The organism is Ligilactobacillus cholophilus, from assembly GCF_030389495.1.
In the GTDB taxonomy this organism is placed as follows: domain Bacteria; phylum Bacillota; class Bacilli; order Lactobacillales; family Lactobacillaceae; genus Ligilactobacillus; species Ligilactobacillus cholophilus.
This window is the reverse complement of record NZ_CP127832.1, coordinates 980,414-1,038,084: the sequence shown is the minus strand read 5'-3', so window position 1 is coordinate 1,038,084 and position 57,671 is coordinate 980,414. Positions and strand designations below refer to the sequence as shown.

50 protein-coding genes and 1 tRNA gene (2 of these 51 running past the window's edge) are annotated in these 57,671 nt (G+C 31.2%); 38 read left to right on the top strand and 13 right to left on the bottom strand.

Features of this window, described 5'->3' with window-relative positions:
* From QPK35_RS05435 to QPK35_RS05375, 13 genes are all read left to right on the top strand, one after another.
* On the top strand, positions 1-696 hold the 3' portion of the coding sequence (locus QPK35_RS05435; protein WP_290032963.1) for a flavocytochrome c. The gene continues 648 nt to the left of window position 1, outside the view; only the last 696 of its 1,344 coding nucleotides appear in the window; its start codon lies beyond the left edge, outside the window; it ends in the stop codon at positions 694-696.
* A gap of 147 nt (positions 697-843) precedes the next feature.
* Complete coding sequence (locus QPK35_RS05430; protein ID WP_290034247.1) at positions 844-1,404, top strand: ECF transporter S component; 561 nt, start codon at positions 844-846, stop codon at positions 1,402-1,404.
* Between the two features lie 21 nt (positions 1,405-1,425).
* Complete coding sequence (locus QPK35_RS05425; RefSeq protein ID WP_290032962.1) at positions 1,426-2,073, top strand: glycoside hydrolase family 73 protein; 648 nt, start codon at positions 1,426-1,428, stop codon at positions 2,071-2,073.
* Between the two features lie 98 nt (positions 2,074-2,171).
* Positions 2,172-3,311 (top strand): ATP-grasp domain-containing protein, encoded by a 1,140-nt coding sequence (locus QPK35_RS05420; RefSeq protein WP_290032961.1) that lies wholly within the window; start codon positions 2,172-2,174, stop codon positions 3,309-3,311.
* A gap of 185 nt (positions 3,312-3,496) precedes the next feature.
* Entirely contained in the window at positions 3,497-5,689 is a 2,193-nt protein-coding gene (gene pcrA / locus QPK35_RS05415; RefSeq protein ID WP_290034246.1) for a DNA helicase PcrA, read from the top strand.
* A gap of 19 nt (positions 5,690-5,708) precedes the next feature.
* Positions 5,709-7,727: an NAD-dependent DNA ligase LigA gene (gene ligA / locus QPK35_RS05410; protein ID WP_290032959.1), complete on the top strand. Its 2,019-nt coding sequence runs from the start codon at positions 5,709-5,711 to the stop codon at positions 7,725-7,727.
* On the top strand, positions 7,724-8,875 hold the full coding sequence (locus QPK35_RS05405; protein ID WP_290032958.1) for a CamS family sex pheromone protein: 1,152 nt from the start codon (positions 7,724-7,726) through the stop codon (positions 8,873-8,875). Before ligA ends, QPK35_RS05405 begins: the two co-directional genes overlap by 4 nt.
* An 83-nt stretch (positions 8,876-8,958) precedes the next feature.
* Positions 8,959-9,264: an Asp-tRNA(Asn)/Glu-tRNA(Gln) amidotransferase subunit GatC gene (gene gatC, locus QPK35_RS05400; protein WP_290032957.1), complete on the top strand. Its 306-nt coding sequence runs from the start codon at positions 8,959-8,961 to the stop codon at positions 9,262-9,264.
* Positions 9,264-10,730 carry an Asp-tRNA(Asn)/Glu-tRNA(Gln) amidotransferase subunit GatA gene (gatA, locus tag QPK35_RS05395; RefSeq protein ID WP_290032956.1) on the top strand — a complete coding sequence of 489 codons (1,467 nt, stop codon included), beginning with the start codon at positions 9,264-9,266 and terminating at the stop codon, positions 10,728-10,730. The genes gatC and gatA overlap by 1 nt, the downstream gene beginning before the upstream one ends.
* Entirely contained in the window at positions 10,730-12,163 is a 1,434-nt protein-coding gene (gene gatB / locus QPK35_RS05390; protein WP_290032955.1) for an Asp-tRNA(Asn)/Glu-tRNA(Gln) amidotransferase subunit GatB, read from the top strand. Before gatA ends, gatB begins: the two co-directional genes overlap by 1 nt.
* Positions 12,164-12,181: 18 nt before the next feature.
* Positions 12,182-13,210: a diacylglycerol kinase gene (locus QPK35_RS05385; protein ID WP_290032954.1), complete on the top strand. Its 1,029-nt coding sequence runs from the start codon at positions 12,182-12,184 to the stop codon at positions 13,208-13,210.
* Between the two features lie 79 nt (positions 13,211-13,289).
* Complete coding sequence (gene rlmD, locus QPK35_RS05380; RefSeq protein ID WP_435302706.1) at positions 13,290-14,651, top strand: 23S rRNA (uracil(1939)-C(5))-methyltransferase RlmD; 1,362 nt, start codon at positions 13,290-13,292, stop codon at positions 14,649-14,651.
* A 230-nt stretch (positions 14,652-14,881) separates the two neighbouring features.
* Positions 14,882-16,654 (top strand): GmrSD restriction endonuclease domain-containing protein, encoded by a 1,773-nt coding sequence (locus QPK35_RS05375; protein WP_290032953.1) that lies wholly within the window; start codon positions 14,882-14,884, stop codon positions 16,652-16,654.
* A gap of 155 nt (positions 16,655-16,809) precedes the next feature.
* Here QPK35_RS05375 and QPK35_RS05370 read toward each other — a convergent pair whose 3' ends face one another.
* From QPK35_RS05370 to QPK35_RS05355, 4 genes are all read right to left on the bottom strand, one after another.
* Positions 16,810-17,958 carry an HNH endonuclease family protein gene (locus QPK35_RS05370; RefSeq protein WP_290032952.1) on the bottom strand — a complete coding sequence of 383 codons (1,149 nt, stop codon included), beginning with the start codon at positions 17,956-17,958 and terminating at the stop codon, positions 16,810-16,812.
* Between the two features lie 20 nt (positions 17,959-17,978).
* Positions 17,979-19,217: an adenine-specific methyltransferase EcoRI family protein gene (locus QPK35_RS05365; RefSeq protein ID WP_290032951.1), complete on the bottom strand. Its 1,239-nt coding sequence runs from the start codon at positions 19,215-19,217 to the stop codon at positions 17,979-17,981.
* A gap of 202 nt (positions 19,218-19,419) precedes the next feature.
* Positions 19,420-19,851 (bottom strand): hypothetical protein, encoded by a 432-nt coding sequence (locus QPK35_RS05360; protein ID WP_290032950.1) that lies wholly within the window; start codon positions 19,849-19,851, stop codon positions 19,420-19,422.
* Positions 19,852-19,854: 3 nt separating this feature from the next.
* Positions 19,855-20,757: an IS1595 family transposase gene (locus QPK35_RS05355; RefSeq protein WP_290032949.1), complete on the bottom strand. Its 903-nt coding sequence runs from the start codon at positions 20,755-20,757 to the stop codon at positions 19,855-19,857.
* A 243-nt stretch (positions 20,758-21,000) separates the two neighbouring features.
* Here QPK35_RS05355 and QPK35_RS05350 point away from each other — a divergent pair, with 243 nt between their 5' ends.
* The 5 genes from QPK35_RS05350 to QPK35_RS05330 all read left to right on the top strand — a co-directional run bounded on the left by QPK35_RS05350 (position 21,001) and on the right by QPK35_RS05330 (position 25,445).
* Entirely contained in the window at positions 21,001-21,417 is a 417-nt protein-coding gene (locus QPK35_RS05350) for an NfeD family protein (protein ID WP_290032948.1), read from the top strand.
* Positions 21,418-22,311 (top strand): SPFH domain-containing protein, encoded by an 894-nt coding sequence (locus tag QPK35_RS05345; protein ID WP_290032947.1) that lies wholly within the window; start codon positions 21,418-21,420, stop codon positions 22,309-22,311. It abuts the gene before it with no gap.
* Positions 22,312-22,443: 132 nt separating this feature from the next.
* Positions 22,444-22,578 (top strand): hypothetical protein, encoded by a 135-nt coding sequence (locus tag QPK35_RS05340; protein ID WP_290032946.1) that lies wholly within the window; start codon positions 22,444-22,446, stop codon positions 22,576-22,578.
* A 58-nt stretch (positions 22,579-22,636) separates the two neighbouring features.
* Positions 22,637-24,106: an amidase gene (locus tag QPK35_RS05335; RefSeq protein WP_290032945.1), complete on the top strand. Its 1,470-nt coding sequence runs from the start codon at positions 22,637-22,639 to the stop codon at positions 24,104-24,106.
* 67 nt (positions 24,107-24,173) lie between these two features.
* On the top strand, positions 24,174-25,445 hold the full coding sequence (locus QPK35_RS05330) for a DEAD/DEAH box helicase (protein WP_290032944.1): 1,272 nt from the start codon (positions 24,174-24,176) through the stop codon (positions 25,443-25,445).
* Positions 25,446-25,496: 51 nt separating this feature from the next.
* On the opposite strand, the gene yjeM is transcribed toward QPK35_RS05330, so the two are convergent.
* Positions 25,497-27,011 (bottom strand): glutamate/gamma-aminobutyrate family transporter YjeM, encoded by a 1,515-nt coding sequence (yjeM, locus tag QPK35_RS05325; protein WP_290032943.1) that lies wholly within the window; start codon positions 27,009-27,011, stop codon positions 25,497-25,499.
* Between the two features lie 201 nt (positions 27,012-27,212).
* Between yjeM and QPK35_RS05320 the strand changes: the two genes are divergently transcribed.
* The 6 genes from QPK35_RS05320 to QPK35_RS05295 all read left to right on the top strand — a co-directional run bounded on the left by QPK35_RS05320 (position 27,213) and on the right by QPK35_RS05295 (position 32,924).
* Positions 27,213-27,286: transfer RNA gene (locus QPK35_RS05320), tRNA-Arg, on the top strand.
* Positions 27,287-27,384: 98 nt separating this feature from the next.
* Positions 27,385-28,005: a TetR/AcrR family transcriptional regulator gene (locus QPK35_RS05315; protein ID WP_290032942.1), complete on the top strand. Its 621-nt coding sequence runs from the start codon at positions 27,385-27,387 to the stop codon at positions 28,003-28,005.
* Between the two features lie 27 nt (positions 28,006-28,032).
* Complete coding sequence (locus QPK35_RS05310; RefSeq protein WP_290032941.1) at positions 28,033-29,775, top strand: ABC transporter ATP-binding protein; 1,743 nt, start codon at positions 28,033-28,035, stop codon at positions 29,773-29,775.
* Entirely contained in the window at positions 29,768-31,606 is a 1,839-nt protein-coding gene (locus QPK35_RS05305; protein WP_353851760.1) for an ABC transporter ATP-binding protein, read from the top strand. The genes QPK35_RS05310 and QPK35_RS05305 overlap by 8 nt, the downstream gene beginning before the upstream one ends.
* A gap of 11 nt (positions 31,607-31,617) precedes the next feature.
* The gene (locus tag QPK35_RS05300; protein ID WP_290032940.1) at positions 31,618-32,478 is read left to right on the top strand and encodes a hypothetical protein; all 861 of its coding nucleotides are present in this window, start codon (positions 31,618-31,620) and stop codon (positions 32,476-32,478) included.
* Between the two features lie 146 nt (positions 32,479-32,624).
* Entirely contained in the window at positions 32,625-32,924 is a 300-nt protein-coding gene (locus tag QPK35_RS05295) for a hypothetical protein (protein ID WP_290032939.1), read from the top strand.
* Between the two features lie 44 nt (positions 32,925-32,968).
* Here the strand turns inward: QPK35_RS05295 and QPK35_RS05290 are convergent, their stop codons facing one another.
* A complete protein-coding gene (locus QPK35_RS05290; protein ID WP_290034244.1) occupies positions 32,969-34,204 on the bottom strand; it encodes an aminopeptidase in 1,236 nt (411 codons plus the stop codon).
* Between the two features lie 83 nt (positions 34,205-34,287).
* Here QPK35_RS05290 and wecB point away from each other — a divergent pair, with 83 nt between their 5' ends.
* Entirely contained in the window at positions 34,288-35,427 is a 1,140-nt protein-coding gene (gene wecB, locus QPK35_RS05285) for a non-hydrolyzing UDP-N-acetylglucosamine 2-epimerase (protein ID WP_290032938.1), read from the top strand.
* A 39-nt stretch (positions 35,428-35,466) separates the two neighbouring features.
* Here the strand turns inward: wecB and QPK35_RS05280 are convergent, their stop codons facing one another.
* From QPK35_RS05280 to QPK35_RS05270, 3 genes are all read right to left on the bottom strand, one after another.
* The gene (locus QPK35_RS05280) at positions 35,467-38,295 is read right to left on the bottom strand and encodes a YfhO family protein (protein ID WP_290032937.1); all 2,829 of its coding nucleotides are present in this window, start codon (positions 38,293-38,295) and stop codon (positions 35,467-35,469) included.
* Positions 38,296-38,371: 76 nt separating this feature from the next.
* Complete coding sequence (locus QPK35_RS05275; RefSeq protein WP_290032936.1) at positions 38,372-39,304, bottom strand: glycosyltransferase family 2 protein; 933 nt, start codon at positions 39,302-39,304, stop codon at positions 38,372-38,374.
* Between the two features lie 6 nt (positions 39,305-39,310).
* On the bottom strand, positions 39,311-39,763 hold the full coding sequence (locus tag QPK35_RS05270; protein ID WP_290032935.1) for a flavodoxin: 453 nt from the start codon (positions 39,761-39,763) through the stop codon (positions 39,311-39,313).
* 144 nt (positions 39,764-39,907) lie between these two features.
* Between QPK35_RS05270 and map the strand changes: the two genes are divergently transcribed.
* The 3 genes from map (at position 39,908) to QPK35_RS05255 (ending at position 42,852) form a co-directional block, all read left to right on the top strand.
* Entirely contained in the window at positions 39,908-40,702 is a 795-nt protein-coding gene (gene map, locus QPK35_RS05265; protein WP_290032934.1) for a type I methionyl aminopeptidase, read from the top strand.
* A 227-nt stretch (positions 40,703-40,929) separates the two neighbouring features.
* Positions 40,930-41,802: a UTP--glucose-1-phosphate uridylyltransferase GalU gene (gene galU / locus QPK35_RS05260; protein ID WP_290032933.1), complete on the top strand. Its 873-nt coding sequence runs from the start codon at positions 40,930-40,932 to the stop codon at positions 41,800-41,802.
* 141 nt (positions 41,803-41,943) lie between these two features.
* Complete coding sequence (locus QPK35_RS05255; RefSeq protein WP_290032932.1) at positions 41,944-42,852, top strand: YihY/virulence factor BrkB family protein; 909 nt, start codon at positions 41,944-41,946, stop codon at positions 42,850-42,852.
* A gap of 25 nt (positions 42,853-42,877) precedes the next feature.
* Here QPK35_RS05255 and recX read toward each other — a convergent pair whose 3' ends face one another.
* Complete coding sequence (gene recX, locus QPK35_RS05250; protein ID WP_290032931.1) at positions 42,878-43,675, bottom strand: recombination regulator RecX; 798 nt, start codon at positions 43,673-43,675, stop codon at positions 42,878-42,880.
* A gap of 91 nt (positions 43,676-43,766) precedes the next feature.
* Between recX and rlmD (QPK35_RS05245) the strand changes: the two genes are divergently transcribed.
* The 7 genes from rlmD (QPK35_RS05245) to QPK35_RS05215 all read left to right on the top strand — a co-directional run bounded on the left by rlmD (QPK35_RS05245) (position 43,767) and on the right by QPK35_RS05215 (position 52,349).
* Positions 43,767-45,146 (top strand): 23S rRNA (uracil(1939)-C(5))-methyltransferase RlmD, encoded by a 1,380-nt coding sequence (gene rlmD / locus QPK35_RS05245; protein WP_290032930.1) that lies wholly within the window; start codon positions 43,767-43,769, stop codon positions 45,144-45,146.
* Positions 45,124-46,290 (top strand): serine hydrolase domain-containing protein, encoded by a 1,167-nt coding sequence (locus tag QPK35_RS05240; RefSeq protein ID WP_290032929.1) that lies wholly within the window; start codon positions 45,124-45,126, stop codon positions 46,288-46,290. The genes rlmD (QPK35_RS05245) and QPK35_RS05240 overlap by 23 nt, the downstream gene beginning before the upstream one ends.
* Positions 46,291-46,370: 80 nt before the next feature.
* Complete coding sequence (gene ntdP, locus QPK35_RS05235; protein WP_290032928.1) at positions 46,371-46,916, top strand: nucleoside tri-diphosphate phosphatase; 546 nt, start codon at positions 46,371-46,373, stop codon at positions 46,914-46,916.
* 99 nt (positions 46,917-47,015) lie between these two features.
* The gene (locus QPK35_RS05230; RefSeq protein WP_290032927.1) at positions 47,016-48,155 is read left to right on the top strand and encodes an AI-2E family transporter; all 1,140 of its coding nucleotides are present in this window, start codon (positions 47,016-47,018) and stop codon (positions 48,153-48,155) included.
* Positions 48,156-48,233: 78 nt separating this feature from the next.
* A complete protein-coding gene (locus tag QPK35_RS05225; protein WP_290032925.1) occupies positions 48,234-49,268 on the top strand; it encodes an NAD(P)H-dependent glycerol-3-phosphate dehydrogenase in 1,035 nt (344 codons plus the stop codon).
* A gap of 160 nt (positions 49,269-49,428) precedes the next feature.
* Entirely contained in the window at positions 49,429-50,748 is a 1,320-nt protein-coding gene (locus tag QPK35_RS05220) for an ATP-binding cassette domain-containing protein (protein WP_290032924.1), read from the top strand.
* A 23-nt stretch (positions 50,749-50,771) separates the two neighbouring features.
* Positions 50,772-52,349 (top strand): peptide chain release factor 3, encoded by a 1,578-nt coding sequence (locus QPK35_RS05215; RefSeq protein WP_290034243.1) that lies wholly within the window; start codon positions 50,772-50,774, stop codon positions 52,347-52,349.
* Positions 52,350-52,394: 45 nt separating this feature from the next.
* On the opposite strand, the gene QPK35_RS05210 is transcribed toward QPK35_RS05215, so the two are convergent.
* From QPK35_RS05210 to QPK35_RS05200, 3 genes are all read right to left on the bottom strand, one after another.
* Positions 52,395-53,666: a MucBP domain-containing protein gene (locus QPK35_RS05210; RefSeq protein WP_290032923.1), complete on the bottom strand. Its 1,272-nt coding sequence runs from the start codon at positions 53,664-53,666 to the stop codon at positions 52,395-52,397.
* Positions 53,667-53,826: 160 nt separating this feature from the next.
* Positions 53,827-54,102 carry a DUF1827 family protein gene (locus QPK35_RS05205; protein ID WP_290032922.1) on the bottom strand — a complete coding sequence of 92 codons (276 nt, stop codon included), beginning with the start codon at positions 54,100-54,102 and terminating at the stop codon, positions 53,827-53,829.
* A gap of 128 nt (positions 54,103-54,230) precedes the next feature.
* The gene (locus QPK35_RS05200; protein WP_290032921.1) at positions 54,231-56,387 is read right to left on the bottom strand and encodes an ATP-dependent Clp protease ATP-binding subunit; all 2,157 of its coding nucleotides are present in this window, start codon (positions 56,385-56,387) and stop codon (positions 54,231-54,233) included.
* 160 nt (positions 56,388-56,547) lie between these two features.
* Here QPK35_RS05200 and ykzS point away from each other — a divergent pair, with 160 nt between their 5' ends.
* The 3 genes from ykzS to ptsP all read left to right on the top strand — a co-directional run.
* On the top strand, positions 56,548-56,745 hold the full coding sequence (gene ykzS, locus QPK35_RS05195; protein ID WP_290032920.1) for a protein YkzS: 198 nt from the start codon (positions 56,548-56,550) through the stop codon (positions 56,743-56,745).
* Positions 56,746-56,894: 149 nt separating this feature from the next.
* Positions 56,895-57,161 carry a phosphocarrier protein HPr gene (locus QPK35_RS05190; RefSeq protein WP_290032919.1) on the top strand — a complete coding sequence of 89 codons (267 nt, stop codon included), beginning with the start codon at positions 56,895-56,897 and terminating at the stop codon, positions 57,159-57,161.
* A protein-coding gene (ptsP, locus tag QPK35_RS05185; protein ID WP_290032918.1) for a phosphoenolpyruvate--protein phosphotransferase crosses the window boundary here: on the top strand, positions 57,161-57,671 show its start. 1,208 nt of this gene lie beyond the right edge of the window; 511 of the gene's 1,719 nt are visible here — the first part of the coding sequence; its start codon is at positions 57,161-57,163; the stop codon falls past the right edge of the window. Before QPK35_RS05190 ends, ptsP begins: the two co-directional genes overlap by 1 nt.

Sequence of the window (57,671 nt, the reverse complement as noted above, 5' to 3'; positions counted from 1 at the left end):
TCTACAGGAGATGGTTTAAAATTATCACAACAGCTAGATGCGCAGTTGATTCAATTAGATCAAGTTCAAATTCATCCAACTGTACAACAAGATAATCCACATGTTTATTTAATTGGAGAAACGGTTCGTGGTGAAGGTGCAATTTTAGTTAATACATCTGGAAGAAGATTTGTAAATGAATTAGATACACGTAAAAATGTTTCAAATGCAATTATTGCGCAAGATACCAAGCATGCGTTTTTGATTTTAGATCAAAAGGTATATCAACGTGTTAAAGCATTAGCATTTTATGAAAGTATTGGCCTTGTAGAAAAGGCAGAGACATTGGATGAATTAGCAACAAAAATTGGAATAGATTCTGACAATTTACAAAGTACAATTACTAATTACAATAGACAAATCGAAAATGATTCTGAAGATGAATTTAAACGTCATACGGAATTGAAAGAAATTAATCAAGGCCCATTTTATGGAATTCATATTGCTCCTGCAATTCATTACACAATGGGAGGCATCCATATTGATGACCAATGTCATGTATTAGATGAAAATGGTGATATTGTTCCTGGATTATTAGCTGCCGGTGAAGTTACTGGAGGATTACATGGAAATAATCGTGTAGGTGGAAATTCAATTGCTGAAACAATTGTGTTTGGTCGTCAAGCTGGTATTTATGCATGTGAACATATTAAATAATTAAATTTAAGATAAAGAAGAGATATTGATGTTTCAAATTTCATCACAATCTCTTCTTTTTTTATTAATGTTTAAATGCTATAATCACTGGTAATAAAAAGATTGAAGGGTAGCATTGTGAATAATTCAAGATTTAAAATTAAAAAAATGGCAATTTTGGCAATTTTTATTTCAATAATAATATTACAAAATTTAGTTCCATTTTTAGGAAACATTCCAATTGGACCATTGAGTATTACTTTAATACATATTACTGTGATTACAGCCGCAATTGTGCTAGGACCTAAAGATGGCATGTTAATTGGAGCTATTTGGGGATTGATTACTTGGATACGAGCATTTGTGTGGCCTACAAGTCCAATTGCCGTAATTTGTTTTACTAATCCATTGATCTCTGTTTTGCCAAGAATTTTAGTTGGAGCAACTAGTGGATACAGTTATTTAAAATTAAAAAATAAAATAAATAATAAGTTATCAATGGTAATTGCTGCAGCAATTGGAAGTATGACTAATACATTATTAGTATTAGGACAAATTTACATATTTTATCACAACCAGGCACCAAAACTATATTCAGTTAATGTTAAAGAATTATTGCCTTATTTATTAGGAGTAGTTGGAACAAATGGTATTCCAGAAATGTTAGCAGCAATGTTTTTAGTACCAATAATTTCAACAATTTTGATAAAAATTGTATGGAAAAAATGAAAGGGAGAATGGAGAGATTGAATGAAATGCAAAGAGAGCTACGAAAGGATTAAAAAAAAGATTAAACGTAAGCTATCACGCAAGCATTTAAAAGTGATCGATGTAATTTTGATAGCTATTGTTTTGTTAATTGGGTCAATCCAGATAATTCGTTGGACTAGCAAGAATGTCCAAGAAGAACAGACATCATCTATCTCTCAGGCTGAGCAGGTAAAATTAAATTTCATCAAAAAAGTAGCACCAATTGCACAGACAGAACAAAATAAATATCATGTGTTAGCAAGTGTAACGATAGCTCAGGCAGCTTTAGAATCTGATTGGGGACAAAGTGAATTATCGCAAAAATATAATAATTTGTTTGGAATAAAAGGCACAGGAACTAATAGTGCGGTAATGACTACTAAAGAATATGTAAATGGGGAATGGATTACAACTAAAGCAAGTTTTGTAGTGTATTCTAGTTGGAATCAATCAATTGAAAATCATACAAAGTTATTTGTAAATGGAATTGATGGGGATGAAAATCATTATGCTCAAGTTCTTAATGCAACAGATTATCGAAGTGCAGCACAGGCTTTACAACAAACTGGATATGCTACAGATCCGGATTATGCACAAAAATTAATTTCAGTAATTGAAAAATATAAATTATACCAATATGATAGGTGAATTCTAAAGGAATAATTAATAATTAAATTTGTTATTTATGCTATCATAAATAATGAAACTAACTAAGATATATTTTAGATAGAGAGTAGTGAGGAAAAATGACAGAAACGCTTTTTCCTGGTAGTACAGTAGGAATTATTGGCGACAGTCCTAATGGTATTATGTTAGCTAGAACTGCCAAACGGATGGGATATAAAGTAATTGCTTATAGTAGATATGAAGAAAGTCCAATTTTAGCAGAAGCAGACGTTAAAATCGTTGGTAAGATGAATGATAAAAATAAGCTTCAGGGATTTGCGCAACGCTGTGATGTAGTTACATATGAATCAGAGCATATTAATTCTCAAGTAGTTAAGTTTATTTCACAATTTACTCGTGTTCCACAGGGAAGTGACTCTTTGGAATTTATGCAAGATCGGCTTCTTGAACGGGCATTTTTTGAAAATATTAATGTAAACATTGCTCCATATGCGACAATTGTTAATTTAGATGATATTTATCAAGCAATAACTTCAATTGGTTATCCATGTATTTTAAAACCAATTCAAAAGGGATTAGGTAAAAGTCATCAACAAATAATACGCAAGCAGTCTGACATAGCTAAGTGTGCTGATATTATTGATATGGGAACTTATATTCTTGAATCTTGGATTCCATATACAAAAGAATTATCAGTTGTTTTAACTAAAGATGTAAAAGGAACAATTAATTTCTTCCCTATGGTAGAAAATATTTATCATGACCATGTTTTACATGAATCATTAGTTCCTGCAATGATTAGTAATGATGTTGAGGCTGAAGTGCGTCGTTTAGCTGCTAAGATTGCTCAAAACCTTAAGTATGTTGGAACAATGCAAATTGCATTTTTCTTGACGGAAAGCGGAGCAATTTACGTTAAACGTGTTGTACCTGCATTACATGCAAGTGGATATGTTTTTGACAAAGCAACAAATGTTACAATGTTTGAACAACATTTACGTGCTTTAGCACAAATGCCATTAGTTAAAACTGAATTAATGGAACCAACAGTTGCAATTACGATTGAAAGTCAGGATCGTAATGCATTAAGAACACAATGGGTATTAAAAGATAATTGGTATTATAATTTCTTCCGTTATCCATTATCAATGCGTAATCAAGCAGCAACAGAAGGATATCTTCTTGCGTTGGGACCAACAATTGAAACTGTTCGTGAACAGGTAGAATCAACGGGTATTTGGGATAATAAAGCGCAATAATTTAAAGGATTAAAATTTATATATGCGTACAAAGGATCGTCTAAAGGGTTGGGATGTTTAGTCACAACCTTTTTTTATGATTAAAGTAGTTTAAATTATTATACGCATTTTGATATAATTAAGATTGATTGCATCTTAAATTAGGAGGAAAAAGATAATTGGCTGTAAATGATTTACTTGCAAAAATGAATGATAAACAAGCACAAGCAGTTCGGACTACTGAAGGCCCACTTTTAGTTATGGCAGGAGCTGGAAGTGGAAAGACACGTGTGCTAACTCATCGAGTAGCTTACTTGATAGAAGAAAAAAATGTTAATCCATGGAATATTTTGGCAATTACATTCACTAATAAAGCCGCTCGTGAAATGCGAGAAAGAATTGATAAATTAATTGACGAAGGAGCTGAAGAAATTTGGGTTTCTACATTTCATGCTCTATGCGTCAGAATTTTGCGCCGAGATGGTGAAAAAATCGGTTATTCAAGGAACTTTACAATTGCTAGTTCAAGTGAACAAAGAACTTTAATGAAACATATTATGAGTGACTTGAATGTTGATCCTAAAAAATATACAGCTCGTTCTATTTTAAGTGCGATTTCAAATGCTAAAAATGAGTTATTAACGCCTGAAGATTATGCAGCTAGTGCGGATGGAATGTTTCAAGAACTAGTAGCAAAGGCATATGCAGAATATCAAAGTCGTCTTCAAAATAATCAAGCGTTAGATTTTGACGACTTAATTATGAAGACAATCGATTTATTTAAAGAAGCCCCAGCTGTTCTTGAGTATTATCAAAGAAAATTCAAATATATTCATGTTGATGAATATCAAGATACAAATGAAGCACAATATGAGCTAGTGAATATGTTGGCTAAAAAATATCGTAATATCTGTGTTGTAGGTGATGCAGACCAAAGTATCTATGGTTGGCGTGGTGCTAACATGGAAAACATCCTAAATTTTGAAAATGACTATACGGATGCAACAGTAATAAAACTTGAACAAAATTATCGTTCAACAAAAACTATTCTACAAGCAGCCAACAAGGTTATTGAAAATAACGTAAATCGTAAGGCTAAAACTTTATGGACAGAAAATAAACAAGGTGAAAAAATTCACTATTACCGAGGAAATACAGATAGTGAAGAAGCATATTTTGTGGTTAAAAAGATTAAGCAATATATGCAAGAAAATCAAAAAAATTATCGTGATTTTGCAATTTTATATCGAACAAATGCACAATCACGTAAGATTGAAGAAACTTTTGTAAAAGCAAATATTCCATATAAATTGGTTGGTGCACATAAGTTTTACGAACGTAAAGAAATTTTAGATGTGCTTGCATATTTAAGATTAGCAACTAATCCAGATGATTCAATGAGTTTTGAAAGAGTTGTTAATTCACCAAAACGTGGCATTGGTGCTACAAGTATGCAAAAATTAAATGATTTTGCTAATTTACATGGATTATCTTTAGAAAAAGCTGCTGAAAATGTGGCTTTAACTGAAATTCGTGGAAAAGCATCAACTGAATTATCAAAATTTGCACAGACAATTTGTAAACTGCATGAATTAGAAAAAACTGAAAATGTAACAGAATTAACTAAAGATATTTTAGAAATTACTGGTTATCGTGCAGAATTAGAAAAAACAAAGTCATTAGAAAATCAAAGTCGTTTAGAAAACTTGGATGAATTTCTTACAGTAACTAAGCAATTTGATGAAAGCTGGCAACCAGAAAATGAAGAAAGTGATCCATTTTCAGATTTTCTTGCTGACTTAGCGTTAGTATCTGATCAAGATGATGTTGATGATACAGATGAAGTTACAATGATGACTTTACATGCAGCAAAAGGTTTGGAATTTCCTATAGTATTTTTAATGGGAATGGAAGAAGGAATTTTCCCATTATCTCGTGCATTAACTGATGAAAATGAATTAGAAGAAGAACGCCGATTAGCTTATGTTGGAATTACACGTGCACAAGATGAGTTATATATTACAAATGCTTTTTCAAGAATGCTTTACGGAAGACGTCAAAGTAATTGTGCATCAAGATTTATAACTGAAATTGGAGACGATTTAATTAAATCTGAAAATGAACAAAATAGTAGTAAGAAAACTGCAGCAACACGTGCTCCATTTGCTAGAAATACACCAGTATATCGTAAGCCAGCAGGAACAGTTGAACGGCCAAAAGGAACAGGTGCTGATAAGAAGGCCTGGAAGGTTGGCGATAAGGTTATGCATAAAGCCTGGGGCGAAGGAACAATTGTGAAAGTAACCGGCGAAGACGAAAGCATGGAATTAGATATTGCATTCAAGAATGAAGGTATTAAACGATTATTAGCTGCATTTGCTCCAATTACGAAAAAGTAAAGAAGAGAAGGTGTGATAATTGAGCGATAAAAGTCTTAAACAAACTGCACAAGACTTAAGAAATCAATTAAATACTTGGGCACGCGAATATTACTCTTTAGATAAACCGACTGTTCCAGATGATGTTTATGATAAAAAATATCAGGAATTAGTTAATATTGAACATGCACATCCTGAGTTAATAACACCCGATTCACCTACACAACGCGTAGGGGGACAGGTATTAAAGGGATTTGAAAAAATTAATCATGAAATTCCAATGTTATCTTTAGGAGATGTTTTCTCCAAGGAAGAATTAGGAAATTTTGTTGATAATCTTGATAAAAATTTAGATGAAAAAATTGATTATAATTGTGAATTAAAGATTGATGGATTAGCTATCTCTTTGGTGTATCGCAAGGGGATCTTTGTTCAAGGATCTACACGCGGTAATGGGCGAATAGGAGAGGATATTACTCAAAATTTAAGAACAATAAAGTCAGTTCCATTAAAATTATCAGAACCAGTTGATGTTGAAGTTCGTGGCGAATGTTATATGCCTAAAAAATCATTTGTTGAATTAAATGAACGACAAGAAAAAGAAGGAAAACAAATTTTTGCAAATGCAAGAAATGCTGCTGCAGGATCGTTACGTCAACTAGATAGTCGAATTACATCAGATAGAAAATTGAGCACATTTATTTATTATTTAATGGAACCAGAGAAATTTGGCGTAACAACACAAAGTCAAGCACTTGAAAAAATGCGATCATGGGGATTTAAAATTGATCCAGACTTTAAAGTTGCACATGATAAAGAAGAAATTTTTGAGTATATTGATAAATATCAAGAAAAACGTGCTTCTTTGACATATGATATTGATGGTATAGTAATAAAGGCTAATCCATTTAGTGTTCATAGAGAAGTGGGGAATACAGTCAAAGTTCCAAGATGGGCAATTGCATATAAATTTCCTCCTGACGAACAAGAAACAATTGTTAGAGATATTGAATGGACAGTCGGTAGGACAGGTGTTGTTACTCCAACTGCAATTATGGATCCGGTTCAATTAGCAGGAACAACTGTAAGTAGAGCGTCATTACATAATCCTGATTATATTAAAGAAAAGGATATTAGAATTGGAGATACTGTTAAACTTCATAAAGCAGGAGATATAATTCCTGAAATTTCAATGGTTGTTTTGAGTAAAAGACCAAATGATAGTGTGCCTTATCCAATTCCTAAAAATTGTCCCGAATGTGGAGCTAAGTTGGTTCACTTAGATGATGAGGTGGCATTAAGATGTATTAATCCTAAGTGCCCTGCATTAGTAAAAGAAAGTTTAACTCATTTTGCATCTAGAAATGCTATGGATATTCGTGGATTAGGAACGCGAATCATCGCGCAATTATATGATAAAAAATTAGTTAAAGATATTGCTGATATTTATAAGTTAACAATTGATGAGCTTTTGCAACTTGATAAAATTAAAGAAAAATCAGCAAACAACTTATTGACTGCTATTGATAATAGTCGTGAAAATTCATTAGAACGATTACTTTTTGGCTTAGGAATTAGACATGTTGGTGCAAAAGCTGCAAAATTAATTGCCCAACATTTTAAAACGATGGATCGAATTAAAGAAGCCTCAGTTGAAGAAATTTGTTCTATTAAAACAATGGGAACGATTATTGCTGAAAGCATTGTGACTTATTTTGATAGTAAGGAAGTTGACGAATTACTTGAAGAATTAAAAAAAGCTCGAGTAAATATGTCATATACAGGTGAATCTGAAGCCGAAATTTTAGAAAATGCAGCTAATAGTCCATTTAATGGGTTGAGAGTTGTTTTGACAGGAACTTTAGATCATCTTAAACGTGCAGATGCAAAGAAATGGCTTGAGGCTCATGGGGCAAAAGTTACTGGCAGTGTATCAAGTAAAACAAACTTATTAATTGCTGGACATGATGCTGGTAGTAAATTAACTAAGGCAGAAAATTTAAAGATTAAAATAATCAATGAAGAAACCTTTATACAACAGATGGAGGAAGAAGATTGAAAATAAAAGTAAGTGCATTAGCAACAATTTGTTTATCTGCGTTATTGTTAGTTGGATGTGGAAAAACTAGTAACGATTCATCTTCTAATAATGACAATACGACAACTACGAAGAAAGCAAGTGTTCGAACAACAGGAGACGCAACAGATGATGAATATCAAGGAGTAATTGAAAATGGTCATTATAAGACTAGTAAATCACGTGGCGTAGGTGTACAACAAGATTCAGAAAATATGCTTAATTCAAAGAGCTTTGATGTTGGAATGACAGATATTTCTAAAAAATTCTTTTCAACAAAAAGTTATGTTTTCCAAGAAGGACAATACCTATCTAAGAGTACGGTACAAGATTGGCTTGGGCGAAAGTCAAAAGATAATCCTGATGGCTTAAACCCTGAAAGTAATGGGAATGGGTCAAATCGTAATCCAATGTATATTCAACAAATTGGTGAACAAGATTATATGAAAGATAATGATGGAAAATTATCTTTAGCTGGAATGACTATTGGAATTGGAATGAATCGCAAAGATTACTACCAAAAAGAAGAATATGGTGCAACTTATACTCAATCTATTTCTAAGGAAAAAATGGTTGAAGAAGGAAAAATTGCAGCAAAAAAAGTTTTAGAACGTGTGCGTAAAATAGACGGAGTTTCAAATGATACGCCAATTGTTATTGCGATGTTTGAACAAGCTCCAAATGATAGCTTAGTTGGTGGTACATTTTATGCATATGCTGTAAGTAATAGTGGTACAGATTTAGGCGATTGGAAGAATCTTGACTTAAAGAATGTTACATTCCCTGAAACATCTACTAACTCAGTTCCAAATAGTAATGATGAAAAGAATTTTGAAAACTTTAAAAATAAGATTCAAAACTTCTTCCCTAATTTGGCTGGCGTAACTGCACAAGCACAATATGATGGTAAAACACTGAAGAGTATGAATGTAAGTATTACAACTCAGTTTTATAGTGAAACTGAAATTATCAGTTTTACTCAATATGTAGCTCAAGCAGCACAAAGTTATCTACCAAATAAGATTCCAATTGATATTCAAATTTTAGGATCAGATGGTAAAACACAAGCTTTCTTATCTCGGGACTCAGGTGAAGGGAAATTTAGTAGTCATGTATTTACTGGTTTTTAAAATCTGCTAAGAATTAGTTATATCAAGGCTTTCAATGTGATAAAATACAAATAATGAGTCTGAATTGAAAAGAGGTTAAGTTTATGAAAATTACTAAAGAAGAAGTACGTAAAATTGCTGAATTATCAAAATTAGAGTTTACTGACGAAGAATTAGAAATGTTCACAAGTCAAATTGAAGAAATTATGAACATGTCACATCAATTAAGTAAAATCGATACAACAAATGTTAAACCAACAATTAATGTTACAGATGCTGTAAATATTATGCGTGAAGATGTTGCTAAAAATCCTACACCACGTGAAGAATTAATGAAGAATGTACCAGAACATGAAGATGGATTCATTAAAGTGCCTGCAATTTTAGATGAAGGGAAGGATAACAAATAATGGATTATTTGAATAATGATTTAACTAGCTTACATGAAAAATTAGTTAATAAAGAAATTAGTGCAACTGAACTAGCAAAATCAACATTTGATACAATTGAAACACGTGATCAAAAAATTGATGCCTTCCTTGCATTGAATAAAGAAGCTGCATTGAAACAAGCTGCTTTAATTGATGAACGTGGAATTGATCCAAATAAAATTTTAGATGGAATCCCAGTAGGAATTAAAGATAACATGGTTACTAATGGCTTAAAAACTACTGCTGCAAGTAAAATGTTAGAAAACTTTACTCCAATTTATGATGCAACTGTTGTTAAACGATTAAAAGATGCTGGTATGATTGTTGCGGGTAAGTTGAATTTAGATGAATTTGCAATGGGAAGTTCAACAGAAACATCAGCATTTAAGAAAACTAAAAATGCATGGGATTTAACAAAAGTTCCTGGCGGTTCATCAGGTGGACCAGCATCAGCAATTGCTTCTGGTGAAATAATAGCTGCATTGGCTTCAGATACTGGTGGTTCTATTCGTCAACCAGCTGCATTTAGTGGTGTGGTTGGATTTAAGCCAACATATGGACGAGTATCACGTTATGGATTAATTGCATTTTCATCTAGTTTAGACCAAATTGGCCCAATGACACGTTCAGTTAAAGATAATGCATTAATGTTAAATGCAATTGCTGGACAGGACGAACACGACTTTACAACATCACCACGTGAAGTTCCTGACTTTACTTCAAAAATTGGTAAAGATATTAAAGGAATGAAGATTGGTGTTCCAAAAGAATTTATGGATGTTGATTTACAACCAGTTGTACGTGAAGCAGTAAATAATGCAATTAAAGTATTTACTGACTTAGGAGCAACAGTTGAAGAAGTATCCTTGCCACATGCTCTTAATGGTATTCAAGTTTATTATATTGTTGCAACATCAGAAGCTTCATCAAACTTACAACGTTTTGATGGTATTCGTTATGGATTCCGTGCACAAGATGTTAAGAATTTGGAAGATGTATATGTACGTACACGTTCTGAAGGCTTTGGTGATGAAGTTAAACGAAGAATTATGCTAGGTACTTTCTCATTGTCATCACATTTATATGATGAATTCTATGGTAAAGCTATTAAAGTTAGAACTGTTATTTGCCAAGACTTTGATAATGTGTTTAAAGATTATGATTTAATCTTAGGACCAACAACAACTGGTGCAGCATTTGGTTTTGGTGAAAAATCTGATGATCCAATTTCAATGTATATGAATGACTTATTGACAATTCCAACTAACTTAGCTGGATTACCAGCCATTTCACTTCCAGGTGGATTTACTGAAGAAAACTTACCAGTTGGAATTCACTTGATTGGTGATCGTTTTGAAGAAGAAAAGATATACCAAGCTGCATATGCGTTTGAACAAGCAACTGATTTTCATAAGAAAAAGCCAGCGATTGGAGGTCAAGATTAATGAACTTTGAAACAACTATTGGACTTGAAGTACACATTGAAATGCAAACTAAATCAAAAGCATATTCACCTGCTCCTGTTGTTTATGGTGCAGAACCTAATACAAAAACTAATGTGATTGATTGGGCATATCCTGGCGTTTTGCCTCAAGTTAATAAGGGAATCTTAGAATATGGTATGCGTGCCGCAATGGCATTGAACTGTGAAATTAACCAAGAATTACATTTTGATCGTAAAAATTATTTTTATCCAGATAATCCAAAGGCATATCAAATTACTCAAAAAGATACTCCATTAGCGTACGATGGTTATTTAGAAATCGAACTTGAAGATGGTAGTAAGAAAAAAATTGGGATTGAAGAAATGCACGTTGAAGAAGATGCTGGTAAAAATACACACAATCCTAATGGATATTCATATGTAGATTTAAATCGTCAAGGAACACCATTAATTGAAATTGTTTCAAAACCAGATATGCATTCAGCAGATGAAGCATATGCATATTTAACAAGATTACGTCAAATTATTAAATTTACTGGAATTTCTGATGTGCGTATGGATCAAGGATCAATGCGTGTGGATGTAAACGTATCAGTACGTCCAATTGGTTCTGATAGACCAGGTGTACGTACAGAAATGAAGAACTTAAACTCATTTGATTACGTTCATAAGGGAATTGAATTCGAAGAAAAACGTCAACGTGGTATTTTATTAAAGGGTGGAGAAATTGAACAAGAAACTCGTCGCTTTGATGAAAAAACAAATACTACATCATTGATGCGTTCAAAAGAAGAAGCAAATGACTACCGTTACTTCCCAGAACCTGATTTACCTAGTTACTATATTTCAGATGAATGGATGGAAGAAGTACGTGAATCTATTCCAGAAATGCCAGATAAACGTCGTGCTCGTTATATTAATGAATGGGGCATTCCTGAATATGACGCTAAAGTATTAACTCAATCTAAAGAGATGTCTGATTTTTATGAAGCAACAGTTGCATGTGGTGCAGATCCTAAATTGGCTTCAAACTGGTTAATGGGTGAAGTGAATGCTTACTTGAATGATAAGCAAATGGAACTTAATGATACTGCATTAACTCCAGCTCACTTAGCAACAATGATTCAATTAATTAAGGATGGAACAATTTCATCTAAAATTGCTAAAAAAGTATTTAAAGAAATTATTACAAATGATACAGAACCAAAAGCATGGGTTGAAGAAAAAGGAATGGTTCAATTATCTGATCCAGCTAAATTACAGCCAATTATTGATGAAGTATTGGATAATAATCAACAATCTATTGAAGACTTTAAGAATGGTAAAGATCGTGCATTTGGATTCCTTGTTGGTAATATTATGAAACAAACTCGCGGAAAGGCAAATCCAAAAGTTGTTAATAAATTATTAAATGAAAGTTTGAAGAATAGATAAGTTAAAGAGGTTTTGATTATGCAAAAACGTTGTCGAATTATTTATAATCCAACTTCTGGACGAGAAGCAATTAAAAATGACCTTGTAGATATTTTAAATATTTTAGAAGGTGTAGGTTATGAAACTAGCGCTTTTGCCACAACTCCTGAAGAAAATTCAGCACGTAATGAAGCCAAAAGAGCGGCACAAGCAGGATTTGATTTAATTGTTGCAGCCGGTGGCGATGGTACTATCAATGAAGTCGTTAATGGGATTGCAGGATTAGAGAAACGGCCTAAATTAGGGATAATTCCAGCTGGAACTACAAATGACTATGCACGTGCGTTGAAAATTCCGCGGGAAAGTCCAATTGAAGCTGCAAAAGTAATTGCAAAGGGACAATCATTGAAAGTCGATATTGGTATGGCTGGTGATAAGTACTTTGTTAATATTGCAGCCGGTGGTTCTTTAACTGAAGTTACTTATGCTGTCCCATCTGATGTGAAATCTTTATTTGGATATCTTGCATATTTTGTAAAAGGAGCAGAAATGCTTCCAGGAATGAAAAAAACAGATATGCATATTGAATATGATCAAGGAACTTTTGAGGGTAAGGCAAGTATGTTTTTCGTTGCATTAACTAACTCAGTTGGTGGTTTTGAAAAAATTGCGCCAGATGCCTCATTAGATGATGGTAAATTTACTTTAATGGTAGTAAAGACAAGTAATTTACTTGAAATTTTACAATTGTTTACCCGATTGTTAAATGGTGATCATATTAATGATCCAAGAATTTTATATGTAAAAACCTCTAAGCTTGTGATTAAGCCAGTAAATGACGAACGGCTAATGATTAACTTGGATGGTGAATATGGTGGAGATGCACCAATGACTTTCAAGAACTTAAAACAACATATTGAGATTTTTGCAAATATTGATGATATTCCTGAAAATGCTATTCAACAAGAAATAGATAAAGATGAGGATACACGCGAAAAGTTGGTGCAGGGAGTTGAAAGTCTATCTCAAAAACAACATAATGAGATAGATCCACAAGACAGAAATTAACAGAAATAAAGAGAAGTTGTGGATAAACTTCTCTTTATTTTATTTTTATCAGATTTTAGTAAACAAAGGAGATAAAATTGTGCAAATACCTGTGAAAAAAAATCAAAAAATTGTTTTAACTGTGGAAGATTTAACATATGAAGGTATGGGAGTTGCTAAGGTTAATAATTATCCACTATTTATTGCTGGGGCACTTCCTGGTGAAAAAATAAATGCAGTAGTGGTTAAAACACGGAAAAATTTTGGATATGCACGTGCTTTAGAATATATTAACAAAAGTGCAGATCGTGTGGATGATTCACTTGATCAACAGAATGGAATTACTCCCTTAGGACATTTGAAATATGAAGCACAGTTGAATTTTAAGCGTAACCAAATTAAACAGTTATTGAATAAAGCACATCTTGAAGCTCTTAATGTGAATAATACTTTGGGAATGGAAAATCCTTTGCATTATCGTAATAAAGCTCAAGTACCTGTGCGCAAAATTAATGGAAAACTAGAAGTAGGTTTTTATCGTAAGGGAAGCCACCATTTTATGCCACTCAAACACTTTTTGATTCAAGATAAGCGAATCGATGAAGTTTTACAAAGCGTTTTAGAAATATTAAATCAATATCAGTTATCTGCATATGATGAAGAAACAGGTAAAGGATTAATCCGACATTTAATGGTTCGACGTGGATATTATTCTCATGAAGTGATGGTTGTTATTATAACAAACGGTAAAAGTTTTCCACATGGGGATAAAATTGCTAAAGAAATCATGAAAAAGTGTCCTGATGTGAAAAGTGTGATTCAAAATGTGAATAATCGAAAAACAAATGTAATTTTAGGAAAGCAAGATATTGTTTTGGCTGGGAATGATACTATTATGGATGAATTGAATGGGTTAAAATTTAAGATTTCAGCACATTCATTTTATCAAGTAAATCCACAACAAACTGAAAAACTTTATCAACAAGCAATCCACAAAGCTGGATTAACTGGTGAAGAAACAGTAATTGATGCATATTGTGGAATTGGAACAATTTCACTAAATTTAGCAAAACATGCTAAAAAAGTTTATGGAGTAGAAATTGTCCCTGAAGCAATTCAAGATGCTAAGCAAAATGCTAAGATTAATAACCTTACAAATGTCACATTTGAGGTTGGAAACGCTGAAGAATGGATGGAAAAATGGAGTGAAAAAGGTATAAAACCAGATGTAATAATGGTTGATCCTCCTCGAAAGGGACTGACTAATAGTTTAATCCACAGTGCGTGTGAAATGAAACCTAAGAAAATTGTATATGTGAGCTGTAATCCAGCAACTTTAGTTCGCGATATTCAATTATTTATGGAAGAAGGTTATCAAGTAACTCAACCAATTCAACCTGTGGATCAATTTCCACAAACTCCACATGTGGAAAGTGTTACAGTGTTAGAAAATAAAAATTAATATATTAATAATTTATAAGCTAATACACCTACGAAAATATAAATTTAAAGTAGGTGTATTTATTTACTAATAAAATAAATTTAAAATAATGAATAAAGATGTATGATGAGATTTTTATTCATAAAAAAATTATAGTAAAATTAATTTTGATATTTTAGATGATAATGATTAGCATTTTTAGATAAAAACTTATGTAATTAAATTATTTTTATTTGAAAGGATTAAAATAAATGCAGACAAATGATCGTCCCTTGATGGATTTAATGAAAAAAATTAGTGAAGGAAAAGCACAGTTACCAGATTTTCAAAGAGGATGGGTATGGGATGACAATCGCATTAAAGCTTTGATTTTAAGTGTAATAAATAAATTCCCAGTTGGTGCTGCAATGTTTTTAGAATATGGAAATGAAAGTATTCATTTTAAACATAAACCAGTGGAAGGTGTAGAAGGAATTAGTCAAGATGTTGAACCAGATGAACTTATTTTGGATGGACAACAACGATTAACTTCATTATATAATGCTCTTTATAGTAGTAAACCAGTTAACACTCAGACTGATAAGGGAAAGAAAATTAAACGGTATTATTATCTTAATATTGATAAGGTAATTGATCCTTCTGCAAGTGATGAAGAAAAAATTATTTCTGTTCCAGAAACTAAAAAAGTAGTATCTGATTTTGGTAGAAAAATAGATTTAGATTTAAGTTCTAAAGAAAAAGAATTTGAACAAAAAATGTTTCCATTAAATATCATTTTAAATACTTCTGAACAACAAACCTGGCAAAATGATTATTATGGTTTCTATAATTATGATGCTACCATAATTAAACAATTTACAGAATTATTTACAAAAGTTATTAGTCAAGTTCAAAGTTATAAAATGCCTATTATTTTATTAGAAAAAGATACACCTAAAGAAGCAGTATGCCAAGTTTTTGAAAATGTAAATACTGGAGGAGTATCACTTACTGTATTTGAACTTGTAACTGCAATTTTTGCAATGGATGACTTTGAATTACGTAAAGATTGGGAAAATCGCCGAAATGAGTGTTTTTCAGGTAAAATTCTTAATATTGTTACTTCAACAGATTTTCTTACAGCATTAACTTTACTTGCATCTTATGAAGCAGGAGGGACAGTAAGTTGTAAGAAAAAGGATGTCCTTCAGTTAACATTAGATCAATACAAAAAATACGCAGATAAATTAACACAGGGATTTAAAAATGCAGAAAAACTGCTAATGGAAGAACGAATTTTTTATAGCCGTGATTTACCATATAGTACTCAATTGATTCCATTATCTGTAATTTGTACTGTACTTGAATCTAAAATAAGAACTACTACAGTTAAAGATAAAATTAAGCAGTGGTATTGGTGTGGCGTATTTGGAGAGTTATATGGTTCTGCAAATGAGACGCGCTTTGTGTATGATGTTGTTCAAGTAATTAACTGGATTGAGAATGAGGGACAGTTACCTAAAACAATTACAGATTTTTATTTTAATCCAGTTAGATTATTAAGTATGCAAACACGATTATCAGCTGCATATAAAGGAATTATGGCGTTAGTACTTAAAAATCATGCTAAGGATTTTATTTCTGGTGAAGAAATGGATTTATCTACTTATACTAATGAACGAATAGACATTCATCATATTTTTCCAAAAAATTACTGCGTTGATCGATATGATAAAACTAAATGGAATAGCATTGTTAATAAAACAGCAATTTCTGCAAGTAGTAATCGGGAAATTGGAGGTGTAGCGCCATCTAAATATCTTGAAAAACTTGAGAAAAAGGGTGCAGTTTCTTCAGATGTGCTTAATGAATATTTAGAAACACATTGGATTAATTCTGAATTACTTCGTGTAGATGACTTTCAAGATTTTATAGTTGATCGTTCTAAAAAATTACTTACAGCAATAGAACAGGCTACAGGACGAACGATAATGGGAAAAGATTCAGATGAAGTTGTTCAGCGTTTTGATGCATCACTCTTGTAATTAAAATAAAAAGCTTCACATTTTGTTTATGTGAAGTTTTTTATTTATGTTTTGATATTAAAAAATTAGGGAACTATATATTACTTTACACAAAAATGTTATAAAAAATACCGAGAAATCATTTATGCTTTCTCGGTATTTTATTGCTCATATGACTAATAGTTTGATTTTAACCTATTATGGTGTTTACACAGCATTTTTAAATTTTTTAGTTCTGTGCGTCCCCCTTTAGACCACGGAATAATATGATCTCCCTCCATTTCTTTGATTTTCCATATAGTTGTTTCATGATTATATTCGACATCCTTAACACATTGAGGGCAATTTGATATTCCTTGTGCTTTCGCTTCCTTTGTTTGCTTTCTATAACAAGTATTGATATCCGTTTTGGTGAATTTACGTATATTTAAAAGTTTCGGATTAACTTCATTGTCTAGAACAAACTCATAGATTCCTGATTGTCTAGTGATATCAGGGTCAAGCATCAAATCGTCAATTCTCTGATTTAATTTTGTAAGATCATATGGCTTGTTATGAAACTTATCATATAAAGCACCCCAATTAACTTGTTTCATACAATCATATATGTTTAAAAAAGTTGAAGTTATCCAATCTATTATAGATGTAAACCTTGTTGATAAATCATCAATAGTTTTATCATTACGATGTTTAGACATATACTCTTCAATTTCATCATGGCTTATCCACTTTAATGCAGTCTGTAAAATTTCCTGCCGTTTAGGATTTCCCTTAATATATGTTTGCCATTTTTGTAATTCTGGTTCTCTACTATTACTAAATTTTTCTCTAGCCATCGAAATAAAAGGACCTGAATAAACAGAATTTAATAGCTCTTGATTGTTCAGTGGAACTCCTTGAATATTTATTGTTTTAAACCATTCTTTTATCTCACTCTCAGAACCTTCGCATAAATACACTATAATCTCATAATTATCAATTTGCTTTTTTTGCTCTTGATTTAACCCAGAGTACGTTTTCTTGTTATAAGATAATTTACCAGTAACAAATCTACCAATAGACGTTATACGTTGTTGGCCATCCAATACTTCCAATTTACTATCGTTATTTCTATTGAAATACATTAATCCAAGCGGATAATTTTTCATTAACGAATCTATGACCGCAACATCTCTGTTGTCGTCTCCGTATATATAATTTCTTTGATATTCTGGTTGTATAATTAAGTTTCCATTTAATCCATAAAGACCTTTTTCTTCCTGTTCGTTATATTGAAAACCTTGTAATAATTCTTTTATAGTATATTTTTTAAATTCTGTTTTCATAGTTAATCTAATCTCCTATGTTAATCTATTTTCTTGATTAGAATCCGTGAGTATTTTTTTATATAGATATTTCCGTTTACAGTATAATATGTCCCCTTGTTAGGCTTTTTATCTACTTTTATAGCGGGTCCATCATTCAGTTTAGTTACTTCTTTTTCTGAGCCATCTTCACTAATTTGAAGTTGCTTTGGATATATTTTTTTTGCTTGTTTAGTCCAACTTTGAGTTAATCCTACTATTCTAAATTGATTAGGATTGTAATTAGCTAAGAAGGAAATAGGAACTCCTATTATCCCATTATAGTCACTAGGAATAGCATCTGAAAATGGGACTTCTATTGCATCATAATTATCATATTTTCTATATCCCAATTCTCTAATTTCTTTATGTTTGCTAAATCTTAAATTATCAGCCTCAGTCATATAATTAATTATGGCATGTCGTTTACCATGGTCAATATTCGTAAAAACTGAGATACCACTAACTTTTGCGTATTTATTACCGTCATTCATTTGATCCGTAAATTTTTCATCCCATTTATCATAATTATAAGGAATTCTAAAATGCAAAGATTTATTAGTAATTGTAGCTCCAAGCCAAATTTTATTCTCTTTAATTAGCGGGAAAACCTCTTTATAACTAATGGCATTATTATTAGCGAATATAATACATTTTCGTTTATCGATTTCGATCCATTTAATAAACTCTCTAAATAAACTAAAAGGTGGATTAGTTACAATAATATCTGCTTCATCTCTTAATTTTGTAACCTCTTTTGATCGGAAATCACCAGCAAGATAATTGTCATTCCCATTAATAATTGTCAGACATTTAGAATTTTCATTATTAGCTAATTTAATACGTTCATCTTTTAATAAATCTCGTATGTCATCAAAGTTATATATTCCGTCATTATTGTAATCAATAGCATCACTAATCACTATTTTATATGCCTTTTTTTTGCTTTCTTCTAAAGAATCAAATAATGATAATTGAAGTTCTGTATTACAAAAAGGACTTCCTGCATAACTTACAGCAATTAACTTTTTAATTCCTAAATCTTTAAATTTTGTAGCAAAATATTTGAAGAAATCACTTTCAAACGGATCGTCACAAGGTAATAAAATTACTTTATTTTTGAATACGTTTGGATCAAAGTCTAAATACGCATTAATTTCACGTTCTATATCACTCCACATGGTATAAAATTCATCTTTTTTTGATTTCTGAGCAGCGGCTAAATTATTTTTTCGTCCCATTCTATGCCACCGCCTTTCCAACAATAGCATAAATATTATTTAGAGCATAAAAAATACGATTATTAACATTAACAAGATTTAATGTTAATAATCGTTTAAAAGACTTGACAAATAAACGTTGACCTACATAATCAACGTGAGTGAGTGAGTGAGTGAGTGAGTGAGTGAGTGAGTGAGTGAGTGAGTGAGTGATTAATCATCGTTATTTTCCCTCTTTCCAGTTAAAATTTAAAGCCTTCCTCATCTTCTTATCAAAATCGGATAAATTATCCTCATAATTTTCATTAAATAACGGGGTTAAGCGTGGGAGTGCTTGCTTGAACTTCCTTTCAAACATCATTCTAAACTCCTTTTCGTTGTTACTTAACGATAATAAAGTCGTAATTTCAATTATCCTTTTATTAAGGCCTTGTTTATTATTAATAATATCAGTAAAAACCGCTTGCGAAAAGACTAAAAGTAACGATTTTTTTTGATAAATGATATTTATTGATAATTCTTCATTCCATAGATTAAATAGTCCTTGGTACATTTCTATCAATGTTTCTTGGTTACTATTCTCCATTAATTTATTTAGGTCTTTATCACGAATAAAAGTCCGTGTTAGTTCATTAATAATTGCTTGTTTATCCATAAATTAAGTCCTCGTAAGTTGTCCGCGTATTGTACATGATTGTAATAAGGAGTCAAAACGGTCGTGGTCTGATAAATCACGGGTATTGTAACGAAACACAAACTCATCAACGTACATCTGCATATGCTTTTTAGACCAAAAATGGTAAATTCCTAAAATACCACGTTTTAAAATCGACCAAAAGCCCTCAATCGTATTCGTAAATGTTTTACCATTTACAAATTCTTTGGCGTTATGGTGAATAATATGATGCGAGTACAAGTTAGAAACTTTGTTATAACCTAACCATTCATCAGTATATAATTTCGCTGTTTGTTTAACATATGATACGATTTCATTCGTTAAGGTTGTTGTGTTTGTATTATCCACTTTATGAGCGGTAACTTTACCATTCCGTTGGATTAAACCCACAATTGGTATTTTATCTTGAATAGACCGTCCTTGAGAATTTTTAACTTTTTTACCAGCGTGGCGATTCTTATTTTTACCACCGATATAAGTTTCGTCAACTTCGACATCTCCATCTAGATGATTATTATTCTTGCTGTTAAAACACTTACGAATTCGTTGCAACATAAACCATGCTGTCTTTTGAGTAACATCAATATCTCGTGCTAGTTGTGCAGATGAGATACCTTTCTTATTAGAAGTTACGAGCCAAATCGCCATAAACCACTTACGCAATGGAATTTTAGTATTATCAAACAAAGTCCCTGTTTTAACATTGAAATACTTTCCACTTTCTTTGCAACGATAACGATTGTTTTTGCATTTGTATACTTTTGAGCCTTCAATAAATGGACTGGTAACATAACCATGCCAGCGCATTTCAGTTAAATAATCAATACAAGTTTGTTCGTTGGGAAAGGCTTGTTCTAAATCGAATAAGGAATTGAAATTGCGCATGTTGACACCTCATTTCTATACTTTAATTATATCACATTAATAAAAATAGTGTAATTATAGTATGAATGATTATAAAATAAAAGAGCTAATCACTTCAAAAGGTTAGCTCTAATTTGTGTAAACTTGTATATAATTTCCAAAAATTATTTGGACTTAATTTTCAAAACTTAAGTTTTTTGGTAATATAAATTAGGATATGGCAAATATTTTAGGCATTGGAAGTATTAAGAAAGAAGGATGTGTATGGGCTGGTTTGAAATTTGGTTGACGATTGCAATAGTTGGTGCAATAACAGAAATGTTAACGACACAATTAATTTCAATTTGGTTTACCGTGAGTGCTATTATTAACTTATTTTTAGTAATAGCACATGTATCATTTCAAATTCAACTTTGGCAATTTTTTATCAGTGGAATTTTACTAGCAATTGTTTTTAGGCCAATAGTATTAAAATTGCTACCTAAATTTCAGCCATTGAACACAGCTGATGGAATTATTGGCAAAAAGGGAGTAGTAATCGATAATCAACGTGTTAAGGTAGATGGGCAATCATGGAAATATGATTCTGATCAATCCTTAGAAATTGGGGATGAAATTAAAGTTATTGATCTTAGTGGCGTAACTCTGAAAGTAGAAAAATTAAGTAAAGGGATTGATTAGATGTTATTTATTATTTTATTGATTTTATTAGCTGTAGCGATGGCACGTTGTGTTAAAATTGTTCAACAATCAGAAGCATATGTTGTTGAAAGAATGGGAAGTTATTTTCAGACTTGGAGCAATGGTATTCATTTTAAAGTACCATTTATAGATAATATTGTTAATGTGATTTCATTGAAAGAACGTGTAATGGATTTACCTGCTCAAAGTGTAATTACAAAAGATAATGTTTCAATGAATATTGATACTGTAATGGCAATTGAAATTACAGATCCAAAACTTGTTACTTATGGTGTTGATAATTTAGAAAATGCTTTAGAAAAATCAGTAGGTACAGCTCTTAGAAATGTAGTTGGAGAATTAGAATTAGATCAAACTTTATCAGAACGTGATTCAATTAATGCTAAAATGCAAAACTATATGGATGAAGTTACTGGTAAGTGGGGTGTTAAAGTTAACCGAGTGGAATTAAAAAATATTGTTCCTCCTGCTGAAATCCAAAATGCAATGGAACGTCAAATGAAAGCAGAACGTGAACGTCGTGCCCAAGTCACAGAAGCTAAGGGTAATAAAGAATCTCAAATTTTACAAGCACAGGCGGAAGCAGAGGCTGCGGAAACGGAAGCTAAGGGTCGTGCTAATGCTGAAATTGAACAAGCTAAAGGTAAAGCACAAGCAATTCGTGAAGTTCAACAAGCTTATGCTGATAGTTTAACAATGATAAGTAATGCCAATATTAGCGATGCTGCATTGAAATTAAAAGCATTTGAAGCATTGAAAGAGATTGCTAACGGCAATGCAACGAAACTAATTGTACCAAGTGATTTGCAAGATTTAACGACATTAGGTTCTGCACTTAAAGTATCAGCAGAAAAAGAAAAAATTAATGATTAGTTATTGTTACTGCAATAATTTGATGATTTATGCCTAAATAATCAATTTTGGATTCGTTTTACTTGAACTTATTATTATTTGCGTTATAACGAAAGTGTAAAGAATAATATTTTTACAAAGAGGGTAATTTTTATGACAAAAAGTTTAAGTAAAGAAGAACGTAAAGCAATGGCCCGTAAAGCAATGGAACAAAGAGCCAAGAATCCTGTAAAGAAGGGTTCAGGTTTTGCACAAATTGATTCAGATGCAGAAAAATTAAGTAAATAATCTCAATTAAGGAATGTAACATTAGTTACATTCCTTTTTTTAATAAAGGAGTTATTAAATGGAAAAACAAATTGAATTATTAAAGTTAGCAGCAAATAAACTAGCCTCATTAGTTAGAGAGCATAAAATTAAAAGTGAAGAGTTAATAGAATTAAGTTTATTTCAAATAGAAAAACTAAATCCTAAAATAAATGCAGTAATTTCTGTATTTGAAGAGCAGGCATTGAAACAAGCTAGAAAATTAAAAGACTATGGACAGCCATTTTTAGGTGTACCTTTATTGATAAAGGGATTAGGTCAGCAACTAAAGGGAATGCCTGATACAAATGCAAATAAAATGTTAAAAGATTCAAAAGCAAACTATACTGCTAACTTAATCAAAAAAGCACAAAATGCAGGTTTTATAATTATTGGTCAAACTAATTTTCCAGAATTTGGATTGAAAAATATAACTGATTCAGAATTATATGGAAAAGCAAGAAATCCTTGGAATCTTAATAGGAATGCTGGGGGATCTTCAGGTGGATCAGCTGCAAGTGTGGCAAGCGGAATGGTACCACTAGCTTTAGGAAATGATGGCGGAGGTTCAATTCGTATCCCAGCAGCATGGAATGGATTAATTGGATTAAAGCCTACTCGTGGAAGAATTACAACAGGTCCTAAAAATTGGCGTTCATGGCAAGGTGCCTCTGTAAATTTTGGCTTAACAACGAATGTATTAGATACTGCAAAGTTGCTTGATGTAATGCAAGATGTACAAACTGCTGCTGTTTTCCAATGTCCTTTGTTTTCTGAAGGTTTTGAAAGAGCGTATAAACATATTAAAGAAAATATAAAAATAGGCTATATACTAAATTCTCCTGTTCAAACAGAGGTAAGTCATGAAGCAAAAAAAGCGGTATTGTCTGCAGTTAAATTTTTGCAAGAAAATGGATTTCAAGTTGAAGAAATTAAATGGCCAACAAATGGTAAAGACTTGATGAAATCATATTATATTATGAATGAAGCAGAACTAGCTGCATCTTTTGTTTCAATGGAAAAGCAACGAAACATTACACAAAGAGATATGGAATTACTTAGTTGGGCAATATATCAGACTGGAAAAAATATAACAGCAACCCAATATAGTTTAGCATTACAAAAATGGGATGAGGCAGGTTATTTATGGGCTAAATTACATGAAGATTATCCACTTGTTTTGTCTCCAACTAATGCTGATGTAGCACCATTAAATTCTACAAAACAAACTACATCATTTTTTGAGGATAAAATGAAAAAAATTACGAAGTTACCTCCATCTGCACAACAAGAATTAATCTATGATCAATGGCTCAATGCATTGTCATTAACTCCATTTACACAACAAGCTAATTTAACAGGCGAACCAGCAATAAGTTTGCCTACATATATCACTGAAGAAGGTTTACCGCTTGGAATTCAATTTCAAGCTGCAAAGGGAAGAGAAGATTTATTATTACAAATAGCATATTTATTTGAAAAAAATCATATGTTTAATCCTAATAAATAAATTTATTTGCGATAGGATATCTTTTTCCGCTACAATATAGAAGATACTTAAAATTAAGGAAGAGACTATGAATAATAAATTTAAACAACATTTTGATGAGTTAGGTTTTGAAAAATTAACTCCAATTCAAGAAGCTACATATGAAGCATTAGTTAATGATGAAAATGTTCTTGGTGTTGCACCTACAGGATCTGGAAAGACTTTAGCATATGCTTTACCATTACTTGAAAAATTAATGCCACAAGATGGTACGCAACTGCTAATATTAGCTCCATCACAAGAATTAGCTGCTCAAATTACGAATGTGGTACGAGAATGGGGAGATCTAATTGAGCTACATACAATTTCATTAATTGGCGGTGCAAATGTTAAACGACAAATAGAAAAATTAAAGAAACATCCTGAAATAGTAGTTGGAACTCCTGGACGTGTTTTAGAATTAATTGAACAGCGTAAGTTAAAACTACATAACTTAATGACTGCTGTAGTCGATGAAGCTGATGAAATGCTTGCTGATATGGAATCAATGGATAAAATTAGAAGTATTTTAGGACATGCTCCTTCACAACTTCAATTAGTTTTCTTTTCAGCAACAAAAGCACCAATTTTTAATGATTTTCATAAATGGTTTGGGATTGAACCACATTATATTGATGTTTCAGAATCAGATGATACAGCAGGGCAAGTAACACATTATTTAGTAGAAACGCCAACACGAAAGCGTGCAGAAATGTTACGAAAATTAGCTAACTTGAATGGAATGCATGCATTAGTATTTTTTAAGCAAGTTGCCACATTGAAAGATGTATATGAAAAATTAAAACATCACCATATTGCAGTTGCTGAGTTAAATAGTACAATGCGCCAAACTGAGAGACAACAAGCTTTAGCAGGATTAAAGAAGGGGAAAATAACCTTTATTTTAACTACTGATATAACGGCACGTGGAATAGATATTCCAGGGTTACCAGCTGTTATTAATTACGATATTCCTAAAGATAAAGTTACATATATTCATCGTGCTGGACGTACTGGAAGAATGGGGGCACCAGGTGCGGTTATAAATATTGGTAATGAACATGAGTTACGTAATTTTAAACAGTTAATGGATCATAGCGAATTAGATATTCAAAATGGTTTTCTATATAATGGACAAATATATACTGAGCGGCCATCAAAAGAAATTCAAACATCGCATGGTAATAGTAATAAGAAAATAGTAGTTAAACCAACTAAACAAATAACTACAAATGATAAAGTCAAAAAAAAGAAAAAGAAAAAGAGATTACGTAATCGTAAAAATATTGGAAAACCTAAAGCACATCATAAAAATAAATAAGACAATAAAAAAAGATTGGAATTATTCCAATCTTTTTTATTGTCTTATTAATTAGTTATTTTGCTTATTAGCACGCTTTGAACGTACAGTATATAAAATATATGCAAATGTTCCAAAGCCTAATGGTCCGGCAACAGTTGCAACTGCTGATACCCAATCCTTATCAAGGAATGGTTGAATGATTGTAAAGCCATTTGCAATCAAAAGAACGGTACATGTAATTACAACGATTGTTAACATTACTTTTCTAGAATGGAAAGCTTCAAATGGACGATCCAAATCTGTACGTTTCTTGAAGAATGGGAATGCTCCTACCAAGAATACGTATGGTAATGTTGATGAAACGTTACTCATTGATGTCAACAAGTTAAATAAGAATTTTGAATCTTGGTGAATCAATGTTGAAGCAATTGCAATACTTGCAATTAATACACAAACAATTGTTGTTTGAATCCATAAAGCAATTGAAGGCATACCATTTTTGTTTAGTTTTGTAACTTTTTCTGGCCATAATGATTTTGGTGAACCCATAATGAATGACTTCAATGGTGAGTAAACTAAAACAAAGAATGAACCAAGGTATGCACATAACATTCCAAGAGCTGATACTCTTGAGAATACAGTTCCCATTGTAAGAGCTGCACTTGTTGATAATCCAAATGCTTGACCTAATTCAATACCTAAGTTTTGCATTAATACATAAGTAATGTTTGCTAAGTTTACGTTAGGGTGATCAACAACTTGATTCCAGTTGATTGAAATTCCCCAAAGGAAGATATTTAACGCATATCCGATACCAATAACGATTGTACTGATAATGATAGCCTTAGGGAATGTTTTTTCTGGTTTATCTAATGAATCAGTAACACCACCCATTGATTCTAAACCACCGTAAGCAAAGATTGCATAAATCATGAAACTAATCATTGCAATTGGTGATTGGAATGATTGGTTAACTGAAGTTGCAAAATCTGAAATGTGGTGAATTGGTTGAGCCAATTGGAAATTGTTCTTAAATAAAATAACTACACTTGAAATAATTAATACAGCATTTAGTAACATAACTGCTAAACCACCAACTGATGAAATTTTAGCAATTGTGTCGATACCATGGTTAACTAACCAAGTAATAGCAACTACACCAAGAATAGAAACTAACGCAACAGTTAAAGTAGAGTTAAGTCCAAAGAGGTGCCATGTACCAGTAGTATCATGTCCAAAGATAATTGTTGAAACAGTAACACAAATCTTTTGAGAAATCATTACTTGCCAAATTACCCAGGCTGAAAGCCAGATAAATGTAGCAATGAATGCCCATTTTCCACTAATAGATGCATCTAGCCAAGAATAAATTCCACCCTTACTTTCTTTAAGTGCAGAACCATATTCAGCATACATCATACTACTTGGTAAGAAATACAAGAATGCACCTAGGATATACCAAAAAATAGCACCATATCCCATTTGCATGAAGGCTACTGGCGTGTTAGCAAATCCGAAAATTGTAGAAAAAATCATCAAAACTAAGGCACCAGTTGTAATTTTTTTGACCTTATTTTCGCCCATTTAGTCTTCTCCTTTACCTTATTTTCAAAACGAAAAAATCGTACAATTAATTATTATACAGGTTTATGATAAAAAATGTAACATTAATTAAATTTATAATAGAATATTTAAAATTAGTTAAAAATAAAATTACATAATTTTGTTAAGGTGTTACCTTGATTAAGGATAAAAAAATATATTATACTTAATATGATATAGATTGCGTTTGTAGCTCAGCAGGATAGAGCAACCGCCTCCTAAGCGGTAGGTCATCGGTTCGATTCCGATCAAACGCATTTTATTTGGATGTTAGGTTTTATTTGACATCCACTTTTTTTACAATTAATATGACAAAGTGTCATATTAATTAATTTTTTATGAGAGGACGTACTAAATGCCCAAAAAAACATTTATGAATTTGCCAGAAGAAAAGCAACAACGTTTATTAGATGCTGGATTTCAAGAATTTTCAAGAGTACCAGCAGACGAAGCGTCAATTAATAATATTATTAAATTAGCTGCGATTCCTCGTGGTAGTTTTTATCAATATTTTGAAGATAAGTTTGACCTTCATGAATACATCGTGCAGTTGTATTCGCAAAAGTTAAAAAATTCGTGGGTTACTTTATTGAAAACATATCATGGAAATTTATTTACAGCATTGCCGATCTTCTTTGAAGAGTTTTTGGATGAATTAACAAATGAAAAACAAGTGGATTTTTGGAAAAATACTTTTACTTCTTTTCGTAATTTAAATCTTTCTAAAAAGCATTTAGAAACGAAACATCTTGAAATAAATCATGCATTTATTGATGAAGTTGATGAAAATCTTTTAAAAATTGATTTGTCATCGGAAAATTTAGAATTATTACGACGACAAATTATTACAATGATGATGCAATCTGTACATTGCTATTTTTTCGATAAGCGACTTGGAAACGAAAATCCACGAGAAGATGCGATTAAACAATTTAATATAATGTTGAATTGGTTAGAGTATGGAATCAGAAAATAAAATACATAGTAGAATAGGGTGAATTGAATGAAAAAGATTTTAAAAAATCGTTTACCTATAAAAATGGTAATTGGAGCTGCGTTCTTTTTAGCAATCCAAGTTGTAAGTACATTATATTTACCAATGTTAACTTCTGACATTGTTAATAATGGGATTGCATTGGGGGATATTAATTATATTTGGAAAATCGGAATTGAGATGTTGATTTGTTCACTTATTAGTGTTGCAGCTGCTGTTTTTAATAGTTATTTTTCAGCAAAAGGCTCACAAAAATTAGGACAAAATTTACGAAGTGATGTATACCGTAAAGTCATTAATTATTCACATGATGAAATGGAACAAATTGGAACATCATCATTAGTAACACGTACAACAAATGATATTATGCAAGTTCAAAACGTTGCTTTAATGTTTATGCGAATTATGATGATGGCGCCAATGATGTTAATTGTAGCAAGTATTTTAGCGTATAAAAAGAGTCCTACATTAACATTGATTTTTGTAATTGTGTTACCAATTATTGCAATTATCATGGCAATCGTTATTCGACTTGCAGGGCCATTGTTTGGGGCAATGCAACAAAAACTAGATAAAGTTAATGTTGTATTTCGTGAAGGGTTAACAGGTGTACGTGTTATTCGTGCATTTAGACAAGATGATTTAGAACAAGAAAGATTTGATGAAGTAAATAAAGATTATACACGTAATGCTGTTAAAGTATATAACATTACAGGAATTATGATGCCTTTGATGACAGTAATTATGAGTATGACTAATGTTGGAATTACTTTGTGGGGAAGCCATTTGGTTTCATTTCAAGTAATTGAAGTTGGTAATATGATAGCTTTTATTACATATGCTTCGCAAATTTTAATGAGTTTTGTAATGCTTTCTATGGTATTTGTATTTGTACCACGTGCACAAGCTTCAGCAAAACGGTTAAATCAAGTGCTTGAACTAACTACAACAATCAAAGACGCTGATAATCCAGTTCGAATTACAGACAAACCATCAGCTTTAGAATTTGATCATGTTGATTATCGTTATGTAGATGCAAAAAAAGATTCCTTAGATGGAATTAATTTTAAAATGAAAGCTGGTCAAACACTTGCTATTATTGGAGGAACAGGTTCAGGTAAGTCAACCCTAGTTAATTTAATTCCAAGATTTTATGATGCTACAAAAGGTCAAGTAAAAATTAATGATGTAAATGTTAAAGATTGTACTTTACATGATGTTCATCAAGCAGTTTCTTTTGTTCCACAAAAAGCTAACTTATTTACCGGAACATTACGTGAAAATATGCAATATGGAAAACAAGATGCTACAGACGAAGAAATTTGGCATGCACTAGATATTGCACAAGCTAGCGATTTTGTTAAAGAATTAGATGGTCAGCTTGATGCACATGTTGAACAAGGCGGAGCCAACTTCTCCGGAGGACAAAGACAACGTCTAGCAATTGCACGTGCTTTAGTAAAAGAAGCATCAGTTTATGTCTTTGATGATTCTTTCTCAGCTTTAGACTTTAAGACCGATGCTAAATTACGTCAGGCATTGAAGAAAGATGAAAAAATTAAAAAGCATGTTGTTGTAATTGTGGGACAACGAGTTTCAACAGTAGCAGATGCAGATTTAATTGTAGTATTAGATAAAGGAAATATGGTGGGAGTAGGTACTCATCAAGAATTATTGAAAAACAATGAGATTTATAAAGCAATTGTAAACTCTCAAATTCGTGAAGCAAAAGAAGGTGTAGAAAATGCATAAAAAACCAATGGGAAAACCAGTTGAAAAAGCACAAAACTTCTGGGGAACAACTTGGCGTTTATTAAAGTATATGAAGAATCAGCTATTTGCAATTATCCTTGTGATGGTCGTTGCAATTACAGCTCAAATTTTGCAAATTAATACACCAAAAATCTTAGGTGAAGCAACTACTGCAATTTTCGAAGGTGTTATGAAAGGTACCGCGATGGAAAAAGCAGGAATTGCCATGCAACATTGGCCAATCGATTTTGAAAAAATTGGTCATATTTTATTGATTGTTTCATTGATGTATATTGGTTCTGCAGTTTTAACATTTATTCAACGTATTATTATGAACTATATGTCTCAACGGACTGTTTATAATATGCGAAAGCAAATGAAGTATAAAATGAAAACTGTGCCAGTTAGTTACTACGATACACACTCAAATGGTGATATTATCAGTCGTGCTATCAATGATATGGACAATATTTCATCAACTTTACAACAAAGCTTAATGCAATTAGTTACATCTGTAGTTCAAATTGTTGGGACATTATGGTTAATGCTTACAATCAGTTGGAAATTAACATTAATTATTGTTTTAACAGTTCCTTTAAGTATGATTGCAGTTGGTTTTATTGCACCAACTTCACAAAAGAATTTTGGAAAACAACAAAAACATTTAGGTTTACTAAATAATCAAGTTGAAGAGAATTATGCTGGTCAAAATGTGATTAAAAGTTTTAATCGTGAAAATCAAACAATTGAAAAATTTGAAGAAGAAAATGAAAAACTTTATCAAGCATCATGGAAAGCACAAATGGCTTCAGGTATTATGATGCCAATCATGGCTTTTATTAGTAATTTGAGTTATGTAGCGGTTGCAATTGTAGGAGGAATGGAAGTAACTCATGGTCAAATTTCATTAGGTAATGTTCAAGCTATGCTACAATATACAACTAGTTTTTCACAACCGATTTCTCAATTGGCTAACTTGGCAAATACTATTCAATTAACAATTGCCTCTGCAGAACGTGTTTTTCAGGTTTTAGATGAAAAAGATATGACTGATGACCCATCAGGCTTACCAGTAGAGGATAATCCAAAGGGATTGATTGAATTTCAACATGTCAAATTTGGTTATGATGATGCTCCAATTTTAATGGAAGATTATAACTTAACTGTTAAAAAAGGAGAGATGACGGCTATTGTTGGGCCAACTGGTGCTGGTAAAACAACAATTATTAATTTATTAGAACGCTTTTACGATATTAAGGGTGGTTCAATTAGATTGAATGGTAAAGATACACGTGATATGAAACGTGAAGAATTACGTTCACATTTTGCAATGGTGTTACAAGATACTTGGCTTTTCTCAGGTACTATTTGGGAAAATCTAAAATATGGACGTGAAGATGCTACTGATGAAGAAATTTTAGCTGCTGCAAAGGCTGCTCATGTTGATGATTTTGTTGAACAACTTCCACAAGGTTATCAAACTGTATTGGATGAATCAGCTTCAAATATTTCACAAGGGCAAAGACAGCTATTAACCATTGCACGTGCATTTGTTGCTAATCCTGAAATTTTAATTTTGGATGAAGCAACTTCAAGTGTTGATACACGAACAGAAATACAAATTCAACATGCAATGAATAAACTACTAGAAAATCGTACAAGTTTTGTTGTTGCACACCGTTTATCAACAATTCAAGATGCAAACCAAATTATTGTAATGAATCACGGTTCAATTGTGGAAACAGGGACACATGCAAATCTATTAAAGAAAAATGGATTTTATGCTGATCTATATAATTCACAATTTGAAGGAAATGTATCAATGGATTAGGAGTGGATAACATGCGTAAAAAAACGATAAGTCTTTTAGCCATTGCTAGCGGTTGTATATTATTTTTATCTGGATGCTCAAATACAAAGATTGAAACTTCAAAGCAAGAATATCAAGTTGATGGAATGACGGCTGTTGTTAAAGGAAAAACAGATAGTAACAATACATTAACTTATCAAATTGATGGTGGTAAAAAGCATCAATTACAAATAAAAAATCGTGAGTTTGTATTTCAAGTTCCGGGAAAAGATAAAAATCAAAAAGTAAAATTAACTGCTAAACATGGTAGTCAAACGACAACTAAAGTTGTTACAGTAAAGAAACAAGAGCCTTTATCAAAGAACTATCAAGAAGTTTGTGAAAAATTTGGACAAACAATTTCAATGAGTCAGTTATCTCAATCGGAACTTGAAGTTTTGCAAAAAGCTAAAAATATTGATACTCAAAATCAAAGTGAAGTAATTAAGAATCAAGATGTTTTAAGACAGGCCAAAGAGATTCAAACAAAGATTGCTAAGAGTGGATCGAATAGTATAAGTTTAAAGAAGAATGCTAGTGGAATCACTAATTTGATCAAAAATCAAACTTTTACTTTAAGAGCAAATATTCAATCAAATCAATTGATTAGTGCAACAATAATTGTGCCAACATCAAACTTGAAAAATAAAGATAAAGCTAAACAGTTTGGAACAGTATTTGTTGCATTTAGCCAAGCTATTGGCGCAAATGGTAAAGAAGTGATGGAAGAATTTGAGAAAGAAACGAAGAGTCAAAATAATTCACAAACTACCTCAAAGACAATTAAAAATCATGGAGTAACATATTCAGTTGGTTTTTCAAAAACAGATTTGTATATTTATATTACAAAATAAATAAAAAAGCTATGTTTAGGAACATAGCTTTTTTATTATAAGTGGTTTTAATTAATTACTTATGAACCACCACTAAATCTTTGAATCATAATGTCAGATCAGTTATATTTTAGAATGTAATCACACAATTGGGAGGATAAGTGTTCATGAGTGATTCAAGTATTAAAAAAATTGAAAATCGAGAAGATAAAGAAAAAACATGGAAAATAACAAATGAGAAGAATAATCATTATATTATAATCGTATTTTCTAAGACATTGGAAGACGATATGAAAAAGAATAGTCGATCATTTGAAAGACTTCAAATTGAACAGATAAACGAAATTTTAAAAATAATCAGTGATTTGGAACATGATTATATTTTAAAAATTAATAGGGGAAATATTGGGAAAGCTAATATGCCATTGCCTATAGAAAAAATAAAAAGAATGATAGAGGTAATTTAAAAAAAGGGCCACAGATTAATTATTTAATCTGTGGCCCTTTTAAGTTATACCCAATCGCCATTACGAAAAACAGGGATAATTGTACCATCTTTCTTTATTCCATCAATATTCATTTCTTGTGATCCCATCATAAAATCAACATGAGTTTGACTAAAATTAATTCCCTTTTCTTTTAATTCTTTATCGCTCATTGTTGTTCCATTTTTTATGTTAAATGGATAAGCTGCGCCTAAAGCAAGATGATCACTAGCGTTTTCATCAAATAAAGTATTAAAGAATGTAATTCCTGACTGAGAAATTGGTGAAGGATCTGGAACTAAAGAAACTTCACCTAATGATTTTGCACCTTCATCTATGCTTAGCAAGTGTTCAAGGACTTTTTGGCCTCTTTTTGCTGTAGCTTTTATTACTTTACCGTTTTTAAATGTAAATTTCATATCTTCAATTATTGTTCCAGCATAACTAAGAGGTTTTGTAGAGGTAACATAGCCATCTATTCTTCGACAATCAGGTGCAGTAAAACATTCTTCTGTTGGCATGTTAGCAACAAATTTAGTTCCTGATGCGGCAAAGCTACTTCCACCTTCCCATACATGATTTTCAGGAAGGCCTACTGTTAAGTCAGTGATAGAAGAATGATAATGTAAAGCAGAAAATTGTTCACGATTTAACCAATCTTCCTTAGCATGTAAGTTTGCGTCATGCTTTTGCCATGCGTTAATTGGATCGTCTTGGTCTAAGCGACATGTTTTAAAAATTTCTTCCCATAAACGATCAACAGCAGATTGCCCATGAAGATTTGGAAAAACCTTTTCTGCCCATTTTAAGCTAGCTGCACCAACAACTGTCCATGTTAGATCATTATTTTGAGTAGCTTTACGAACAGGCATTAATGCTTTTCCATTTGCAGCTTGATATGCAGCAACTCTTTTTTGATCAATTGAACTAAATGCATCAGGATCTTCAGAAAGAACTGAAATACGACAACAACGATTTTCTGCAATATATTTTGCTTCTTCTTTTTTAAAATTAGGAATATTATTTAAATTTTCTTCGCTTGCATGTTTTAAGAATTCTTGTTGAGAGAAGATATCACTCCATTTGATTATTACATTTCCTGCACCAGCTTGATATGCTTCTTTAACAATTAAATGTGCTAGTTTTTGTTGTTCAATATTTATATATAAGATTACAGTTTGATCCTTTTGCACATTTACTCCAATTCTTACTATTAATTCGGCATATTTTTTTAATTTTTTATCGAAATCTTCCATATCTATATTTAAAACCCTTCATTGATGTATTAATATTAATATATATCATAGCATATTAAATTAATTTTAATGAAATGGAGAAGGTACATATGAAAAAAATCAAGATCATGACTGTTTTTGGTACTCGACCTGAAGCAATTAAGATGGCTCCTTTAGTACTTGAATTACAAAAACATCCTGAAATTACGGCTGTTACTACTGTTACAGCTCAACACCGTGAGATGCTTGACCAAGTACTTGATATCTTTAAAATTACACCAGATTATGATTTGAATATTATGCATGGTGGGCAAACTTTAACAGATATTACTGTAGAAGTTTTAAGTCAATTACGTGAAGTTTTACAAAAAGAAAAACCAGATATGATTTTGACTCATGGAGATACAACTACAACTTTTGCAGCTAGTTTAGCAGCATTTTATGAAAAAATTGCTGTAGGACATGTTGAAGCGGGATTAAGAACTTGGAACAAATATTCTCCATATCCTGAAGAAATGAATCGTCAAATGACTGATGATTTAACAGATTTATATTTTGCTCCAACAAATCAAAGTAAGCAAAATCTATTGAAAGAAAATCATCCTAAAGATAAGATTTTCGTTACTGGTAATACTGCAATTGATGCTTTGAAACAAACTGTCCATGAAAGTTATCATCATGACGTATTGGATGAAATTAATCCAGATAATAAAGTTATTTTGGTTACAATGCATCGACGTGAAAATCAAGGTGAACCAATGCACCGTGTATTTAAAGCAATTCGACAAATTGTAGATGAAGAACCTAATGTGGAAGTAATTTACCCAGTGCATTTAAGTCCAGCAGTTCAAAAAGCTGCTCATGAAGAATTAGGTGATGACCCAAGAATTCATTTAATTTCTCCATTAGACGTTGTAGATTTCCATAATTTAGCAGCAAAAAGTAACTTCATTATGACTGATTCAGGTGGCGTTCAAGAAGAAGCTCCTGCATTAGGAAAACCTGTTTTAGTACTAAGAGATACAACAGAACGTCCAGAAGGAATTGAAGCAGGTACATTAAAATTAGTTGGCACAAATCCAGACGATGTAAAGAAATGGATGAAGCTACTCTTAGAAGATCAAAAGGTTTATGATGAAATGAGTAATGCTAAAAATCCATATGGTGATGGAAAAGCATCTGAACGAATTGTTGAAGCAATTAAATATTATTTTGGACTTACAACAGAAAAGCCAAATGAATTTAAGTAAATAAAAAGAGACTTTGATTAATTCAAAGTCTCTTTTTATTTACTTATTAAGTCTAATTTGTCTTATTATAAAACAAATCATGCTAATACATAATCCTAATGAAGATATGATTATTCCCAATAAAAGTCCAGGTGTTTGATATTTGAAAATTATTTTATGGCTACCAGCTTTTAATTTAATTCCTAAAAATGCTTGGTTTGTACGTAATACTTTAACTGAATGACCATCTACAGTTGCACTCCAACCGCTTGAATATGGAATTGAAGAAGTTAAAATTCCATCATGTGAAACGTTAATAGTACCTTTAAATCCAGAATTAGTATAAGTAGCATTTTTTAATTTGTTCTGTTGAATTTTTCTAACTTGTTGCTCATATTTTTGATTTAAAGGTTCAGCAACAACATTTAGTTTGAAAGAATAATTTCCAAGTTCTTTTAAGTTTAATTTGATTGAACTTGGAATTTGATTTTCAAAGTAACCTAAATTAATAGTTCCATTTTTTACAGTTTTGAAAAATGATAAGATGTACGGCTTAGGTTGTTTTATACTTTCTGTACCTAAATTAGTTGTTGTTTGAATAGTAAAACCTGAATTTGGAGTTCCATTTAAAATATTTTTACGCCAAAACTTGTAAGTATTAACTGCTGCATCCTTATTTAAAAAACCATTACTTAGTTGATGATCAGAATTACTTTGTTGAAGATTAACCTGTTGCATTAAGCTTAATGGGGTATAGTTAATATTTTCAAATTCTAAATGTAATTCACAATTTTTAAGAGCAGCTTTTTGTGTTGCATTTAAATTCTTTTTATCAATTACAATTTGATATGATTCATTTGGATCAAGTTGTTGTAATTTGTTTGGATTAATAATATTTCCATTACTAGAGATTATTTTATATGGTATTGAGAATATCTGATTTTTTACACTTGCTTTAGGCAAGTTAGTCTTTTCGTTGACTAAAACGCCATCAGCTAAAGCTCTTTCTTTCTCGGTAGGAGAAAGCTTACTATATGATTTAGAAGTAAATACTTGATCTTGGAAATATACTAATGGGAAAGCATTTTCTGTTGTATATCGTAAAATTTGCTTATTTGTATATGTATTTTGTCTATCAGCGGCATCTACAAAATAATTTCCTGGTATTTTTTTTGCGTTTGGCTGATTACTTTGAACAAATAAATATTTTACTCCTAAAAAGTTATTGATAATACTACGATCATTAAATTGGCGTAGGGGATAATTAGCTTCAAATTGAATATTTTGCATTGAATTTGCAAATTTTCCAAGGTACTTATTCTGAATAGAATAATATGAAGAAATATCATTAACTTTTGGATTCCAACAGTTTAGATAACGATAGTCATTTCCTAATACTTGATTTTGACTAATAGTAGAAGTTCGATATGAATTATCATTATCTAGATTATTAGTTAAGTTACCAAATTCAGCTTTAGTTATTTTATTATAACTTCCTTGAGGAAGCATCTCACTAGCGTATCCGCCATCATAAGGAGCTTCAAAATAAATAGCATTAAAAATTACGTTTAAAAGAATTGTTATGAACATTATTTTACGATTATTTGCAGGATGGAAACGATAAAGCAAAATAATCACGATCAAGCTAATTAAAAGAAATACAACTGGAACAAATAGTTTTTCGTTGTTTTGAAATAAGTAATCAACAGCAATATATGTTAAGTATATTCCACATGCAATAACAAAAACTTTAATTGTTTTAGAAGATAAAACATCTAAGTTTTCAACTAAAATTGCACAACTTAAAGAAATCGGCAAACAAAGCATTAAGGTCCAACGATTAGAAGGAGACATAAAACCATTAAAAAATGCTGCACAGGCTGGTATCAAAAGCATAATGAAGCCTAAAATAAAACTTGAGTTAATTATTGGATATTTTTTTAAATGCATTAATGTATATATAATGCCAAAGAAGGCGATACTTGCAAAACCTAAGGCACTCCAGAAATAAAAATCGCGATTGCCTCCATTGATTAGTTGGCCAGGTAAATTTAAATAGTAATAAAGCGGATATAATGTGAGTCCATTTGCAAACTTACTTCCTGCACGTGTTGAATCATGAACAGCGATTATTTCTGGAATTAATAAAATTGCTGCATTTAATAGAGCTAAAATAGTAGCCCAAGCAAGTTTGGCGAATAATTGTAAACGTTTTGGTGTAACATTTTGTTTCCAAATTAATCGGAGTATTAAATAAATAACTGCACCTAAACCTAAAATATACGCAAAATAAAAGTTATTAATAAGCATCCATGTGAATGTTAGCATTAATGGCCAAGCTGAAAAACCTTGGATTACACGTTCAAGATTGACAATTAGTATTGGGAAAATAATAAAAGGGAGAGAGAACAAAGGTTGTGAAATATTTGAGTAAAGTAAAAATGCATTGAATAAATATACTAATGAACCGCATATAATTGATACTTTCTTAAAATTAAAATGATTTGCACACCAACAAAAAGCTAACCCTGCACAGTATAAACGTAAAATAATTGCAATTTCATATGCAAGAATAATTTTACTAGCAGGAAAGAGTAATGAAATATACGCAAAAACATCTCCTAATAGATAGTAGGATAATATTTGAAATTTATCGCTTCCAACTCCTAAATGAAATGACCATGTATCAAATGAAGGATGGTGCAAAAATGCCAATACACTTTCTCGAAAATCAGCTAATAGTGGTAAATGCTGATTGGCACCATCAATATACCAAATTAATGAATGGCCAGTTACAAAATAAGTTCCATATACAAAAAATGCCACTAATGTAAATGTCAAAGTATAATTCAAATATAAATGTTTATTATTTTTTACTGAAAAATGCACAAAAAAATCCTCCCTTATATTCGTTATTATTTTACTCTAAAATTACTAATAACAAAAATATAGGAGAGGTTTTTAATTATTTTTTCTCTTTTAAAATGTAGACAGGACGTTTTTTTACTTCCATAAATATTTTTCCAATATATTTACCAACAATACCTAAACATAGAAGTTGAATACCACCAATAAATAGGAAGATACATACAAGTGATGCCCATCCAAATGCAGAGCCACCATATAAAAGCTTGCGAATAATAACAAAAATGATACCAATTACAGAGCAAACTGAAGAAAATAATCCAACATATGAAGCAATATCAAGTGGAGTTTGTGAAAATGAAACAATACCATCGATTGAATACTTTAATAAACTCCAAAAGTTCCAACTAGTTTTACCTGCTACACGTTCTTGATTAGTATATTCTAAATATTTTGTTCGAAAACCTACCCAACTAAAGATTCCCTTAGAAAAGCGGTTATATTCGCTCATTGAAAGAATTGCATCTACCATTTGACGTGTCATTAAGCGATAATCGCGCGCCCCATCAACAATTTCTGTATCTGAAATTTTATTAATTAATTTGTAAAACATGTGAGCGAAAAATGAACGAATTGGTGGTTCACCTTTCCGATTTACACGGCGTGTACCAACACAATCATAATCGCCACTTTCAATATAACTCAACATTTTAGGTAATAATTCTGGAGGATCTTGTAGATCAACATCCATTACAGCTACATAATCGCCAGTAGCTTGTTGTAATCCACAGTATAGGCCAGCTTCTTTACCAAAATTTCTTGAAAATGAAGCATAGTGGACATGATCAGGGTCTTTAGCTTGTAAAGCTCTAAGTTCTTTTAAAGTATTGTCCTTTGAACCGTCATCAATAAACCAATACTCTAAATCAATATCTTTTAATTTTGGAGCAACTTTTTCAACTGCTTCATAAAATAATGGAATTGATTCTTCTTCACAATAACAAGGGACAATAATGGATAAGGTTTTTGACATAATAAATTATTCCTCCAATTTTGAAACTAATTCATCTGCAAAAGTATCTAAAGTTGCAATATCTTCATCCGTATCAGGAGAAAGATTTATTTTTACATCTTTAGTTCCTTGAGTAGCTCCTGCTTCACGCAATACACGACTAAATTCATCTACTGCCGTACAGTAATATTCGCCATAAAAAGTATCCCCTGAACCTGCAACGCCATAAATTTTATTAGTTAAATCTACTTCTTTAAGATCTTCAAAAAAGTCCATTCCTTCATCTGGAAGATTTCCTTCATCATATGTATATGGACATACAATGCAAAGATCGGCATCTTCAAAATCACTAACATCTGCTTGTGAAATTTCATCTACTTGAACGTCGATTCCTTTATCTTCAAGATTTTCCGCAATGATATCAGCAATATCCTCGTTATTGCCGGTGATTGTTGCGAAAACAATTTCAGCTTTTGCCAAAGTAATTGCTCCTTTCTCAAAAAATTCGTTACTATTATATCAAATTTTTAAGCGTGAGAATACAAAAATCGTAGGAATTTAACTAATATCAATGTTTTAGGGTATAATAGTAACGATATAAATTTATTAGGAGGAATAATATAAATGATTACTCTAAAATCACCACGAGAAATTAAAGAAATGGCAATTTCGGGTGCAATTTTAGCAGGGATGCATATTGGTTTGCGTGATATTATCAAGCCAGGTGTTTCAAGTTGGGAAGTTGAAAAATTTGCATGTAAATATTTTAAAGAGCATGATGCAATTCCAGAGCAAATTGGATTTGAAGGCTACAAATATGCAACATGCGTAAGTGTAAATGATGAAATTTGTCATGCATTTCCACGTAAAGATTTAATTTTCAAAGAAGGAGATCTTGTAAAAGTTGATACTGTAGTTAATTACCACGGTGCAATGAGTGATTCTTGTTGGAGTTACGCAGTTGGAAAGCCTTCAGAAGAAGTTGAACATTTAATGGAAGTAACCAAAAAAGCTTTATACTTAGGAATTGATCAAGCTCAAGTTGGGAATCGATTAGGAGATATTGGTTACGCTATCCAACATTATACTGAAGATCTAAATGGTTTTGGTGATGTACGTGAATTTGTTGGGCACGGAATTGGACCTACAATGCATGAATCACCTAATGTCCCTCATTATGGCGAAAAAGGTAAGGGGATTAGATTACGCGAAGGAATGACAATTACAATTGAACCTATGATCAATACAGGAACATGGCAATCTGTAATGGATGATCCTAATGGATGGACTGCAAGAACTGCAGATGGTGGGTTATCATGTCAATATGAACATACAATTGTAATTACAAAAGATGGTCCTAAAATTTTAACTTCACAAGATCCATCTATGGACGAAAAATATTTATACAAATTTAAATAAGGGTTTAGAGCTAATTGTTTACTAGGTAAAAAGCCTGAATGTTTGTAATAAAAAGAATTATATAATGTAAATAAAAATTAATTTACGGATTTAGCTTTGTTTAAATAAGTAAATCCTTACATTAAGTTTAGAATTAACTTGTAAAAAGGTGATTTACTGATATAATTAGTCTAGATATTAATTATCTTTTTGAAAGATATATACCATTATAGATAAGGGGTATAACGATGAAAGTTAGAAAAGCTGTTATTCCTGCGGCTGGTTTAGGTACTCGTTTTTTACCAGCTACAAAGGCTTTAGCTAAGGAAATGTTCCCGATTATTGATAAACCAACAATTCAATATATTGTTGAAGAAGCTCGTAAATCAGGAATTGAAGACATTTTAGTAGTAACTGGAAAGGGTAAGCGACCAATTGAAGATCACTTTGACTCTGTTCCAGAATTAGAACAAAATCTTACTGCAAAGGGTAAAACAGGTTTATTGAAATTAGTTCAACAAACAACAGATATTAATTTATACTTTATTCGTCAATCACATCCACGTGGTTTAGGTGATGCGGTATTAATGGCAAAAGATTTTGTTGGTAACGAACCATTTGTTGTTATGTTAGGTGACGACATTATGGAAGATAAGGTTCCATTGACTAAGCAATTAATTGATCGTTATGAAGAAACACATGCATCAACACTTGCTGTAATGAAAGTTCCTCATGATGAAGTTGATAAATATGGAATTATTGATCCTGTAACAGAAACAAAACCAGGATTGTTTGATGTTAACCAATTTGTAGAAAAACCAGATGTAGATAAAGCTCCATCAGATTTAGCTATTATTGGTCGTTATTTATTAACACCTGAAATTTTTGATATGTTAGAAACACAAAAACCAGGTGCAGGTAATGAAATTCAATTAACTGACGCTATTGATCGTTTAAACCAAATTCAACGTGTTTTTGCACATGAATTTAAAGGCGAACGTTTCGATGTTGGTTACAAATTTGGTTACTTAAAGACTTCAATTCAATTTGGATTGAAACATCCAGAAGTAAGTGCTGAGTTAAAAGATTATATTAAAGAGTTAGCAAAGAAACTTAATTAATAAAAAAGCTGCAATACTTGCAGCTTTTTTTATGCCCAAAAATATTGTAATAAAAATTTAAAATTAAATTTATTAATTTAGTGGTTAAATATATATATGCGTGTTTTTTTACGTAGTACATATTGAAGGAATTAAGTATTTATGAAAAAAATAGGGCACAAATTCAATGTCTTTTTTAAATCTATTTTAAATAAAACGATACAAGGTGATATTTTTAATACTGCAATTATAGCTACTTACTATGTTTTGTTAACAATTGTACCAATTGTAATCTTTATTGGAAATATATTACCAATCATGCATATTAATGCAACAAAAATCATGCCATATTTAAACGTTGCATTGCCAGAACCAATATATAATTTCTTAGGACCAATAGTTCAAAAATTTTTAACACATGGTTCTGGAGGAATAGCATCTTTTTCTATGTTATTTACAATTTGGGCAGGAAGCCGTGGAATCAATGCTTTGAAGCGATCAATGAATCAAATTTTCGGAGTGGGAGATTCGCAAGACTTTATAGCAACAACAATTTTATCTTTATTAATTACTTTAAGTTTTGGTGCATTACTAGTAATTATTTTTGTTATTTATAGTTTTGGTCAGATCGTGCTAGAATATTTAACAACAGTATTTAAGTTGCCACTGACATATTTGGAAGTGTTCATGAAATATCGTTGGTCAGTTACTTTTATTATCATTTTTGTAATTTTATGTTTATTGTACATAGTATTACCAAATGTCAAAGTTCACTGGCTATCTGTTTGGCCTGGAGCTTTAATTGCAGCTTTAGGATGGATGGCATTAACTGGGATTTTTACTATTTATGTTAAATATTTTGCATATCGTGTTTTAAGTTATGGTGCACTTGGCACATTCTTAGTATTGTTATTCTGGATGAATTTTTCTAACCAAATTATATTATTTGGTTCAATAATTAATGCGTTTATTGAAGAACATCGATACGGAAAAGTTGTTCCCAAAGAGCATAAATTAGGTAAAAAGATTTATCATCGAATTCATAAAAAACGAATTACAAATAAAAAATAGCTATGAATATATTCATAGCTATTTTTTATTCAAGATTCTGATGTTCATCAATAAAATGATTTATATCATCAATGTTAAATCCCTTTCGATATAAGGCTGCTTTAACTTTTTGATTACGTTCTAATGAAGAGTATTTGCGATAACGATTAAAAAGTTTTTCTCCATTTTTTTGCAATTGAATTTGCTCATTTGAATTATCTTTTTCAAGATTAACTTTTGTCAAAGCATCATTGATAACATCTGTAGAAAAACCTTTAACTAAAAGACTTTTTTTTATTTTTTGAATTTTATTTTTAAAGGCTTCATTTCGGTATTTTTGAGCTAATTTATTAATTAAATGAATAACATTTTCCAGTTGATTTTCAAGGGTGAATTGTAAGAGAGCAGTGTCAATGTCATTCTCTAAAATACCTTTTTTACGTAGTTGTTGTTGAATGACTTTAGGACCTTTTTCAGATGTTTTAGCCATGGTTCGAGTATAACTTTTAGCATATTCTAGATCATTAATTAATTTTTGTTCACGTAATTTTTTAAGTGTTGGTTCAATTTCATAATCAGAAAAATCTTTTTTATATAAATAATCAATGATTTCCTTTTCTGTACGTAATTGATATGATAAATAATTTAATGCTTGGTTATAGGCTTTTGAAACTTTTTCAGCATTTGTAATGCCTTCAATTTCTTCTTTAGTAATTTCTTGTCCCTTATGTAATTGAAAATTAATTAATACTTCTTCACTAACCGGAAAACGATATTGTCCATCGATGAAAATATTATAGCGACCTTTACGTTTTTGAGCTTGAATTGATGTTATTGTACTCATATTTACCCCTTTCTCAAAAAATATTGTATATCTTATTATAACAGTAAAGCCTAAAATGCTATAATTGTAGATATTTTAATAGGAGGAAATCATGCCAGATAAAAGAAAAAATGTTCAAGTTAAAATTAATAAATTAGTTAAATTAAAAATTAAAAAGTTAGGAATTAATGGGGAAGGGATTGCTTACTATCAACGAAAGATTGTGTTTGTTGAGGGAGCACTTCCTGATGAAATAGTTCAAGTAAAGATTATAACGGTAAAGCCTAAATATTTAATTGGAAAATTAGTAAAAATTTTAAGAAAAAGTCCAGATCGTGTGTCTCCCAAGGATAAGTATAATGTTGGGGGAATTGAATTAGAGCATTTATCATATAAAAAACAACTTGAGTTTAAAAAAGATATTATTAAACAAGCATTAAATAAGTTTAAGCCGACTGGATATCAAGATTTTGAAATTAAAGATACAATTGGAATGGATTATCCATATGAATATCGCAATAAATTGCAATTTCAAATTCGTAAAATGGAAAATGGGACGATAAAAGCAGGATTATATCGACCAAATTCTCATTATTTGGTCGATTTACCTGATTTTAGCACACAAATGCCTTTATCGATGATTATAATTCGATCTATTGTAAAATTGTTACAAAAATGGAATGTTTCGATTTATGATGAAAAGAAAAATTCTGGAAATTTAAAAACAGTTGTTATTCGACAATCAAGTGCATTTGACGAAATTCAAGTTACTTTCATAACGAATCAAACCAATTTTCCTCAAAAAAATCAATTGATTATGGATTTACAGCAAAAATATCCACAAATTGTTTCAATTATGCAAAATATAAATCCTGGTAGAGGTTCATTAGTTTGGGGAGATGAAACAATTAAATTAGCTGGAAAAACTTATATTCGTGAAAAATTAGGAGATGTTGAATTTAAACTATCTGCACGTGCTTTTTTCCAATTAAATCCACTTCAAACAATTAAGCTCTATGACCAAGTAAAGCAAGCATTAGCATTATCTCCCAATGAAAACTTAGTTGATGCTTATTGTGGTGTAGGAACCATTGGATTATATGTAGGTAAAAATGCTAAAGAAATTCGTGGAATGGATATTATTCCAGAAGCAATTGAGGATGCAAGAACAAATGCTAAGTTGTCGGAAAGAAAAAACGCATTTTATGAAGTAGGAACTGCAGAAAAATGGGTTACAAAGTGGGGTAAAGAGGGATTTAAAACAGATGCATTAGTTGTTGATCCCCCAAGAACCGGATTAGATGATACTTTACTTGATACAATCCACAATTTTAAACCTGAAAAATTTGTTTATGTTTCATGTAATCCCTCAACATTAGCTCGTGATTTAGTATCTTTAGTAAAAGATTATGATGTGGAATATATTCAATCAATTGATATGTTTCCTCAAACAGCAAGGTGTGAAGCAATTGTTAAATTTAAGAAAAAATAAATGGGTAATTAGTATTATAATTATTGCTTTTTCAATTATATTTACTAGTAGTTCTGTAACAGAAGTCAAAGCTGCTAGTTTAAGTACAGTCCAATTACATTCTTTTGATGAAAATGTTAATGAAATTAAAGGAACTGAACTTGAAAAGAATTTAAATAAGCAGGTTAAGAAACGACATTTTATTGGAACAGTAACACTTATAAAGAATGGAAGATTAGTTTATCAACAAGGCTTTGGTTACGCTAATCGTGCAAAAGGTCTTAAAAATTCAGGAAGAACAACTTTTCAAATTGCTTCAATTCAAAAGGGAATAACCGCAATGATGTTAAAAAAAGTTGCAATTAAATATAAATTTTCACTTGATACACCATTAAGTCATTTTTATCCACAAATAAAAAATGCAGATAAAGTTACATTAAGGAATTTGTTAACAATGACTTCGGGAATTTTGTCAGAGCCATTACCTAATAAAGAAATGACTGATAAACAATTTTTGGATTATACAGTTAAAAATACCCACATAGTTGAATCACATATTGGAAATATCCAGTATCAACCAGTTAATTTTGTGCTTTTATCAGGTATTATCCAAAAAGTAACTCACCAAAGTTATTATGAATATTTTAAAAAAGCAATTCAAAAACCATTGAATTTGAAAAATACTTATTTTTTTCAAGATATGAAAAAACATGAATTTCAACAGGCACAAGGTTATCATTTTAGTGAAGTATCACCATATCGCATATATAATGAACCGATAAGTGGATATACTAATCAGTTAGGCACGGGAAACTTATTTATGTCAAATGGTGATTTGTATCGAACATTAAGAGCCTTTTTAACTGCAAAAATTTTATCTCCTGAACAAACAGCAAATTTATATTCAACAGGAAAAACAAAATCTGATTATGAAGCTGGTCTATATCCATTAAATAAAAAAATTCCTGGATTACTTGGCAATCAATATCAAGGATATCATTTTCATGGAGCAGAATTTGGCTTTGAAACAGTTGGTGATATTTCAAAAGACGGGCAAACTGCAGTGATTTTTGCTTCTAATTCTGCTAATCGACCTGCCGGAAATAATTATAAATTGGATGTTCCAATTTATAAAAAATTAATAGATGATGACAAAATTTTTTAGGAATTTTGATTAAACTTTGGTATAATATTCGTGATGATTCGGTGTAAAATACACCTGTGTTTATAGAAAGCAGGTTAAATATGCGTCATTCAAAAGGCCCTAAAGAAGGCGAGTTTATTACCATAAAAAGTTATAAACACGACGGTAGTTTACATCGAACATGGCGTGATACTATGGTACTTAAAACTAGTGATAATGCTATTATTGGTTGTAACGATCACACTTTAGTTACAGAAGCTGATGGGCGTAGATGGGTGACTCGAGAACCGGCCTTAATTTATTTTCACAAACATTATTGGTTTAACATTGTAACAATGATTCGCGATAATGGAGTTTCATACTATTGTAATTTAGCCTCACCATCAATTATGGACCGTGAAGCTTTGAAATATATCGATTATGATTTAGATGTAAAAGTTTTTCCAAATGGTGAAAAAAGGCTTTTGGATGTAGATGAATATGAAGAACATGGCAAAAAATGGCATTACTCTAAGGAAATCGATAAAATTTTGAAACATAATGTACTTACCTTAGTTGATTGGATCAATAATGGAAAAGGTCCATTTTCAAAAGAGTATGTTGAAATTTGGTATAATAGGTACCTAGAGTTGTCGCGCCGACAGTAGTAAATACCGGTTTATAACTCTAAAAAGGCTGCGACAGTTGATTCGCAGCCTTTTTTTTAACAAAATATGTCTTATTAGCATTTACATAGGAGGATTTTTATGTTTTTTAATGAGCAACGTAAACGGAAGTTGATGTTTTGGTCAGCTGAATTACTTTTGTTAGCAGCACTTGTTTTAGTGTTTACAAAAATTCAATTTGTTTTTAGCCCAGTGTTTACGTTCTTTCAGACTTTATTTGCACCTTTTTTATTAGCTGGATTTTTGTTTTATTTGTTAAATCCTTTAGTAAATTTATTAACAAAAATAAAGTATAAAAAGTTTAAGGTAAATCGTTTAGCTGCAATTGCAATGGTATTTATATTTTTGATTTCAATTTTAGGAATAATAATTTCATTTTTTATTCCGCATCTGATTGAACAAATTAAATCTCTTGTAGTTGGATTACCAGGGTATTTGCATGAGTTACAACAATTCTTAACGAATTTATTTAATAATTCGCATATTGAATGGTTACAAAAAATTGATTTGCATACATATATGAACAAATTTGAAGGGTCATTAACCTCAATGATTAAAAACTTTATTTTATCATTGACAACATCAATTGGCTCAGTAATTGGAACGATTACTAATGTTACTGTGACGATTGTAACAGTTCCTTTTATTCTTTTTTATATGTTAAAAGATGGAGAAAAACTCGCACCAACAATTGAACGTGCATTTCCAGAACGAAACCGAAGCAAAGTGTCAAGTTTATTACATGATTTGAGCTATACTCTTTCACGTTATATTTCAGGACAAATGATTGAATGTTTATTTGTTGGGACATTTTCTGCAATCGGATATAGTCTTACGGGAATCCCATATGCTTTATTAGTTGGTTTATTTGCTGGTATTACTAATATTATTCCTTACTTAGGACCATATATAGGATTAATGCCAGCATTATTCCTAGCTTTTTCAAAATCCTTCTCAACTGTAATTTGGGTAGTAGTTGTTTGCATTGTAGTCCAACAACTTGATGGAAATTTAGTATATCCAAATGTGATTGGTAAATCATTAAATTTACATCCACTAACAATAATTATTATATTATTAGTTGCAGGTAATATTGCTGGATTATTAGGTATGATTTTAGGTGTTCCATTATACGCAGTTTCAAAAGTTGTAGTAAAATTTGTTTATAACATCGCAAAAATTAAAGATACATCAGAAAATTCCAAAGAAGATACTAAATAATGGTCTTTATGATTGCTCAATATTAATTTTTGTGATAACTTTAACAGTGAATTATATCGAATAGATAGGATGAGTGATATGTCAAAAAAAATTGCAGTTTTAGGTGCAGGTTCATGGGGAAGTATTTTAGCTAGTGTACTTGTACAAAATGGTAATGAAGTAGTACTTTGGACTATTGATGAAGAACAAGTCAAAGAATTAAATGAAAAGCATACAAATGAACATTATATTCATGATTATACATATCCAGAAGAATTGAAAACAACGCTTGATTTAAAAGAAGCAGTTGATGGTGCTGATTTTATTTTGTTTGCAATTCCTACAAAAGTTATTCGTTCAGTTGCTCAACAAGTAGTTGAAGTACTTAAGCAATTAGATATTAAACCAATTTTAATTCATGCAAGTAAAGGATTAGAATTAGGTACGCATAAGCGCTTATCACAAGTTATAACAGAAGAAATACCAGAACAATATCGTTCTGGAATGGTAGTATTCTCAGGCCCAAGTCATGCTGAAGAAGTTGCTAATAAGGATATCACATTAATTACAGCAGCATGTGAAGATATTGAATGTGCTCGTGCAGTTCAAGATATTTTTATGAACAATTATCTAAGAATTTATACTAATACAGATGTTGTTGGTGTAGAAGTTGGTGGAGCATTTAAGAATATTATCGCAATTGGTGCTGGTATTTTACATGGCTTAAATTATGGTGATGATGCTAAAGCAGCTCTTATGACACGTGGTTTAGCAGAAATCAGTCGTTTAGGTGTAGCAATGGGAGCAGATCCAGCAACATTTATGGGATTAAGTGGTGTTGGTGACTTAATTGTTACATGTACTAGTGTTCATTCTCGTAACTGGAGATGTGGTAATCAATTAGGTCAAGGCAAGAAGCTCGATGATATCATTGAAAATATGGGAATGGTAATTGAAGGAATTAACACTTGCAAGGCTGCATACGAAGTAGGTAACCAATTAAATCTTTGTTTACCAATTTGTAGTGCAATGTACAATGTGCTTTATAATGGTGCAAATATTCCTGAAGAAATTGAAAAATTAATGGAACGTCCAGGAAAATCAGAAATAGAAAATTATGGACATAAAGAATAATCATTAATTATTTTTATTAATTAAAGTAGAGGCTGTGGCAGAAGTCGCAGCCTCTATTATATTTAAGAGATGTTTATGATTTTATAGTAGTTGTAACCTTGAAAGAAATAATTTAATTTTGTAGTATTATTTTAGGATAAATCAATGATTAGGTGAAATAATGGGAAAATTAGAAATTAAATATATCACAAAAGAAATGCCTTTAATAACAGATAAAAAGGTTTCTAAAAAGGCAAAGAAAAAAGATGAAACACAACATCTTTGGATGTTACGTGGTGTTAATTTAAATATTAATGATGGTGAAGCAATTGGAGTTGTAGGTGCGAATGGGTCAGGAAAATCAACTTTAATGCGTATTATTGCCGGAAAAGAAGAGCAAACTACTGGTTTTATTACAAGCCGTTCGAAGATTACTTATGCTGGTACAAGAGATGTTTTAGATAATAGCTTAACTGGATTAGAAAATATTCGACAATCGATTCTAAAATCCGATATTGATGCGTTTAAAGGTGATCATATAATAAATGCCATTTTAAACTTTACAGAGTTAGGTGAATGGATTTATTGTCCAGTTAAAGCATATTCAACAGCACAATATGCACGATTATCAATTGGAATTGCATTATTCTTAGAGCCAGATTTAGTTTTGCTTGATAATGTGTTTGGCATTTTAGATCAATCATTTTATTTAAAAACTGCAAATAAGGTTCAAGAATTAAAAGATAAGGGAATATCTTTTATAATTTCGGATACTAAAAGTATTGTAATTGAAGGCTTTTGTGAACGTGCATTATGGTTACAATATGGTGAAGTGCAAGATTTTGGACCTACTCAATCAGTTGTACAACAATATAACTACTCATTAGATTGGTATAATGCTTTATCTCGACCAGAAAAGAATGATTTTATTGCTAAAAAGCAAAGAGAACAAATGGCATTCAATATTGACAGTGTATATGAAGAGTTTAAAATAGAATTATTCAAAAACGGATATACACGAAAAGATGAACCACGAATGCGTCAAGCATTTTTTGTTGATAAGGGAATTGATCCGGTATATCAAGATCAAATGGAGCAGCAAAAACCTAAAAAGAAAAAGAAACACAAATGGCCATGGATTTTATTTATGATTATTATTTTAATTAGCATAATTTTTGCATGTGGATATGTTTTAGCAAATCATAAACATAATAATAAACAACAGGCTGTTGCTGATTCCGTTGTTAAAGTCAGTTCAAGTTCAAAAAATAAAATGAGTAGTGTAGCTAAATTATCATCAAGTTCAGCAGTAAGTCAAAGTAGTACAAGTAGCTCTTCAAGCAAAGAAGAAACACAGACAATTTCTGTACAAGACGGAGAGACAATAGGTACTATTGCTGAAAAATATCAAACTACTGTACAAAAAATACAAGATTTAAATAACTTAGGATCGGAAACTGATGTAAAGCAAGGACAAACATTGGTTGTTCCTAAAAATTAAGAAGTGGATGGATAATTATTATGATGGATCAGAAGGAATTAACCCAAGAAATTAATAAAAGACGTACATTTGCAATTATTTCACACCCGGATGCAGGGAAAACAACAATAACTGAACAATTATTACTTTTTGGTGGTGTTGTACGTCAGGCCGGAACAGTAAAAGGTAAAAAGACAGGAAATTTTGCTAAATCAGATTGGATGGAAATTGAAAAGAAACGTGGAATTTCGGTAACTAGTTCTGTAATGCAATTTGATTATGCGGGAAAACGAATAAATATTCTAGATACACCTGGACACGAAGATTTTTCAGAAGATACTTATCGTACATTGATGGCAGTTGACTCTGCAGTTATGGTTATCGATTCTGCTAAAGGGATTGAACCACAGACAAAGAAATTATTCCAAATTTGTAAAATGAGAGGAATTCCTATCTTTACATTTATGAATAAATTAGATCGTGATGGACGAGAGCCATTAGATTTAATTGCTGAATTGGAAGAAACATTAGGAATTGAAGCATATCCAATGAATTGGCCAATTGGAATGGGTAAGGGATTAAAAGGACTTTATGACATTTATAACAATCGTGTTGAATTATATCAACGTGAAGATAAAAATGAACAATTTTTGAAATTAAATGAAAATGGAGATCTTGTTGAGCCTAATCCATTACAAGAAGAAAGTATTTTTCAGCAAGTTTTAGAAGAAGTCGATTTAATTAAAAATGCAGGTAACGAATTTGATGAACAAAAAATTGCAACAGGTGATTTAACGCCGGTATTTTTTGGATCAGCTTTAACAAATTTTGGAGTAAAGACTTTTCTTGATGCATATTTGAAATTTGCACCAGCACCATCAGCACATAAAACCCAAGATGGGGGATCAGTAGAACCTACACAAAAAGATTTCAGTGGTTTTATTTTTAAGATTCAAGCAAATATGAATCCTAATCATCGTGATCGAATTGCGTTTGTAAGAATTTGTTCAGGTGAATTTGACCGTGGAATGGATGTATTTTTAGAACGAACAGGAAAGAAAATACGGCTTTCAAATTCAACACAATTTATGGCTGATTCACGAGAAACAGTTGAAAATGCTGTTGCAGGAGATATTATCGGTTTATATGATACTGGTAATTTCCAAATTGGTGATACGATTTACACAGGAAAACAAAAAGTAAAATTTGAAAAATTACCTCAATTTACACCTGAATTATTTGTGAGAGTTTCACCAAAGAATGTTATGAAGCAGAAATCATACCATAAAGGAATTCAGCAATTAGTTCAAGAAGGGGCAGTTCAGCTATATAAAGCATATAGTACGGGAGATTATATTTTAGGTGCTGTAGGTCAATTACAATTTGAAGTATTTCAATTTAGAATGCAAAATGAATATAATTCAGAAGTTGTAATGACGCCAATGGGACATAAAATTGCGCGTTGGATCGATCCTGATCAACTAGATGAAAAAATGTCTAGTTCACGTAATATTTTAGTTAAGGATAGTAATGATGAACCTTTATTCTTATTTGAAAATGAATTCGCTGAACGATGGTTTGAAGATAAGTATCCAGACGTAAAATTAACTGCTAAATTATAATAAATAAAGGACTATGACATTTGTCATAGTCCTTTATTTATTATATTAGAAATGCTTGGCTTCTTGCTCTTGTGCAACTTTACGTTCAATATCTAAATCAAGGTATTGTCGAATTGTCCAACCACGATCATCGATTTTAAACCATTGCATGTCTCGACCACCTTGACGTTCAGTGATGGTAACGATTGATCCATCCTCTATTGAGTCAATTGGATCACCAAATGGTCGATCATATAAAGTTAATTTTTCTCCTGGTACAAAATCAATAATTGCTTGAACATTTAAGTCAATTGAAAATTGATATCCATCATTTGTACCAATTGAATATTGAGGTAATGAATCTACAAATTTCACTTTATCATAATCTTCTAAAATCCATAGATTACCACCTAAACAGTGCCATCTTTCACCATTTGTAAGATGGACAGATTCAAATACTTGCCATACGGTATCTTTAGCTAAAGTAATGTATGTATCATTACCTTTAGGAGCATCATAACCTGGTTGTGAAACTTTCATTTTTAAATATTTAACATTAAAATCGACTTCTTTCCAAGTTGCATCACGATAGTAGTAAGTTACAACTTGTTGTTTGTCAGTAAAGTTTCCTTTAACATTTCCCTCGGCACGTAGTAAGTTATATCCAATAAAGTCAGGTGGAGTTAATGCGTATTTTTCATCGACTTTTCCTGATACAAAGCGTGGTTTACCTAGCATATGTAGATCGTCAATGTCTTGACTAAATAACCAAATATTAGCTCCACTTTGACGGCGGTAGGTTAAAGTAATTGATCCATATGGTTCAACAAAAATAGAAGTAAAACCATTAATGTTAATTAAATCATAATGATCGAATTCTTTAAATTTAAAATTAATTGCTTCACCACGTTTACCAGAGATAATTTGTGGTGAGCTTAAACTTTGATGATTCTCATCTTGATAAATAATAATAATTGTCGAATCTTGATGAGTTGTTGCTTTTTTAAGTTCTTGCTGTAAAGAAGGTGTTTGATTTTCTTTACAATTTAGTTCTCTCTTTTCTGAAACTTCTACTGGAGATTCTAAATGTTCATTTGATGTATCAGATTTTGTATTATCAGACTTAGTCGGAGTGTCTTCAATTTCAACAGGAGATGATTGAAGATCTTTATTTTGGTCTGTGTTAGCATAATCCTTTTCATTTGAATGCTCATTTAAATTAGTTATTTGAAGTTCATTTTCTTCAGTTGAATTATCAATTGAAGTATGATGCATCCGTTTGCGATTAGCACGTCGTGTATTAAAGGAACGGATTTTTTTCATAAACTTAAATGCCATTATTTCACCTCCCAGTTAAATAACTTTTCTCTATAATTATAACGTAAAGTAAGCCGATTTTTAACATTAAATAATATAATTTTAAGAATTAATCAAAAAAGAAACCCCAACAATTATTATATTTTCGTGGAGTTTCTTAATTTTAATTTTAACCTGAATTTTAATGCTCAACGCTAATATCCACAAGTTTCTTTTCATGAGTAATTGTGGCATTTTTAGCTTTATCACCTAATAATTTTTGGGTAACAAATTTAATTTCTTTTTCAGTAATAGGACGTAGTTTATTTGAGATGACAATTTCAGCAGTTTCTCTTTTTTTCTTATAAACGACTTTTGAATTGCCTAGAGTATACACTTTGATAAAGTGAGCTGAGGATTGAAGCAACTCCTGGCTAATAACACGGGCATAACTATTGGTAACATCGATAAGTTGCATAAAATTTTCCTCCTTAATTTCCTTCCTAGTTTTATTATAGCGTAATTTTAATTAATGTGCGAGATGCGAGTAAATAAAAAACTGAAAGCTAAAATTTTCTTTAACTTTCAGTTTTATGTTTGTTGATTTTATTTACTTTCTTCCTTGACAATTTTTATCTCGTCATTTTCTAATTTTGCAGTAAAATGTTTTACATTTGGATGATCGAGATAATAATCAGCAATTTTATCTTCAATTTGTTCTTGGATTACACGACGTAATGGACGTGCTCCCATCTTAGGATCATAACCTAATTCTACAAGTTTATTAGCTACTGGTGCAGTGACATGAATTGTTAAATCTTGTTGTGCTAACATTGAGTTTACATTTGCTAACATTAAGTTCACTATTTTTAACAAGTCTTCTTTAGAAAGAGGGTTAAATTCAACGATATCATCAAAACGATTTAAAAATTCAGGTTTGAAGTAATTGGTTAAACGATTCATGATTGAATTTGACTTACCATTACTATCGGCACCAAAGCCAACATTTACTACAGAATCGCCACTTCCAGCATTTGAAGTCATAATGATAATTGTGTCTTTAAATGAAACTGTTCGACCTTGTGAATCAGTTAATCGCCCATCATCTAGAATTTGTAAAAACATATGCATTACATCTGGATGAGCTTTTTCAACTTCATCAAGTAAAATTAGGCTATATGGATGACGTCGTACTTGTTCAGTTAATTGACCAGCTTCTTCATAACCAACATAACCAGGAGGTGAGCCAATTAATTTAGAAACTGAATGCTTTTCCATATATTCACTCATATCAAAACGAATCATTGAATCTTCGGTTCCAAATAATTCACGTGCTAATTGTTTAGCTGTTTCAGTTTTACCAACACCTGTTGGACCAACAAATAAAAACGATCCTATTGGTCGTCCTGATTTATTAAAACCAATTCGATTTCTACGAATGGCACGTGCAACTTTATCAACTGCTTCATTCTGGCCAATAACATGTTCCTCTAAAGATTGACTGAGGTTTTTTAATTGTTCTTTTTCTTTATTTTTCAATTCGCCAACTGGAATATCTGTTTTTTCTTCAACAATTTTTTCCATATCTTTTTCAGTTACAGTAGGAACATTTTGGTTATTAAGACTATCTTGTTTCATTGATTCAAATCTGTTGACTTGATCACGGTAGTATGCTGCTTTTTCATAGTCTTCTTCTTTTAATGCACTTTGTTTTTGAGTTTCTGCATTTTTAATTTTTTCTTCTAATACTTCAGGATCAACAGCTTCTAAAGTTAAATTCTTTCTTGAGCCTGCTTCATCTAGCAAGTCAATAGCTTTATCTGGTAGATATCGATCTTGAATGTAGCGGTTAGATAATGTAACTGCTGATTTAATGGCATCATCTGTATATTTTACATGGTGATAACTTTCGTATTTAGATTGAATACCCTTTAAAATTTTTATTGCTTCTTGGGTACTTGGTTCATTAACTTGAACTGGTTGTAAACGACGAGCTAAAGCTGCATCCTTTTCAATAGAACGATACTCATTTAATGTTGTTGCACCAACTAATTGTAGTTCGCCTCGAGCTAATGCGGGTTTTAAGACATTGCCTGCATCAATACTTCCTTCAGCATTTCCAGCACCAACAATTTCATGAATTTCATCTATAAATAAAATAGTGTTATGAGATTGTTTTAGTTCAGTCATTAATTGTTGCATTCTTTGCTCAAATTGTCCACGAACTCCAGTACCTTGAACAAGCGAAACAACATCAAGCCTGATTACTTTTTTATTTAATAGTTTTTGAGGGACGTCGCCATCTACAATTTTTTGAGCAAGTCCTTCTACAACAGCAGTTTTTCCCACTCCAGCTTCACCAATTAAAACTGGATTGTTTTTAGTGCGACGATTTAATATTTCAATTACACGATTTATTTCTTTGTCACGTCCTATAACAGGATCAATATTTCCCTTACGAGCTTCTTCGGTTAAATCTAATCCATATTGAGATAAGATTGAGTCTCCATTATTATTCGACTGATTTTGCGTAGGAGGAGTTTGCCCCATAAATTGTTTTGAGGGATTTGCTCCCATTGCTGCATTGAATAAATTTTCTAGTCCTTCTATATTGAATGGGTTAGAAAAGTTATTATTTGGATTATTAAGATTTTTAAGTTCACGATAACAACTTTGGCATAAGTCAATAGATGTTTGTTGACCATTTATACTTGTCGTTAAGTGAATAGTTGCAGGATTCTTATGGCAATTTTGACATAACATAAAGCTTCACGTCCTTTCTTTATATAATACAAAGAATATTTGACCATTTTTGACCTTTAACAATTTATATTATACAAGTAATTATTAAAAGTGCAAGCTTAAGCTTTCGACCAATCATGTTATAATTAATAGAAAGATGTTTTGAGAAGGAAAAGATATAATGCAAGAAGATTATAAACAGATTTTAGATGATTTAAGAACAGGAAAAATAAAAGAATATGATGTAGATATGGAAAATTTTATGGAATTTCAAAAAATATTAATGAATTATCGTTACAAAAAGAGTATTGTTGGACAAGCTAAAAGAGGAGGCGGAATTGTCTACCATTTCGACGATGGAAGCAATTCCAAAAAATAAAAAAAGCGCTTGCTATTTAAATTATTACATGTTAATATTTATGCATGCGGAACGCCTTTTTTTGTTACAGTTTTATGAAAACGTGTTCGTAATAATAAAGAAGGCCTTCATAATTGATTAATTTATTATTTAAAGGAGCATGATACATCATGGAAAAGAAAGATTTTCACATAATCGCAGAAACAGGAATTCACGCACGTCCAGCTACATTACTTGTTCAAACAGCAAGTAAATTTAGCTCAGACATCACATTAACATATAACGACAAATCAGTTAACTTGAAGTCAATTATGGGTGTAATGTCACTTGGTGTTGGTCAAAATGCTGATGTAACAATTAGTGCTGATGGTGCAGATGAAAAAGAAGCAATTGAAGCAATTGCAGAAACAATGAAAAAGGAAGGCCTAACTGAATAATGTCAAAGAAATTAAAGGGGATCGCTGCAAGTGATGGAATCGCTTGTGCTAAGGCATATATGCTTGTAGAACCTGATTTGTCATTTACAGAAAAAACAATAGATGATCCAGAAAAAGAAATAGAACGTCTACATGATGCAATTAATTCTTCTAAAAAAGAATTAGAGTTAATTAAGGAAAAAGCAAAACAAAATTTAGGTGAAGAAGAAGCTCAAGTTTTTGAAGCACATTTAACAATTTTGTCTGATCCTGAATTAATTGGTCAAATCGAATCAAAAATCAAGGATGATAAACTAAACGCTGAAGCTGCATTGAAAAATGTGACTGACACATTTATTGCAATGTTTGAAGCAATGAAAGACAATGCTTATATGCAAGAACGTGCAGGGGATGTTCGTGACGTTACAAAACGTGTAATGAGTCATTTGTTAGGAGTTACATTGCCTAGCCCAGCGTTGATTGATTCAGAAGTTGTGATTGTTGCACATGATTTAACTCCTTCTGATACAG

What these genes read in the sequence shown, in the direction of transcription:
- QPK35_RS05355 (WP_290032949.1), bottom strand. Translation starts at nt 20,757, where the DNA reads ATGCGCAATTTCAATTCCTTATTCGATTTAGAACAAGCCTTTCCCAAC.
- QPK35_RS05215 (WP_290034243.1), top strand. Translation starts at nt 50,772, where the DNA reads ATGGATCAGAAGGAATTAACCCAAGAAATTAATAAAAGACGTACATTT.
- QPK35_RS05305 (WP_353851760.1), top strand. Translation starts at nt 29,768, where the DNA reads ATGCATAAAAAACCAATGGGAAAACCAGTTGAAAAAGCACAAAACTTC.
- QPK35_RS05205 (WP_290032922.1), bottom strand. Translation starts at nt 54,102, where the DNA reads ATGCAACTTATCGATGTTACCAATAGTTATGCCCGTGTTATTAGCCAG.
- QPK35_RS05345 (WP_290032947.1), top strand. Translation starts at nt 21,418, where the DNA reads ATGTTATTTATTATTTTATTGATTTTATTAGCTGTAGCGATGGCACGT.
- galU (WP_290032933.1), top strand. Translation starts at nt 40,930, where the DNA reads ATGAAAGTTAGAAAAGCTGTTATTCCTGCGGCTGGTTTAGGTACTCGT.
- ykzS (WP_290032920.1), top strand. Translation starts at nt 56,548, where the DNA reads ATGCAAGAAGATTATAAACAGATTTTAGATGATTTAAGAACAGGAAAA.
- ntdP (WP_290032928.1), top strand. Translation starts at nt 46,371, where the DNA reads ATGCGTCATTCAAAAGGCCCTAAAGAAGGCGAGTTTATTACCATAAAA.
- QPK35_RS05350 (WP_290032948.1), top strand. Translation starts at nt 21,001, where the DNA reads ATGGGCTGGTTTGAAATTTGGTTGACGATTGCAATAGTTGGTGCAATA.
- recX (WP_290032931.1), bottom strand. Translation starts at nt 43,675, where the DNA reads ATGAGTACAATAACATCAATTCAAGCTCAAAAACGTAAAGGTCGCTAT.
- QPK35_RS05230 (WP_290032927.1), top strand. Translation starts at nt 47,016, where the DNA reads ATGTTTTTTAATGAGCAACGTAAACGGAAGTTGATGTTTTGGTCAGCT.
- QPK35_RS05315 (WP_290032942.1), top strand. Translation starts at nt 27,385, where the DNA reads ATGCCCAAAAAAACATTTATGAATTTGCCAGAAGAAAAGCAACAACGT.
- QPK35_RS05365 (WP_290032951.1), bottom strand. Translation starts at nt 19,217, where the DNA reads ATGGGACGAAAAAATAATTTAGCCGCTGCTCAGAAATCAAAAAAAGAT.
- rlmD (WP_290032930.1), top strand. Translation starts at nt 43,767, where the DNA reads ATGCCAGATAAAAGAAAAAATGTTCAAGTTAAAATTAATAAATTAGTT.
- QPK35_RS05420 (WP_290032961.1), top strand. Translation starts at nt 2,172, where the DNA reads ATGACAGAAACGCTTTTTCCTGGTAGTACAGTAGGAATTATTGGCGAC.
- QPK35_RS05310 (WP_290032941.1), top strand. Translation starts at nt 28,033, where the DNA reads ATGAAAAAGATTTTAAAAAATCGTTTACCTATAAAAATGGTAATTGGA.
- QPK35_RS05295 (WP_290032939.1), top strand. Translation starts at nt 32,625, where the DNA reads ATGAGTGATTCAAGTATTAAAAAAATTGAAAATCGAGAAGATAAAGAA.
- QPK35_RS05375 (WP_290032953.1), top strand. Translation starts at nt 14,882, where the DNA reads ATGCAGACAAATGATCGTCCCTTGATGGATTTAATGAAAAAAATTAGT.
- QPK35_RS05210 (WP_290032923.1), bottom strand. Translation starts at nt 53,666, where the DNA reads ATGGCATTTAAGTTTATGAAAAAAATCCGTTCCTTTAATACACGACGT.
- gatC (WP_290032957.1), top strand. Translation starts at nt 8,959, where the DNA reads ATGAAAATTACTAAAGAAGAAGTACGTAAAATTGCTGAATTATCAAAA.
- QPK35_RS05425 (WP_290032962.1), top strand. Translation starts at nt 1,426, where the DNA reads ATGAAATGCAAAGAGAGCTACGAAAGGATTAAAAAAAAGATTAAACGT.
- QPK35_RS05200 (WP_290032921.1), bottom strand. Translation starts at nt 56,387, where the DNA reads ATGTTATGTCAAAATTGCCATAAGAATCCTGCAACTATTCACTTAACG.
- QPK35_RS05370 (WP_290032952.1), bottom strand. Translation starts at nt 17,958, where the DNA reads ATGAAAACAGAATTTAAAAAATATACTATAAAAGAATTATTACAAGGT.
- QPK35_RS05190 (WP_290032919.1), top strand. Translation starts at nt 56,895, where the DNA reads ATGGAAAAGAAAGATTTTCACATAATCGCAGAAACAGGAATTCACGCA.
- QPK35_RS05430 (WP_290034247.1), top strand. Translation starts at nt 844, where the DNA reads ATGGCAATTTTGGCAATTTTTATTTCAATAATAATATTACAAAATTTA.
- wecB (WP_290032938.1), top strand. Translation starts at nt 34,288, where the DNA reads ATGAAAAAAATCAAGATCATGACTGTTTTTGGTACTCGACCTGAAGCA.
- QPK35_RS05335 (WP_290032945.1), top strand. Translation starts at nt 22,637, where the DNA reads ATGGAAAAACAAATTGAATTATTAAAGTTAGCAGCAAATAAACTAGCC.
- QPK35_RS05330 (WP_290032944.1), top strand. Translation starts at nt 24,174, where the DNA reads ATGAATAATAAATTTAAACAACATTTTGATGAGTTAGGTTTTGAAAAA.
- QPK35_RS05220 (WP_290032924.1), top strand. Translation starts at nt 49,429, where the DNA reads ATGGGAAAATTAGAAATTAAATATATCACAAAAGAAATGCCTTTAATA.
- QPK35_RS05225 (WP_290032925.1), top strand. Translation starts at nt 48,234, where the DNA reads ATGTCAAAAAAAATTGCAGTTTTAGGTGCAGGTTCATGGGGAAGTATT.
- map (WP_290032934.1), top strand. Translation starts at nt 39,908, where the DNA reads ATGATTACTCTAAAATCACCACGAGAAATTAAAGAAATGGCAATTTCG.
- QPK35_RS05385 (WP_290032954.1), top strand. Translation starts at nt 12,182, where the DNA reads ATGCAAAAACGTTGTCGAATTATTTATAATCCAACTTCTGGACGAGAA.
- gatB (WP_290032955.1), top strand. Translation starts at nt 10,730, where the DNA reads ATGAACTTTGAAACAACTATTGGACTTGAAGTACACATTGAAATGCAA.
- QPK35_RS05360 (WP_290032950.1), bottom strand. Translation starts at nt 19,851, where the DNA reads ATGGATAAACAAGCAATTATTAATGAACTAACACGGACTTTTATTCGT.
- QPK35_RS05300 (WP_290032940.1), top strand. Translation starts at nt 31,618, where the DNA reads ATGCGTAAAAAAACGATAAGTCTTTTAGCCATTGCTAGCGGTTGTATA.
- yjeM (WP_290032943.1), bottom strand. Translation starts at nt 27,011, where the DNA reads ATGGGCGAAAATAAGGTCAAAAAAATTACAACTGGTGCCTTAGTTTTG.
- QPK35_RS05275 (WP_290032936.1), bottom strand. Translation starts at nt 39,304, where the DNA reads ATGTCAAAAACCTTATCCATTATTGTCCCTTGTTATTGTGAAGAAGAA.
- gatA (WP_290032956.1), top strand. Translation starts at nt 9,264, where the DNA reads ATGGATTATTTGAATAATGATTTAACTAGCTTACATGAAAAATTAGTT.
- QPK35_RS05340 (WP_290032946.1), top strand. Translation starts at nt 22,444, where the DNA reads ATGACAAAAAGTTTAAGTAAAGAAGAACGTAAAGCAATGGCCCGTAAA.
- pcrA (WP_290034246.1), top strand. Translation starts at nt 3,497, where the DNA reads ATGAATGATAAACAAGCACAAGCAGTTCGGACTACTGAAGGCCCACTT.
- QPK35_RS05255 (WP_290032932.1), top strand. Translation starts at nt 41,944, where the DNA reads ATGAAAAAAATAGGGCACAAATTCAATGTCTTTTTTAAATCTATTTTA.